Raw genomic sequence first — 55,744 nt, forward strand, 5'->3', positions numbered from 1 at the left:
GACGGCGAAGCCCTACACCGAACTGATGAAGGAAGGCGTGAAGGGCCTGAAGATCGGCATCGTCACCGAAGGTTTCGGATGGCCGCAATCCAGCGAAGCGGTCAACGACAAGGTCCGCAAGGCCGCCCAATGGTTCACCCGCCTCGGCGCCAGCGTGTCGGAAATCTCGGTGCCGATGCACAGCGTGGGTCCGGCCATCTGGCTGCCGATCGCCGCCGAAGGCGCGACGCAGCAGATGATGAAAGACAACGGCCACGGCTTCAACTGGAAGGGCCTCTACGTCACCAGCATGGTCGACCATCACGCTGGCTGGAAGGAGCGTGCCGACGAGCTGTCCGAGACGCTCAAGATCACGATGATCCTCGGCGAATACTTCATCAAGCACTATCGCGGCCACTACTACGCCAAGGCCCAGAACCTGTCGCGCCAGCTCGCGCAGGCCTACGACGCCGCCTTGGCGGACGTCGACCTGCTGCTGATGCCGACGCTGCCCATCACCTCGACGCCGATCCCGAAGCCGGGCGCGCCGATCGAGGAAGTGATCCAGCGCGCCTTCGAGGTCCTGCCCAACACCTGCGCGTTCGACATCACCGGCCACCCCGCGATGAGCCTGCCCTGCGGCCTGGTCGACGGCCTGCCGGTCGGCATGCAGCTGGTCGCGAAGCACTATGACGAAGCCACGATCTACCGCGCCGCCTATGCCTTCGAGCAGGCCGGCGACTGGAAGTCGATCTGATCCCCCTGCTTCCCACTCTTTACTCATTGCCTGGAGTTCAAGCACCATGGACCGACGTTCCTTCATCAAGGCCTCCGGCCTGACCCTGGCCGGCACCAACGGCCCCCTGCTTCCGCTGGCCGCGCTGGCCGCCGACGAGATGCTGATCGGCAGCATCCACGACCTGTCGGGCGGGCTGGACATCTACGGCAAGCCCATGGCGGACTGCCTGACGCTGGCCGTTGAGGAGCAGAACGCCGCCGGCGGCCTGCTTGGCAAGAAGCTCAAGCTGATGAGCTACGACCCGCAGTCGAACATGCAGATGTACGCGCAGTTCGCGCAGCAGGCGGCGCTGAAGGACAAGGTCGCGGTGCTGCACGGCGGCATCACCTCGGCCTCGCGCGAGGTGATCCGCCCGGTGCTGGACCGCTACCGCACCGTCTACTTCTACAACACGCAGTACGAAGGCGGCGTGTGCGACCGCAACACCTTCTGCACCGGCGTGACGCCGGCGCAGACGGTCGCCAAGCTGGTGCCCTATGCGATGTCCAAGTGGGGCAAGAAAGTCTACGTGGTCGCGGCCGACTACAACTACGGCCAGATCACCTCGCAGTGGGTGAAGAAGTTCGTGCAGGACAACGGCGGCTCGGTGGCTTCCATCGATTTCTTTCCGCTCGACGTGACCAACTTCGGCCCGACCATCTCCAAGATCGAGGCCGCCAAGCCCGACATGGTGGTGTCGGCGCTGGTGGGCGGCGCGCACATCTCGTTCTATCGCCAATGGGCCGCGGCCGGGCTGCAGAAGAAGATTCCGCTGGCCTCCACCACCTTTGCCGGCGGCAACGAGCACATCGTGCTGTCGCCGGCCGAAACCGACGGCTTCCTGGTCTCCTACAACTACTTCCAGAACCTCGACTCGCCCGACAACAAGGCCTTCAAGGAGCGCTTCTACAAGCGCTTCGGGAAGGACTACCCCAACATCACCGAGCTCGCGATGGGCACCTACCAGGGCTTCAAGCTCTGGGCCGAGGGCGTCAGGAAGGCCGGCACGCTGGACCGCAACAAGCTGCTCGACGCGCTCGAATCCGGCATCTCGATCCAGGGGCCCAGCGGCAAGGTCTCGCTCGATCCGGCCACCCACCACTGCGTGCTCAACGTGAGCATCGCCGAGGTCAAGAACAAGCAGCTGGAGATCGTCAAGACGTTCGAGCAGCAGCAGCCAAGCGACACCAGCGCGGTCTGCAACCTCGTGAAGAACCCGAAGGACAACCAGCAGTACGTGATCAAGCTCTGAGTGCCATGGATCTTGTCGCCGTCGTCGCCGTACAGGTGCTCTATGCCGTCGCCAGCCTGGTGATCGTCTCCGCCGGGCTGGCGGTCATCTTCGGGATGATGCGGGTGATCAATCTGGCCCACGGCGAATTCATGATGCTGGGGGCCTACGGCACCATCTGGTCGATCGGGCTCGGCATCAACCTCTGGATCGCGGTGCTGGTGGTGGCACCGATCGCGGTCGGGTTGATCGGCATCGTGCTGGAGCGCCTCTTCATCCGGCACCTGTACGGCCGCATGGTCGACACGATGCTGGCCACCTGGGGCCTGTCGCTGCTGCTGGTGGGCATCGTCACCTCGATCGCCGGCAACACCACGGCGGGAGTGTCGGCGCCGCTCGGCAGCTTCATGATCGGCAGCTACTCGGTGAGCGGCTACACGCTGGTGATCATCGCGGTGGCCGCGGTGCTGGCGGCGGCGCTGCGCTGGGTGCTCACGCGCACCCAGCTCGGCCTGATCGCGCGCGGCACCATGCAGAACCCCGCCATGGCCGATGCGCTGGGCATCAGCCCGAGCAAGGTCTACTCGGTGACCTTCGCGGTGGGCGCGGCGCTGTCCGGCCTGGCCGGCGGACTGATGGCGCCGCTGACCGGCGTGGTACCGACCATGGGCGCGGCCTTTGTCGCCAAGGCCTTCATCACCGTGATCGGCGGCGGCCCGGCCATCTTGGCCGGCCTCGTGAGCGCCTCCACGCTGTTCGGCTTCATCAACCAGGTCAGCACCTTCCTCGCCACGCCGGTCATCGGCGAAGTGGCTTTGCTGCTGGCCGCCATCGTCATGCTGCGCCTGCTGCCGCAGGGCATCACCGGACGCTTCTTCAAGGGATCGCTGTGAGCCAGAAATTCGCTCAATCGTGGGTGAGCGCGGCAGCCTGCCTGCTGATCGGCATCGCGCTGCTGTTCGGGCTGCCCGGCGTGCTGGACGACTTCATGCTGCTGCAGGTCACGATCTACGTCGTGATGTCGATCCTCGGCGTGAGCCTGGGCTTCATCTGGGGCTTCGGCGGCATCCTTTGCTTCGGGCAGGCGGCCTTCTTCGGCCTGGGCGCATACGTCTATGCGATCGCGGTCATCAACATGGGCGACAGCAGCGTGCCCTTTCTGCTGGCCATCGTGCTGCCGGCGCTGTTCGCCGCGCTGCTGGGCTACGTGATCTTCTACGGCAGGCTGTCCGACGTCTACATGGGCGTGATCACGCTGACCGTGACGCTGATCCTGTTCAACCTGATCAACTCCACCGCAGGGCCGGAATGGAAGATCGGCAGCGCGCCGCTCGGCGGCTTCAACGGCATCCCGGCGATCCCGCCGCTCAACGCGCCGGGCAACCTCGACGAAGTCATCACGCCGCGCGGCATGTTCAACCTGTCGATGGCGGCGCTGCTGGTGGTCTACCTCGGCCTGCGCGTGCTGATCAGTTCCAAGATCGGCCGCGTGATCATCGCCAGCAAGGAGAACGAGCAGCGCGTGCTGCTGCTGGGCTACGACGCCCGCGCCTACAAGCTCTTCGCCTTCACGCTGGGCGGCGCCATCGCCGGGCTGGCGGGCTGCCTGTTCGCCAACTGGGGCGCGTTCACCAGCCCGACGATCTTCGGCCTCGCGCAGTCGGCGCAGATCATCATCTGGGTCATCGTCGGCGGCCTCGGCACGCTGATCGGCCCGGTGGTCGGCTGCGTCGCGATCCAGTGGCTGACCACGCAGATCGGCACGCAGCAGACCTTCAACGCCAACCTGGTGCTCGGCGCCATCCTGATGGTGTTCGTCCTGATGGTGCCCAAGGGCATCGTGCCTAGCCTCGGCCTGGTCATCGACTGGCTGCTGCAGCGCCGCCCGCACCGCGAAGAAGCGCTGCCGCAGGCACAGGAAGCCCGCACGTGACCCCGCTGATCGAAACCCGCAACCTGAACGTGCGCTTCGGCGGCGTGCATGCCACGCGTGATGTGAACTTCACGCTGGCGGAGACCGAGCTGCGCTGCGTGATCGGCCCCAACGGCGCCGGCAAGAGCACCTTCTTCAAGCTGCTGACCGGGCAGGTCAAACCCAGCTCGGGGCAGATCTTCTTCCGCGGACAGGACATCTCCAGGATGCGCGCCCACGACCCGGGCCGCCTGGGCATCGGCATCAAGACCCAGGTGCCCAGCCTGTTCAACGGCCTGAGCGTGTGGGAGAACATCTGGCTCTCGGCGCGCCGCGTCAACAGCGCGCGGCAGGCCGAGCGCGTGACCCGCGAGACGCTGGAGCGCGTCGGCATGACGGCCTACAAGGACGCCCTGGCCGGCGTGCTCGCGCACGGCCTGCGGCAGTGGGTCGAGATCGGCGTGGTAATCGCCGCCGACCCGCCGTTGATCCTGCTCGACGAACCGGCCGCCGGCATGAGCGACGGCGAAGTGGCGCGCACGGCCGAACTCATCCTCGAGATCAACCAGCGCCACGCGCTCGTGGTGGTGGAACACGACATGAACTTCATCCGCATGATCGCGAAGAAGGTGACCGTGCTGCACCAAGGCGCGATCATCAAGGAAGACTCGCCGGACCGCATCATGAGTGACCCGCTGATCCAGCAGATCTACCTCGGCAAGAAACCGCACTAGGACCTGTTTGCCCATGCTAAAGACCCGCGGTCTCTGCGCCGGTTACGGCGCAATTCCCGTGCTGCACGACATCACGCTGTCCATCGCAGCCGGCGAGTCGATCGGCATCCTCGGCCACAACGGCATGGGCAAGACCACGCTGCTGCGCACGTTGATCGGCGCGCTTCACGCCACGGCGGGCGCGGTCGAATTCACCGGCGAGGACGTGACCCGCATGGCGCCCAACGTCCGGGCGCGCCTCGGCATGGCCTACGTGCCGCAGGGCCGCCAGATCTTCCCGACGCTGAGCGCGATGGACAACCTGCGCATGGGCCTGGTCAAGACCGGCGAGAAGTCGCTCGCGCATGTGGAATCCCTGCTCGAACACTTCCCGCGCCTGAAGCCGCTGCTCGACCGGCCGGGCGGCTCGCTCTCCGGCGGCGAGCAGCAGCTGCTGGCACTGGCGCGCGCGCTGGCCGGCAAGCCCAACCTGCTGCTGCTGGACGAGCCGACCGAAGGCATCCAGCCGTCCATCATCGAAGAGATCGCCGAGACGCTGGCTTCGCTGCGCAAGCGCATGAAGCTCACCATCGTGCTGGTGGAGCAAAACCTGGACTTCATCGCCGCGGTCTCGCAGCGCGTGCTGGTCATCAAGCGCGGCCAGATCGGCGGCGAGATTCCGCGCGAGCACCTGGGCGACCTGGAGATCATGAGCCAGTACGCCGGCGTACACGGCTGAGAAGCTTTTTTTAGAGCTTGCGTCGCATCTCGATGTGCGCGATGCCCGCTTCCTCGAAGGGGTCGCCGTGCGGCAGATAGCCGAGCCGCGTGTAGAAGGCTTCGGCGCTGCGTTGCGCGTGCAGCGCCACCTCGCGGTCGCCGCGCGCCTTGGCAGCTTCTTCGAGCGCGCGCAGTACGGCGGCGCCATGGCCGCCGCTGCGCACGGTGCGGTGCACGGCCATCCGGCCGATGCGGCTCAGGCCATCGGCGTCTGCGATCAACCGCCCGGTCGCGATCACCTGGCCGATGCGGTTGCGCGCCACCGCATGCACGGCGGTCTCGTCGTGCTCGTCCCACTCGAGTTCCTTGGGGATGCGCTGCTCCTCGATGAAGACGCTGCGACGTACTGCGCCGGCGCCCTCGCCCAGCTGCGCCCAGCTGCCGGTCACGACCTCGCGCATCGTCTCGCCGGCCTCGTAGGCGGTGAAGATCTCGCGCAGCAGCGGCGGCACCGGCTTGGAGGTCTGCGTGGCCGGATCGGCGAACACGTAGACCAGCTCGCAGCTCACCAGCAGCTCGTCGCCGCGGAACAGCCCCCCGTGGAACACGATCGACGAATTGCCCACGCGCACGCACTTCATCGCGACCTCGAGCATGTCGTCCGCGCGTGCGGAGGCGTTGAATTCGATGGTGGCCTTGCGCACGTAGAGGTCGCCGCCGAGCGCATTCATCGCCTCCTCGTAGGGCAGCGCCAGCGCGCGCCAGTAGTCGGCGATGGCGGTGTCGAAGTACATCAGGTAGTGGGCGTTGAAGACGATCTTCTGCATGTCGACTTCGGCCCAGCGCACGCGCAGGCGGTGGAAAAAGCGGAAGTCGGTCTTCTTGTGCTGGGTCTCGGTGCTCATGGGGTGCTCATGGTTGCAATGCTTCCTTCAATGCGCGGGCCGCGTCGGCGTGCGCCTGCAGCGCCTCGGGGATGGCGCGGCCCATTTTGACGAATTCGTGGATCACGCCGCGGTAGATCTCCAGATCGACCGCCACGCCCGCCGCGCGCAGCTTGTCGGCATAGGCGATGCCCTCGTCGACCACGGGGTCGCATTCGGCCAGGCCGATCCAGGCCGGTGCGACGCCGTCCACGTCCTCGGCGTTGAGCGGCGCGAAGCGCCAGTCCTCGCGCTCGGCCTGGGTGTTCAGGTACTGGGCGAAGAACCAGGTGATGAGCGGCTCGTCGAGCAGCGGGCCGGCCGCGAAGCGCCGGTGCGAAGCCGTGTCCTGGTGTGAAGTCGTGCCCGGATAGAAGAGCATCTGCAAGGCGAGCGGCAAGCCGGCGTCGCGCGCAAGGATGGCGCACACCGCGGCCAGCGTGCCGCCGGCGCTGTCGCCGCCGACCGCGATGCGCGTGCCGTCGAGGCCCAGTTCGCCAGCCTGCTTCGCGACGAACTGCAGCGCGTCCCATACGTCGTTCGACGCCGTCGGGAACTTGTGCGCGGGCGCCAGCCGGTAGTCGAGCGAGATCACCGCGCAGCCGCTCTTCTGGCTCAGCACGCGGCACAGCGTGTCGTGGGTCGCGACGCTGCCGACCGTGAAGCCGCCGCCGTGGAAGAACAGCAGCACCGGCAGCACGGCGCGCGAGGGCGCATAGAGCCGCGCCGGCAGCGCATGGCCGTCGCGCGCGGGCAGCGTGAAGTCTTCGATGCGTTCGAGTTGCGGCTTCGGCACCTCGAGCACGCCGGCGCTCTTCTCGTAGGCAGCCCGGGCCTCCACGGGCGTCAGGGTGTAGAACGGCGCTTGATGGGCACGCGCCATCCGGTCGACCACGCCGGCCATCTTGGGAGTCAGCGTTGGCGCAAGGGTTTGGCTCATGGGCAAGAGAGGCGGCAGTTGTTAAATTGGAAGGCCCGCATCGTACCGTTCACACCCCATGGCCCTCATCCAGTACCTCACCCAGATCCAGTTCGAATTCGGCGCCGTCAAGCTGCTGGGCAGCGAGTGCGCGCGCGTCGGCATCACGCGGCCGCTGGTCGTCACCGACGCCGGCGTGCGCGCGGCCGGCGTGCTGCAGAAAGCGCTCGATGCGCTCGGCGAGCTGCCGGTCACGGTGTTCGACCAGACCCCGTCCAACCCCACCGAGGCCGCCGTGCGCGCCGCTGCCGCGATGTACCGCGAAGGGCGCTGCGACGGCTTGATCGCCGTCGGCGGCGGCTCGGCCATCGATTGCGCCAAGGGCGTCGCGATCGCGGCCACGCACGAGGGGCCGCTCAAGACCTACGCCACCGTCGAAGGCGGCTCGCCGAAGATCACCGAGCGCGTGGCGCCGATCATCGCGGTTCCCACCACCAGCGGCACCGGCAGCGAGGTGGCGCGTGGCGCGATCGTGATCGTGGACGACCATCGCAAGCTCGGCTTCCACAGCTGGTCGCTGATGCCCAAGGCCGCGATCTGCGATCCCGAGCTCACGCTGGGCCTGCCGCCGCGGCTCACCGCCGCCACCGGCATGGACGCCATCGCGCACTGCATGGAGACCTTCATGTCGGCCGCCTTCAATCCGCCGGCCGACGGCATCGGCCTTGACGGGCTGCAGCGCGCCTGGGCCTACATCGAGCGCGCCACCAAGGACGGCAGCGACCGCGAGGCGCGCCTCAACATGATGAGCGCGTCGATGCAGGGCGCGCTGGCCTTCCAGAAGGGACTGGGCTGCGTGCATTCGCTGAGCCACAGCCTGGGCGGCATCGACCCGCGCCTGCACCATGGCACGCTCAACGCCCTCTTCCTGCCGGCCGTGATCCATTTCAACGCGGGTGCGGAATCGGTGCAGAAGGACCAGCGCCTGCAACGCATGGCGCAGGCCATGCACCTCGACTCGGCCGGCGATCTCGGCACGGCCATCCGCGACATGAACGCGCGGCTCGGCCTGCCCAAGGGCCTGGCCGAGGTCGGTGTCACCCCTGCCATCTTCGAGCAGGTGATCGACGGCGCGCTGGCCGACCACTGCCACAAGACCAACCCGCGCGTCGCGACGCGGGAGGACTACCGCGAGATGCTCGAAGCCTCGATGTAGGGGGCCCGGACCAGCCAGCGGCCAAGGCGATGACGCGTTACGCCCCGATCTCGTAAAGGTGTAGTGCGCCCAAAAATAGGGAGGGCGACAAGTGGATGTGTGGACACTGTATGTGCTGCTCGGCATAGGAGCCGGGTTGCTGTCGGGAATGCTCGGGGTCGGGGGCGGTCAAGTGGTGGTGCCCGGGCTTCTTTACATCTTTCACCACAAGGGCCTCGCTCCCGCCGTCGCGGTCCATATGGCGTTGGGCACCTCGCTCGCCACGATCGTCATCACCTCAATCTCATCTGCGATTTCCCATCACCGCCGTGGGTCGGTCAGCTGGGATCTGGTTCGCAGGCTCGCGCCCGGCATCGTGATCGGCGCGGTGATCGGCGGGCTCATGTCGGGACTGTTCCCGGCGCGGGTCTTGCGGATCTCGTTCGGCGTCTTCTTGTTGATCCTCGCGGTGCAGATGGCTTTTTCACTGCGGCCTTCACCCCAGCGAGTGCTACCCGGTGTGCTAGGAACCACGACCACCGCAAGCTTGATCGGCTGGACATCGGCCATCGTCGGGGTCGGCGGTGGCAGCATGGTCGTGCCCTTTCTCGCCTGGTGCAACGTGAACATGAAGTCCGCTGTTGGCACAGCGTCCGCCTGCGGCGCTCCGCTGGCCCTGGCCGGGATGATCGGCTTCGTGGTCGCGGGCTGGGGGCAAGCCGATCTTCCTGCTCATAGCGTCGGCTACATCTATTGGCCGGCATGGCTGGGCATATCGATCTGCAGCCTTGCCTTCACGCCGCTGGGAGCGTTGATGTCGCACAGACTCCCGGTAGACACGCTCAAACGCGTTTTCTCGGTGTTCCTCGCGATCGCCGGCATACGCATCTTGCTTTAGCGTTTTGTGCACAGGGAGTAAGAACAATGAATTTCGATACGACGTCTGCCTTCTTGGCCGCAGTGCGTGCCGTTGGAGCGACAGATGCCGGATATGCGCATGCGGACCGTCGCAGGAGGTGCATCAGAAGTTCAGATGCTCAAAGCCTCGATGTAGGGGGCGTCGGCTTCTGCGCTACCAGCGCAGCTTGATGCCGAGGGAGGCCTGCACGGAGGACTTGACGGTGGCGTCGCCACCGATGTTCCACAGGTGGCCGATCTCGCGTACAGGCTGGTGGCCGGCGTCAGCGCCAGCGTCGCTCCTGCGGCCGCTTCGGCCGCGCTGTAGCCGGCCGCGCTTGCAATCGCCGTCGTGCCCGCCGGGCCGATGAAGCCGACCACGTCGTCGCCGAAGCTCGCCCGGTACATGTTCAGTCGCGCGTAGGGCTGCTGCCGTCCGGCGCCGGTCGCGATGTCACCCTTGACGCGCACGCCCACGCGGGCGATCCAGCCGCCCGCTGCATCGTGGCGCACCTGCGCACCACTGAGCGTCGTGTCGTCCGGGCGCAGGCGTTGATAGATCAGCTGCGCCTGCGGCTCGATGCTGCAGCGCTCGTTGAGCGCGAAGGGCTTGCCCGTTTCGATCGAGGCGGCGAAGCTGCTGGCCCTGCCCGAGATGCTCGGGTTGATGTCCGGGCGCACGGTGTAGCGCTGGCGGGCGCCAGTGTGGCCGCGAAGCGTTCGTTTAGCCAGCGAGAACGGCGCGGGAAAGCCAGGCGCGAAAGGCCTGCATCGCGGGACTCGGCGCCTTCGAGCGCAGCCGCGTGAGCCAGTAGCTTCCGGTCATCACCTCGATCGCCAGCGGCCGCACCAGCCGGCCCTCGCCCAGCTCGCGCTCGAACATCGAGGCCGGTGCAAGCGCGACGCCGGCGCCCTGCATCGCGGCCTCGACCATGAGCCGCGACGAGTCGAACACCGGCCCGCGGATCGCCGGACAGGCGACGCCGGCCGCGGCGAACCAGCCGGGCCAGTCGTCGGGACGGTAGGAGCGCAGCAGCGTCTCGTGCGCGAGGTCGTGCGGCCGCGCGATGCGCGCCGCGATGGCCGGCGTGCACAGCACCGCGAGCGGCGCCGCCAGCAGATGCTCGGACTGCAGGCCCTGCCAGGTGCCATCGCCGAAGCGGATCGCGAAATCGAGCCCCTCGCCGGCCAGGTCGACCACGTTGTTGTGCGTCATCAGGCGCAGGTCGATGAAAGGACAGCTCTGCTGGAACAGGCGCAGCCGCGGCAGCAGCCATCCGACCGCGAAGGTGCCCACCACGCCCACCGTCAGCACCTCGAAGAAATGGCCGTTGTCGAACTGCTGGACGACTGCCTCCATGCGCCCGAAGGCATCGGCCAGCACCGGCAAGAGCGCATGGCCTTCGTCGCTGAGCGCCAGCCCGCGCGGCAGGCGCCTGAACAGCGTGACGCCGAGCCGCGCCTCGAGGCCGCGGACCTGCTGGCTGACCGCCGCCTGCGTCACGTTCAGCTCGGCGGCGGCGAGCGTGAAGCTCAGGTGGCGTGCGGAGGATTCGAAAGCGCGCAGCGCGTTGAGAGGGAGATGGGTACGCGCCATAAGATTTTCTTGTGCGAGACAGCAAATACTATCGTTTGTGCCGCCGCATCGTATGGCCGAAAGTCGCTTCCTTTCAGGAGCACCCATGATTCATCGACGGCAATTCACAAGCACCCTTTTCGTCTCGCTGGCCGCCGCATCCCTCGGCGTCCGGGCCGAAGGGGCCAGCAACCTTTCGAAGCAGTTGGCAGACATCGAAAAAGCCAGCGGCGGCCGCCTCGGCGTCGGCGTGCTCGACACCGCCACCGGCCGGCGCGCCGGGCACCGCGAGGACGAACGCTTCCCGCTGAACAGCACCTTCAAGTTCCTGGCCGCTGCGCTCGTTCTGGCCCGAGTGGACCGGCGCAAGGAGCAGTTGGAACGCCGCGTCGTCATTCGGCCGGGCGACCTGGTGACCTATTCGCCGGTGACCGAGAAGCACGTCGGCGCCGGCGGGATGACGGTGGCCGAACTGTGCGAAGCCACCATGACGCTGAGCGACAACACGGCCGGCAACCTGCTGCTCGCGAGCTTCGGTGGCGCGCCGGGCCTGACGGCGTTCATGCGCTCGATCGGCGACACGAACACGCGGCTCGACCGCACCGAGCCCGCGCTCAACGAAGGCCGGCCGGGCGATCCGCGCGACACCACCACGCCGGCCGCGATGACCCGCAGCATGCAAAAGATTCTCTTGGGCGATGTCTTGTCGCCCGCCTCGCGCGCCCAGCTGCTGCAATGGCTGGACACCAACAAGACCGGCGACGAGCGCATACGCGCCGGCGTGCCGGCGGACTGGAAGGTGGGGGACAAGACGGGCTCGGGCGAGAACGGCGCCAACGACGTCGCCATCCTGCGGCCGCCGGGACGTGCGCCGATCCTTCTGTCCGTCTATCTCACGCAGACAAGGGCACCGGCGACGGTGCGCAACCGCGCACTGGCGTCCGTGGCTGCGGTGGCCGCGGAATGGGCGACGAAGGGCTCCTGAGGCCGCGTCTCAATCCGCCTTCACGCCCGCCGTCTTGATCACGCGGGCCCACTTGGCCGTCTCCGCGTCGATGAAGGCATCGAGCTCCTCGGGCGTGCTGCCGGCCGGGAAGGTGCCCATCGCATCGAGCCTGGCGCGGGTCTCGTCGCTCTTGATGATCCGCGCCACCTCGTCCGACATGCGCTTGACGATCTCGCGCGGCGTGCCTGCCGGCGCCAGCATGCCGGCCCAGGTGCTGCCGGTGAAGCCCGCGAAGCCCTGTTCGATGAAGGTGGGCACGTCCGGCACCGCGGGCAGCCGTCGGTCGCTGGCCACGCCGATCAGCCTCACCTTGCCCGCCTTGCCCTGGTTGATGAGCCCGGTGGGCGCATCGAAGAAGAGCTGGATCTGCCCGCCCATCAGGTCGGTCAGCGCCGGCACCGCGCCGCGGTACGGGATGTGGATCATGTAAGTCTTGGTCAGCGACTTCCACAGCTCGGTGGTCAGGTGTGCGGCCGAGCCGTTGCCCGAGGAGCCGAAGCTCACCTTGCCCGGGTTCGCGCGCGCATAGTCGATCAGCTCCTTCGCGGTCTTGAAGGGCGCGTCGTTGTTGACTGCCGCGAGCAGCGGCGAGATGCCCATCAGCGAGACGCCGGTGAGGTCCTTCTTCGGGTCGTAGGGCAGCTTCGGATAGAGCGTGGTGTTGGCCGCATAGGCCGCGATCACGACGCCGAAGGTGCTGCCGTCGGGCGCCGCCTTGGCGATCGCATCGACGCCGATCAGGCTGTTGGCGCCCGGCTTGTTCTCGATCACCACCGGCTGGCCGAGCCGCGCCGAAAGGCCCGCCTGCACCAGCCGTGCCATCTGGTCGGTGAAGCCGCCGGGCGTGTACGGCACGATGATGCGGATCGGCTTGTTCGGCCAGGCGGCCTGCGAGAAAGAAGGCGCCGCGACCGACGCCGCGGCCGCAGCGGACAACAGATTGAAGGCACGGCGGGACAACGAGGCTTGCGGCATGGAAGGGTCTCCGGTGGAGCGACGATTCTGGAAGGCCGCCACGACAACCCCCCTCAGGGTTTGCCCTCCGCGCTAGCATGCACGCATGGCACACGACCACGACCACGACCACGACCACAGCGAGCTCGGCGAAATGGACCTGCGCGTGCGCGCGCTCGAAACGGTGTTGACGCAGAAGGGCTACATCGACCCCACCGCGCTCGACGTGCTCATCGACACCTACCAGACCAAGATCGGTCCGCGCAACGGCGCCCGCGTCGTTGCCAAGGCCTGGACCGATCCCGCCTTTCGCGACTGGCTGCTGAAGGACGCGACCGCGGCGATCGCCTCGCTGGGCTACACCGGCCGCCAGGGCGAGCACATGGTGGCGGTGGCCAACACCGACACGCAGCATCACATGGTGGTCTGCACGCTGTGCAGCTGCTACCCCTGGCCGGTGCTGGGCCTGCCGCCCACCTGGTACAAGAGCGCGCCCTACCGCTCGCGTGCAGTCAAGGATCCGCGTGGCGTGCTGGCCGAGTTCGGCGTCGAGCTGCCCGCTTCGACCTCGATCCGCGTGTGGGACTCGACGGCCGAGGTGCGCTACCTGGTGATCCCGCAGCGGCCGGCCGGCACCGAAGGCTGGAGCGAAGAGGCACTGGCCGATCTGGTGACGCGCGATTCGATGATCGGCACCAGTCTGGCCAGCAGCCCGGAGACTGCGCCATGACGTACGCCACGCATGCCGATCTCGGCGGACGCGAGATGCCCGGCGCCATCTTGCCCGAGCCCGAAGGCGAACTCTTCCACGCCGGCTGGGAGCCGCGCGCGCTGGCCCTGACGCTCGCGATGGGCGCCACCGGCTCCTGGAACATCGACGCCAGCCGCAGCGCACGTGAAACCCTGCCGGCCTACGCACGGCTGAGCTACTACCAGATCTGGCTCGCCGCGCTCGAGAAGCTCATGGCCGAGCGTTCGCAGGTCCTGCCCGATGAAATCGCTGCCGGGCGCATGCTGCATGCGGCCGCGCCCATCCGGCGCGTGCTGCATGCCGCCGACGTGCCGGCCGCGCTGGCCAAGGGTTCCGCAACCGAGCGCCCGGCGACTGCACCTGCGCGCTTCGCCCTCGGCCAGCAGGTGCGCACGCGCGCGGGCCATGTCGACCACCACACTCGCCTACCCGGCTATGTGCAGGGCAAGCTCGGCACCATCGAACTCCTGCACGGCATGCACGTGTTCGCCGATGCGCACGCGCAGGGCCTGGGCGAGCAGCCTCAATGGCTCTACACCGTGGTCTTCGACGGTGCCGAGTTGTGGGGCGCTGAGGCCGAACCCGGACTGCGCGTGTCGGTGGATGCCTGGGAAAGCTATTTGACGGAGGCCGCATGAGCGCCTCGACCACACCGCTGTTGCCCGGCATGCGCGTGGACGGCGCGGAGCCGGTGTTTCGCGAACCGTGGGAGGCGCATGCCTTTGCGCTGGCCGTCTCGCTGCACCAGCGCGGGCTCTTCACCTGGCCCGAATGGGCCGACGCGCTGGCGCAGCAGATCGGTGCCGCGCAGGCAGCCGGCGATGCCGACCTCGGCGACACCTACTACCGTCATTGGCTCGCCGCACTGGAGACGCTCGTGGCTCGCAAAGGCGCAAGTTCCGCCGATGAACTGATGCGCTACCAGCGAGCCTGGGACCGCGCGTCCGATCGCACGCCGCATGGGCAGGCGATCGAACTGCGCGAGCAGGATCTGGGCTGAGGGCTCAGCCCTTCTTCCCGCCGAACACCAGCAGCGCCCCGCCCACCACGATCGCGGCCACGCCGGCCCAGGTCGGGAAGTTGACGTCCTGCTTTTCCTTCACCGTCAGCTCGATCGGTCCGATCTTGGCCTGATGGGTTTCCTTGGTGAAGCTGAAGCCGCCCAGGCCGATGGCGGCGATGCCGGCGACGATCAGGATGAGGCCGACGATGCGGGTTACGTTCATGGGGGATCCTCCGGGATTGATGCTAGCCCGACTTTAGCCGCCCTCAAAGCGGCAGCACGCAGCCGGCGTCGCCGCGCTCCAGCCACTCGGCCAGCTCGTCCGCCAGCCGGCGCGCCTCCTGCGCCGCGGTGCTCCACGCCTTCATGCGTGCCGGCGCATCGTTGCCGTAGCGCACGAAGTCGTTGCGATCGGGCAGCTTGCCGTTCGGCAGGCTGCGCACCCATTCCGGGTCCGGCGCCAGCACCACCGTGCGTTCGAGAAAACGCGTGGGCTTGTGGCGCCACTTGAGTCCCTTGTCCAGCCAGCCCGGCACCACCGCCTTCTGGAAGTGCGGGTACAGCACGACGCCGTCGGTGTTGCTGTAGTTCAGGTGCAGGTGGTAGTCGGTGATGCCGCCGTCCCAGTAGGCGCCGGGCGGCGCACCGGGAATGTCGTGCACCGCCTCCAGCATGAAGGGGATCGAGCACGAGGCCTGCAGCGCGAGTTCGAAGTTGGCGTCGCTGAGCTCGACCTGCCGCGTGCGAAAGTCCCGCGTGGCGAAAGGCAGCGCCGCACCGGCGCTGGAGAACACCACGCGCTCGAGCCAGGCGCCCAGGCTCTTGCGGTGCACGCTGTTGGTGATGAACGCCCCCAGGTAGCCGACCGGCGTGCGTGCCCTGCCCTCGCGCCCGAGGATATGGCGCCCGCGCGAGGTGATCACGTGCAGCTTGTAGCGCGGATGGCGCAGCACTTCGCCGGCGCGGCCGCCGTAGAAGTTGCGCAGCCCTTCGCCGAATTGCGCGCTGACCTGCTTCGCCGTCATGCGCTTCTGGCCCGGCGGCACATCGAAATGCTGATGGATGTAGCCGTGCTCGAACTGCTCGAAGGCAGTCTTCGGATCGTCGAGGCAGGCGTTGGCGAGCCGCCAGGCGCCGATCGAGGCGCCGACCAGATCGATGGGCTGCGTCGACTGTGGCAGCCACTCGCCGAACAGGAAGCGATCGATGGGCCCGAGGATCAGGCCCTTGGGACCGCCGGCCGCGCCGGGGATGGTGCGCACATCCTGCGGATGCAGGCCGTTTTGGGCGATGTGTTCGCGCGCGAGCGGGCCGGCATGGATGCGCAGCGCTTTCACGGCTTGCCGACCAGGATGCCCTGGCCCAGCCTCTTCAGCAGCCAGCCGATGCAAAGGCATCCGGCAAGCGTCGCGGCGACCACCGCGAGCAAACCGAAGGGGCCCGCACGCGACACCGCGGAGGCGGTGAAGCCGGTGCTCTTCAGCACCTCCAGCATCGCGACGTTGCCGACGAAGATCGCGAAGGTATTCCTCCCCACGAAGGCCACGGCCCGCGCCAGCAGACCCGGATTCGAGCGAGCAGGCGCCGCGCGATCGGCCGCAACGGCGGCAACCAGAAGCAGCAAGGAAGCGATCGTCACGGTCGACGCCAGGTAGGCCGAGTGTTCGCTGGGAGATTCGGTTTCGAAGGGCGCTGCGAGCAGCAACAGCACGGCCGCCATGACAAGCCCCGGCGCCCGGCGGAACTGGCCGCGCGCCAGCGCGATGCCCATGACCACATAGGGAATCCAGTAGATGAAGAGCCGGTCGCCGACGGCCCCGATCCACCGGTGGTCGAGGAGCCAGTACCCGGCGAGCACGTTGAGCGCGACGCCTGCGACGATCACCGGCAGGGTCGGCACCTGCGCCACGCAGCGCCGCAGCAGTGGAAAAAGCAGCGTGAGCTGGAACAGGATGACGAAGTAGTACTGCCCCGACCATCCATAGCCGCCGAACCAGCCGCCGACGATGGTGTGCAGCGGCGTGGCCGACCAGCGCGAGGCGTAGAACTTCTCGATGTAGAGCAAGGTCCACGCGAGGTACGGAACGGCCAGCTCGACCATTCGCTGCACCAGGAAGCGCGCATGCGTTTCGGGGCGCCGGCGAGAAAGCGCCTTTTCCAGATAGAAGGCCCAGAGGCCGACGAACACCGGCACGCCGAAACGGAACACGTCGTGAAAGGGCAAGCCCGCGTGGATGCAGACGACCCCCACGATTGCGGCGGCCTTCAGCCAGTCCGCATGCAGGTCGCGCACGCCGGCGGCGGCAGCGGTGGCAGCAGGGACAGCGGCACCATCCAGGCGCGTGCCGGCGCGATCGACCGTGTTGTGCGTGTCCGGCATGAGGCTCCTCGGGTTCGGCCCGCTACTTGCGCAGCCCCTGCAGCTTGGCGAAGGCGCTGGCCATCTGCCCCGCCGGCTGCGGCGCGTTGTCGCGGCGTGGGCCCTGCTGGCCGCGCCCTGCCCCTTCGAAGCGGTTCTCGCGCGGACCGTCGCGCCGCGCCGGCGCCGCATCGAGCTTCATCGACAGGCCGATGCGCTTGCGCGCCACGTCGACTTCCATCACCTTGACCTTGACGATGTCGCCGGTCTTCACGACCTCGCGCGCATCGTTGACGAACTTGTGCGAGAGCTGGCTCACATGCACCAGGCCGTCCTGGTGCACGCCGAGGTCGACGAAGGCGCCGAACTGGGCCACGTTGCTCACCGTGCCTTCGAGCACCATGCCTTCGACCAGGTCCTTGATGTCCTCGACGCCGTCGTTGAAGCGCGCCACCTTGAAGTCGGGGCGCGGGTCGCGGCCCGGCTTCTCGAGTTCGCCGAGGATGTCCTTCACCGTGATGACGCCGAACTTCTCGTTCGCGAACAGCTCGGGCTTGAGCGTCTTCAGCATCTCGGCGCGGCCCATCAGTTCGGTGATGGGCTTGCCGGTCTTCTCGATCATCTGCTCGACCACCGGATAGGTTTCGGGATGCACGCCGGTCAAGTCGAGCGGGTTGGCGCCGCCGCGGATGCGCAGGAAACCCGCGCTCTGCTCGAAGGTCTTGCCGCCGAAGCCGCTGACTTCGAGCAGCTGCTTGCGCGTTGCGAACGCGCCGTTGGCCTCGCGCCAGCGCACCACCGCCTTGGCCACGCCGGCCGACAGGCCCGAGACGCGCGACAAGAGCGGCACGCTCGCGGTGTTGAGGTCGACGCCGACCGAGTTCACGCAATCCTCCACCACCGCGCTCAGGGTGCGCGCGAGCTCGCCCTGGTTCACGTCGTGCTGGTACTGGCCGACGCCGATCGACTTGGGGTCGATCTTCACCAGCTCGGCCAGCGGATCCTGCAGGCGGCGCGCGATGCTCGCCGCGCCGCGCAGACTGACGTCGACGTCGGGCATTTCCTGCGAGGCGAATTCGCTCGCGGAGTAGACCGAAGCGCCGGCCTCGCTCACGACCACCTTTTCGACCTTCATCTCCGGCGCCCCCGCCTGAGCCGCCATCTTGGCCAGCAGCTTGATCAGGTCGCCCGCCAGCTTGTCGGTCTCGCGGCTCGCGGTGCCGTTGCCGATCGCGATCAGGTTCACGCCGTGCTTGGCGCACAGCTTGCCGAGGGTGTGCAGCGAGCCTTCCCAGTCGCGGCGCGGTTCGTGCGGGAACACGGTGGCGGTGTCGACCAGCTTGCCGGTGGCGTCGACCACTGCGACCTTGACGCCGGTGCGGATGCCCGGGTCCAGGCCCATCACCACGCGCGGGCCAGCCGGCGCGGCCAGCAGCAGGTCGCGCAGGTTGTCGGCGAAGACCTTGATCGCGACCTTCTCGGCTTCTTCGCGCAGCCGGGTGAACAGGTCGCGCTCGGTGGACAGCGAGAGCTTCACGCGCCAGGTCCAGGCCACGCACTTGCGGATCAGGTCGTCGGCCGGGCGGCCTGCATGGCTCCAGCCCAAGTGCAATGCGATCTTGCCCTCCGCGATGCTCGGCTTGCCCGGCTCGGGCTCGACGGGCAGCACCAGCTTGGCATCGAGGATGTCCTGCGCGCGGCCGCGGAACACGGCCAGCGCGCGGTGCGAGGGCACGCGGCCGATGGGCTCGTCGTAGTTGAAGTAGTCGCGGAACTTGGCGATGTCGGCGTTGTTCTCGTCCTTGCCGGCCATCAGGCTGGACTTGAAGAGGCCCTCGGCCCAGAGCCATTCGCGCAGCCGCTGCACCAGCGCCGCGTCTTCGGCCCAGCGCTCGGAGAGGATGTCGCGCACGCCGTCGAGCACGAGCTGAACGGTCGAGAAGTCCAGCCCGTCCGCAGCCGGCTTGACGAAGGCCGCGGCCTCCTCGGTGGGGTTCAGCGTCGGGTCGGCGAAGAGCTTGTCGGCCAGCGGCTCGATGCCCGCCTCGCGCGCCATCTGGCCCTTGGTGCGGCGCTTGGGCTTGTAGGGCAGGTAGAGGTCTTCCAGTTCCTGCTTGGTCGGCGCGGCGTCGATGGCGGCGCGCAGCTCGGGCGTGAGCTTGCCCTGCTCCTCGATGCTCTTCAGCACCGCGGCGCGGCGCTCTTCGAGCTCGCGCAGGTACGACAGACGCGCCTCGAGTTCGCGCAGCTGGATGTCGTCGAGGCCGTCGGTGGCCTCCTTGCGGTAGCGCGCGATAAAAGGCACGGTGGCACCGCCGTCGAGCAAGTCGATCGCGGCCTTCACCTGGTGCTCGCCGACCTTGATCTCGGCCGCGAGCTGGCGAATGATTTTCTGCATGTCTGAGGGGGGGCTGGCTGACGACGCCGTGGGCGCCTTGCGGGTAAAGCGCGGAAGTTTGCCATAGGGCCTGGGGTCACAATGCCCCGGCCATGCGTATCTTGAAGAAACTCCTGCGCGCACTCGCTGCCGCCCTCCTCGTCCCCTTGCTGCTGTTCGAGGAATGGGGCTGGGAGCCGCTCGCCGCGCTGGCTGCCCGGCTGGCCCGCCTGCCGTTGTGGGCGCGACTCGAACGCGCGGTGCAGGCCCTGCCGCCCTGGGGCGCGCTGCTGGTGTTCCTGGTGCCGGTGCTGATGCTGCTGCCGCTCAAGCTGCTCGCGCTCTTCCTCCTGGGCCGCGGCCATGCCACCAGCGCCGTGCTGCTGCTGGTGGGCGCCAAGCTGGCCGGCACCGCGGTCGTGGCCCGGCTGTTCCAGCTGGTCGAGCCGGCGCTGATGCGCATCCCGTTGTTCGCGCGCTGGTATCCGCGCTGGAAGCAGTGGAAGGATCGCGTGCTCGGCTTCGTGCGCCAGAGCGCGCCCTGGCGCGCCGCCCGGCGCTTGAAAAACGGCGCCCGCCGCTGGTGGCGCAGCCTGCGCCGAACGGCCTGAGAATATTTCACCCGGGTAGATTGCATAACTCGTTTTGTCCGGGTATTATTCGCCGCCATGCCTTCTTCCGAATCCACCCTCACCGCCTTCGCCGGGTTCAGGCGCATCGCTGCCGGCCCGCGCGCCGAGGTGATCGCCCTGCTGCGTGCGCGCGCCGACGAGCCGCCGCCTTTCGTGTTCGACGACAGCACGGGCGAGCAGCTCGATCTCGATTTGCGCGAATCCGCCAATACCGTGTCCGAAAACACGAAACACGATGAACACGCGACGCGCGGCGTCGGCCGCCCCAAGCTGGGCGTGGTGGCGCGCGAAGTCACCCTGCTGCCGCGCCATTGGGACTGGCTCAACCGCCAGCCCGGCGGCGCCTCGGTGGCGCTGCGCCGGCTGATCGACGAGGCGCGGCGCGTGCACGCCGACCGCGATGCGGAGCGCGCGGCGCGCGAAGCCACCTACCGCTTCATGACCGCGATCGCGGGCAACCTGCCCGGCTTCGAGGAATCGACGCGCGCCTTGTTCGCCGGCGACCGCGCGCGCTTCGAAGAGCTCGTCGCGCCCTGGCCCGAGGATGTGCGCCTGCATCTGCACAAGCTGGCGGCGAACGCCTGGAGCGCCCAATGAACGGCGACACGCCCGCGACGACGGTCGCCGAACCGGTGCCACCGGCCCCGCACCTCAACCCGCGTGCGGCGGCCATGGCCTTGCGGCCGCTGTGGAAGACCTTCCTGTTCTTCCTCGCGCCGATGCTGCTCAGCAACATCCTGCAGTCGCTCTCGGGGACGCTCAACAACGTCTACCTGGGGCAGATGATCGGCGTCGGCGCGCTGGCGGCGGTGTCGAGCTTCTTTCCGGTGATGTTCTTCTTCATCGCCTTCACCATCGGCCTCGGCGCCGGCGCCTCGGTGCTGATCGGCCAGGCCTGGGGCGCGCACGAGCCCGAGAAGGCGCGCGCCGTGGCCGGCACCACGCTCACCGTGGGCGTGCTGTTCGCGCTGGCCGTCGCGGTCTTCGGCGGCACCTTCACGCAGCCGATGCTGACAGCGCTGGGCACGCCGCCCGACATCCTGGCCGATGCCACGGCCTACGCGAGGATCATCCTGATCGCGATGCCGGGCCTGTTCGTGTTCCTGCTCTCCACCGCCATGCTGCGCGGCGTGGGCGACACGGTGACGCCGCTCTACACGCTGATGATCTCGACCGTGCTCGGCCTGATGATCACGCCGGCGCTCATCCGCGGCTGGTTCGGCCTGCCGATGCTCGGCGTGGCGAGCGGCGCCTGGGCCACGGTGATTTCCTTCGTGGTCGCGACCGCCTGGCTGGCCTTTCACCTGCGGCGCACGAAGAGTCCGCTCGCGCCGGACGCCGACTTCGTGCGGCACCTGCGCGTGCGGCCGGCACTGCTGAAGGCGGTGCTCAAGGTCGGTGTGCCCACCGGCGTGCAGATGATCGTGGTCTCGCTGGCCGAGCTCGCGCTGCTGTCCTTCGTCAATGCCTACGGTTCGAGCGCCACCGCGGCCTACGGCGCGGTGAACCAGGTGGTGGCCTATGTGCAGTTCCCGGCGATCTCGATCGCGATCACCGCCTCGATCCTCGGCGCGCAGGCCATCGGCGCCGGCCAGGCGCAGCGCCTGGGCGCCATCACGCGCACCGCGCTGCAGATGAACCTGGTGCTGACCGGCGGCCTGGTGCTGCTGGGCTATTTGTTCTCGCGCCCGCTGATGGGCTTCTTCATCACCAGCGAGCCGGTGATCGAGGTGGCGCAGACGCTCTTGCACATCATGCTGTGGAGCACGGTGATCTTCGGCATGGGCGCGGCGCTGTCGGGGATCATGCGCGCCAGCGGCTCGGTATTGGTGCCGACCGCGATCTCGATCTTCTGCATCGCGCTGATCGAGGTGCCGGTGGCCTGGTGGCTGAGCCATCGCATGGGGCTCAACGGCATCTGGATCGCCTACCCGGTGGCCTTCATCGCGATGCTGACGCTGCAGGCCAGCTACTACCGCTTCGCATGGCGCAAGAAGACGATCCGCAGGCTGATCTGAGCGCAGGCAGCACGCGGCCGGTGCTCTATTCGTTCCGCCGCTGCCCCTATGCGATGCGCGCGCGCATGGCGATCGCCGCGAGCGGCCAGCGCTGCGAGCTGCGCGAGGTCGTGTTGCGCGACAAGCCGGCCGAGCTGCTAGCTGCATCGCCCAAGGGCACGGTGCCGGTGCTGGTCGACGTAGACGGCATGGTGATCGACCAGAGCCTGGACATCATGCTGTGGGCCTTGCGGCGCAACGATCCCGAAGGTTGGCTGCAAGCCGAAGGCGCGACGCTGGACGAGATGCTTGCGCTCGTCGCCGAATGCGACGGCGAGTTCAAGCGGCATCTCGACGGCTACAAGTACCCCGAGCGGCATCCGGGCGCCGATGGCGAGGCGCATCGCGCGCAGGGCGCCCGCTTCCTGATGCGGCTCGAGACCCGGCTTGTCGTCACGCGCTGTCTGCACGGCGAGCATGCAGCGCTCGCCGACATCGCGATCGCGCCGTTCGTGCGCCAGTTCGCGCAGGTCGATGCAGCCTGGTTCGAGGCCCAGCCCTGGCCGCGGCTGCGGGCCTGGCTGGCCGCGCGGCTCGATGCGCCGGTGTTCACGCTGGTGATGGCCAAGTACACGCCCTGGCGGGCCGGACAGCCAGGCATCGCCTTTCCCGGCCAGAGCCTGCCGGTTTCCTGAAGCGATCAGCGCGCCACGCCTGCGCCGGTCAGGGCTGTGACGCGCTTCTGCGGCGTCAAACCGGCGGCGGGGGCGCAAAAAGAAACTCGAGCTTGCCCGCCCGTGCACCTTTGGCCTTGGGCGAGAACTGGACGTTCACCACGCATGAAGCTTGCCCTGCGAACGGGCCGCGCACTTCGCACGACCCTCCGGGGGCGCGGCGGCCGTGGCCGGGGCTTCAGCCCCAGCAAGGCACCCGCCAGAGGGCGGAAACGGGCGGGAACCAAGCGCATCGCCATGGTGAGCCTCCTCATCGAAGGTCGCACGTCGCGTTGTCGACGTGATGCAATCTAGCGCCGTTGCCCTGCGGCCGCAATGGCCGGCCAGTTGAAAAAGACTGCGCTCTCGCGCATGCTCGCGTCAGGAGGTACCGGCCATGAACAAGCGACGCACTCTCCTGATCGGGGCGCTAGCCGCGGTGCTGGCGATCGGTGGCGGCGCCCGCGCGCAACCCGCGAAGAAGGCCCAGGCGGCCGGCACCGAAGCCACGCTGCGCGACACCATCGCCGAGTTCGAGAAGGCCTGGAACCGGCACGACGTGAAAGCCTGGCTGGCGCTGATGACCGATGACGTCTGGTTCACGCAAGCGCAGGACTTCTACGAGCGCATGAAAGGCAAGAAGGCGGTGAAGACCACCTTCGAATACGACGTCAAGAACACCGACCTGAAATGGGAGGTGAAACGCGTGCGCATGATGCCCGACGGCACCGCCAGCGTCGTGCTGCGCCACGTCGGCCTGATTCCGCCCAAGGCCGATGGCAAATACAAGCGCGAGGACGTCAGCGATCCGAGCTTCAGCCGCTGGCGTTTCGAGGGCGGCAAGTGGCGGCTGTTCTTCTTCACCTCCCACAAGGGCTGGGCGCTGGCCGAGATGAAGAAGGACGGACTGGAGTAGCGGCCTACTCGAACACCTCATCCCCCGTAGGCTCGAAATGGGGCACCGCATTCATCCGGTGCCGCAGCTGCGAAAGCTCCCAGTACATCCTCTTGCGCGCGCGGCTCTGGTTGCCCAGCGGCCGATGCTCGGCAATCGTGTGCCAGGGGTTGTATGAGAGCCTCTTCGCGAATTCCATCTGCGCCGGCGAATCGAAGGTCTGGCGCGGCAGGCGCAGCGTGGCCACCGTGATGCGCGGCGACAGCGTCTCGGGCCACAGCACGCCGGCGTTCTCGATCGGCATCCGATGCGGGTCGGTCTGCATCTGCAGCCGGATGTCGAATTCCACGTCGCCCTCGGCCAGCGAGGCCACCATGGCCTGGCGCAGGTAGTCGTCCGGCGGGCGCAGCGGCAGCCGCGGGATCGGCGTGCGCTTCTTCGTCTTCGGCCACACCGAGTACTGCATCGCCTGCCCCTCGCCCATCAGGTAGGGCACGCAGCTGAAGTACGGCGCCTCGAAGGGACTGGACTGCGTCTTGATGAAGAGCGACTGCATGATCAGGTCCAGCACATGCGAGTCGCGGAAGTTGACGAAGTAGAAGATCTGCGCGTTCTTCACGCTTTCGATCTGCAGCGCCGCGTTGGCCTTGGCATCGGGCGTCACGAAGGTGGGCGTGGAGACGCCGAACATGTCCAGCGTGTGCTTCTCCTCCTCCATCAGCTTCGGGCCGGGCACGCCCAGGAGCTTGATGCTGATGCTCATGAAGCCGACGTCGTCGATGTCGGGCGTGATGTAGGGGCCGGGCCCCGAGAAGCGCACCCAGGCTCTGAAGGTCTGGGGCCTGGCATAGATGCCGCGCTTCACGTGCTCGGGGATGTCCTCGTGCACGGTGAACTCGCCGCGCACGATGCCCTGCGTCTTGGTGTTGCCGCCGCGCTCGAAGCCGCCGGGCTTCCAGAGGTCGCCCATTTGCCGGGTGAAGCTCCGCACGATCGAGTCGGTAAAACTCTCTTCGTCGACCATGAGCTTCTCTTGCGCGATCGCGAGCCCTTCGTCGGGCCGCCGGCTGTTGATCAGCGCCGTGGTCAGGCGCGCGAGCGGATCGCGCAGCACCGCGTCGAAGGCCGGGCGAACGAAGGGATCGAACCTGCGTTCCAGCCGCAGCAGGGCCAGGCCCGAATCGCTGATGAAATTCTTCAGCAAAGAACCCGTGTTGGCCCGCGGCGCGGGACGGCTGACATTCGAATTCATGGCTGCACCTTTGACAGATAGCGCAAGGCACGGATGCCGGGCAGGAAGAAATAGGCACCGCCTTGCACGGTCACGAATTGCGGAAGACCCGTCAGGCGCCGATCGGGCCCCGAGGCCGCGGGCATCGAGAAGCCATCGGTCGGCATGCCGTCCGCCCCCGCCAGGCGATGGCCGAGCAGCGGATCGCCCTCGCCGGGCAGGGCGTCGAACTTGGTGCCGGCCAGCCAAGCGCCCTGCACGAACTCGAACTGGCGCGCGATGTTGGCGCCCAGGCAGATGAAGTGCAGTCCCACGTCTTCGCCCGGGGCTCCGCCGTACTCGCGGCCCCGGCGCAGCAGCCGGTGGAAGCGCGTCGAGGCGATCAGGTCGATGCGCAGCGCGTCCGAACCGAAGCCGAGCCTGCGCACGAGGCGCGAGATCGGATCCGACCAGCCGGGCGGCAGATCGGCATTGCGCGGATTGCTGCGGCGGATGTGCGCACCGAAGGGACAACGCAGGCCTTCGGGATCGCCGTCGTAGGTGAAGGCATTGAGATCATCCGTCTCGCCGGACGGCTCCACCAGCGGCTTGCCTTTCTTGGTGCGGCCGACCATCGTTTCGGCCAGCTTCTCGCTCAAGGCAGCGTCGCCGCCGGCCTGGCCGTCGACGAAGCGCCAGAAGCCTTCGACGTCCTGGCGCAGTTGCCGCATGACCAGGTAGCTGCCGTTGCGCCCGAGATCGGCCTTGTCCGCGTCGTCCTCGGCGCGCGGCAGCAGCGCCGCGGGATCGCGCGCGCGGTCCAGCAGGGGCCGATCGGTATAGGCGCCGTACTCGTTCGGATAGCCGAGCAGGTACTCGCCGAGGCACGACAGGTTGGTGTATTCGAACTGTTCCTCGTCGTGCGCCGCGCGTTCTCGCTCCCAGTCGATGCGCGGCTGCGAGATGCCGTCGACGAAGCCGAAGGGTTCGACGCCGTCCATGTCGGAGGTGCTCAGGCAGTCCAACTGCTCGAAGCCCGCCTCGCATTGCGCACGGATGGTCCGCAGCCACTCGTCGAGCCCGCCGGGCACCGCATAGAGCATCACCAGCACGTGCGGCATGCGGTCCTGCGCGCCGCCCCACCGCCAGCGCGCGGGGTCGTTCGCGCCGAGGTCGCCGAGCCGCCGCGCGCGGCTCTCGTCGCTGCTCATGCCGGCCAGGAACTCGGCCGAGAAGCCTTCGACGATGTCCTCCGCAGCGCCCAGCGCATGCAGGCCCGCGCAAGTGAAGGCGATCTGCACGGCTGTCCGGGGCGGCGGCTTGCGCGTGATGGCGCTGGTGACCGGCGCGTTCGCGAGCCAGGCACGCGCGGCCCCGGCATCGCGGATTCGTAGCAGCAGGAAGCAGGCCTGCGTCAGGTGCTTGTAGCCGAAGCGCACCAGGCCCTGGATGTCTTCGAACTCGATGCTCATAGCAGCCTCAGCCATGCGAGCACCTGCGCATCGCTCATCTCCACGCGCTCGAAGCCTTCGCGGATGCGCCGGTTGCGGTCCAGATCGGCCAGCGTGAGACCGGGGTAGGCCTTGTACCAGACCTGGGTCGGCAGCTGGTGGCCGCGCTGGTAGTACTTGAAGCGCAGCTCATGGTGCGCGCCGCCCTTGATGAGCCAGTCGGTGCGCGGCCAGCCGAAGCCGTTGCTGAAGATCAGGTTGAGGCCCCATGCGACCTTGTTGATGAAGTCGTCCATGTAGCTTTCGTGGCTGCCGTCGTAGCTGCTCGCGAACAGCACGCGGGTCTTGTCGTCGAGAAAGACCCAGTGCGCGAAATGGATGGTGCGCACGCGCCCCAGGTGGCCGCGGCCGAACACGTGGCGGCAGGCGTAGGCGATCAGCACCAGCAGCAGCTGCACCAGCCAGCGCCGGAACAGGCCCGGCTTGACCGGCCCGAGCGCGGTGAAGCTGTTGCTCAGGTCGTGGTCTTCGAGCTCCTGCATCTCGCGCACGGCGGCTGCGCGCGGCCGCGGACAGTATTCGGGGTCGCGCTTCTCGTGGCGGCGCAGCAGCACCAGGAAGACCGGCAGCAGCACGATCAGCAACGGCAGCAGGACCAGCCCGGCGAGCGGCAGGCCGATCGCATGGAGGAGATTGCGGATCTGCCAGTCGAGCGGCGTTTGCGCGGGCGGAGTCAGCACCAGGCGTCCGGCGGCCTGCTCGGCGCGCGCGAAGGCCAGCAGCTGGCGCCGCATCGTTTGCGGATCGACGGCGGCGTCGGTCACGCCGCGCGGCACCCGCGCCGACAAGGCGCGCTGCAATGCGCTCTCTTCGCGAATCTGCTGCACGGTGCGCCCGATCCAGTTGACGTAGGGCGCAGCCACCGGCCGGTCGTGTTCGATGAGCCAGTCGAGCAGATCGTCGCGCGGATCGAGGGCCTTGCAGTGCGAGAAGATGCGGCGCAGACCCTCGCCGGCGCGCTGCACCAGCTCGGCCAGCTGCTCCCGTCCGGGCCCGTCGCAGTCGCCCATGAACACCAGATAGATGGGCAGCCTGGGCCGCGGCAGGCCGAAGACCTCGAGGTCGGCCATGGTCGCATCGCCAAGCACGGCGAAGCGCGCGAAATGCAATCGCGGGAAGGCAGCAAAAGGCAGCAGCGCATTGGCCGGGTCGACCACACCGGGCCTCACGTTCATGGTGGCCAGCAGTTTCCGGAGGCTGGCTTCGCGGCCGGGGGCGATGGCTGCGACCACCATGAAGTGTGATTGGGGAGTCACCGCATCGGCGTCGCTAGAACTTGAGGCAGAAATCGATCAGCCGCTCTTTGCCCCAGTACACCTTGCCGAGATAGAAGCCCGGAGAGATCAGGCGGATCTCGTCGCGGATCCAGTGGGCCACCAGCGAGGTCTCGGAGTAGTCGAGCACGATGCACTCCTTCTGGTCCAGCCAGCTGTCGCCCTTGTAGACCTTGGCCACGATGGCCTGCACGCCGAAGGGGCTGACCTTGTTCTTCAGCACGCCCTTCTCGGCATCGAACACCTTCCCCTGCCATCCGAAGAAGTTGATCATCTTGGCGATGGACTCGGTGTAGCGGGTCCCGGGCGCGATGATCGCGGTGCCCTCGGCTTCGCCCGAGGGAATGTCGCCCGGCGGGCTGGCGCGAAAGAGCTCGTCGAGCTTCTCTTGCGACATGTCGAGCAGTTGCTGTACGTCATAGGCCATGGGCTTTCCCCTCGTTGAAGACCCGTCGTTCACAGAGTGTCGGCCCTGGGTCGGGAGGCCGTCAACTTGCCGAAAGTGGTGTGCGCATCGCTGTGCGCAGCACCGCATCGGCCGCTTTCTCCGCGATCATGTAGACCGCGGCCGCCACGAAAAAACCGGGTATGCGCGGGAAGGCCGAGGCATCGACCACACGCAGCCGCGGCACGCCGTGCACGGCAAAGGCGCTGTCGAGCACGCCGCCCTTCTCAGGCGGGCCGATGGGGCAGGAGCACGAAGCGTGATGGCCCCATGCCGTGTTGCGCACGTAGTCGGCCAGCGCCTCGTCGCTCTGCACGGCCGGCCCCGGCGCCAGTTCCTCGGAGATCCATCCCTTGGCGAGCAGCGGCGCCGTCATCCGGCGCACGAAGCGGATCGCCTGCACCACGGCACGCAGGTCCTCGCCCGCCTGGTCGTCGCCTTCCTCGAAGTAGTGGAAGTTCACGAGCGGCGTGTCACGCGGATCGGCCGAACGCAGGCGCACGGTGCCGGCGCGGTTTAGCGTATGCGCCTTCAGCACGGCCCAGGTCAGCTGGTCCGGCTGATCGCGAACCCGCTTCGAGAAGCCGGGGAAGTAGCCCTCGAAGCCTGCCAGCAGCGCCATGCAGAAGAGGTCGGGCTCCTGTCCGGTCCGATCGGCCGTGGCCGAGCGGCTCACCACGCCGAGCGCGGCGCCGTTCGAGGCATACATGCCCGATCGCTCCTCGTGCCAGTGGCGCCACAGCGTGTCGTCGCGATCGAAGCGCGCACCCTCCAGCACCTCCCAGGGTTCGCGCATGCGGTGCGTGACGGCGACCTCGTAGCGGTCCTGCAGATTGCGGCCGACGCCGGGCAGGTTCTTCTGCAGCGGAATGCCGTGCGCCTCCAGTTCGGCGGCCGGGCCGATGCCGGACAGCATCAGCAGCTGCGGCGTGTTGAATGCGCCGCCGCACAGGATCACCTCGCGCCGCGCGCGCACGTCGCGCCGCACGCCTTCTGCGCTGCTGGGTGCCGCATGGGCCCGGTACAGCCGCTTGCCTTTCAGGTACTCGACGCCGCAAGCCGCGCCGTCGGCGTCGAACAGGACGCGCGTGGCCAGCGCATCGAGCTCCAGCTGCAAGCGGCCCGGATGCCTTGCGGCCACATCGAGCAGCCGCTCGCGCACGCCGGCACGCCGGTGCTCCGAGGTCGCGAGCGGCGTGTAGCAGATGCCTTCGAAGCTGCCCGGCCGCAGGCGGCGCGTGTTGGGGTCGCCCAGTCCGCTGCGCAGCCAGCGCAGGGTGCTGAGCAAGGGCGTGGGCAGGCTGCTCGTGAAGACGCTGGCCGTGTCGCGCAGCACGCGCACCAGGCCCTCGTCGCCCAGCACCGACAGCGGGATCGATTTTTCGGTGCGCAGCCAGCCGCCCCATCCATGTCCCGTCGGATCGAGCCCCACATGACGCAGGGCTCGCCATACCGGCCGGTGGCGGCAGTCCTCGACGCGCCGCGCATAGCGGCGCATGCGCGAGGCGCGCCAGGAACGGTCGCCGGTGAGCTGCGCGACGTGGTTCCAGTCGGCATCGTGCGGCAGCATGAAGATCATCGCGTTGTGCGAGGTGCATCCGCCCAACGCGGCCGCGCGCGGGTACAGCACACCCTGCCCCGCTTCGTACTTCCAATCCTTCGCCTGCCGGCCTTCGTCGGCGTAGTGGCGCACGCGAAAGTTCCAGCTCATTGCCGCGTTCTCGCAGGCGAAGGCATGGAAGGCCGGCACGTCGTAGTCCTCGGGCAGGCGTTCGGCAGCCGCGCGCGGATCGCCTCCAGCTTCGAGCAGGAAGACGCGCATGCCGGCCTCGACCAGGCGGGCCGCGAGCGTGCCGCCGCCGGCGCCCGAGCCGACGATCACGTAGTCCCAGGCAGCTGATTCGGCATCGGACATGGCCTCGGCGCAGGTGATGTTCAGAAAGTCTTGAGGAAGGCGATCAGCGCGCGCTTGTCGTCGTCGCCGAGCTCCGGCTCGCGGCCGAAAGCCTTTTCGTCCTCGCTCAAGCCCTCTTGCCGGTTGAACTGCGCGGTGCCGAAATAGTGGCCGCGGTTGACCACGAAGTCGGGGCACTTGCTCAGCTCCATCATTGGGCCGCGCAGGCTGGCGAAGTGTTCGCGCAGCTGCTCGTCGGAGGCGCCGTCCGGCGCGCTCTTGAGTGCGAGCTTGAGCTTGATCAGCAGCTCGCCCACGTCGCGCACATGCGAGGCCTTTTCGCCGAAGCCATCGCCCTCCGCACGCAGCTTGAGGTTGGCCAGCAAGGCCACCGGAACACCCTTCGGAATCGGCCCGAGCACGATGTCGCCGTCCTGCTCGACCAGCCACGGGAACCAGCGATGCAGCCGGCCCTGCAGGGGCTGCATCGCCTCGGGCACGAAGCCGATCGGCACGGTCACGGTGCTGCGCTCGGTGGTGCGGTCGATGAAGCCGACCGCCTTGCCGCCGAGTTCCGAATCGCGCTCGCGCTTCTCGGGCCACAGCATCTGTTCGATGGAGGCCTCGAACACCTTCAGGCGAGCCTCGACCGAAGGACTGCTGTCGAAGGGACCGACCGTGTTGTTCAGCAGGAAGGGCGCGGTCGACCAGGCGCTGATCAGCGAGGGCACGCGGGTGTAGCCGCGCCCGCCGCCCGGCATGGCGTAGGGCCGCAGCTCGCCGGTGAATGGATCGTGCAGCGTGACGGTGCCGACCGAGGGCAGGCTCTTGTAGGTCTGCGAGGAGAAGTTGTCCCAGATGTTGCCCTTGATCGCGTTGGTCGCGAGCGGACTGCAGATATTGGTGCGCAGCAGGGTCACCGGAACGCGGGCTTCGGTGGAAAGGTAGTTGTCTTTCAGGAAGTCCGGCGCCTGGACGATCTTGCGCATCTGCGCCTTGTAGTCGTCGGTCTGGGTCCAGGTCCAGTAGCGCTTGAAGCAATCGACGTAGCCGGGTCCGGCGCATTTCCCGGCCGTGAGCTCGAGCGTGGGCGGCGGCAACGGCGCCTTGCTCGAATGGCAGCGCGCGCAGGTGTCGGCGAAGGCCACCTTGCCACGCTCCAGCGTGGTCTCGCCGGCGGCGAGGTACTTGTCTCCGCCTGGCGCGTCCTTCAGGCGATCGGGCTTCGCCCCCTTCAGGAAGAACAGCGCCGTGTTCGGCGTGCCCGCCTCGGTCGCCTGCCAGTAGCTCGAATTCTTCTGCGCGGTGACGATCGGGATCGGGCTGATCGTCTTGCCGCCGACCACCGGATTGAAGTGCAGCAGCCACTCTTCGCTGAACAGGCCGATGTTGAGATAGACCCGGTTGAGCGCGCCCAGCAGGCCCACCGAATCGGCGCCGTCCTTCAGCACATGGGGCGTGCGAACCGTGGCCTCGGACTTGTTGAAGAATTCGGTCAGCGGGCCGCTCGGCACATAGTCGTTGAACTGCTTGTTGTCGAGCTCGCCGCCGTCGATCTTTTCCTGCCCGATGCGCTTGGCTATCTCCAGGCGCGCGACGAAGTCGTAGACCGCGTTCATGGTGCGCGGGTTGTTGATGCTGTCGGTGGAAACCAGCGAGGTGTCCATGGTGCCCTGCCGGTAGGTGTGGGCCAGCTGGTACATGTAATTCTTGCGGCCCTCGGGCTTGTTGGCGTTGTAGATGAAGAGCCGGTCCACCCACATGTACTGGGCGCCGACGGAAGAACTGAGGTTCTCGAACTTCGGGTTGTTCGGATCGGCCGGCGGCTTCACCGGGCTGGGCCCGATGTGGCAGAAGCCGCAGGACATGCCCACGCGGTAGGGCCGCACCAGATCCTTGCGGTTGTAGTAGTTCGGGTCGGTGTAGTACTTCTCGGCGTCCCATTCCTTGGCCGCCTTCTCGTCGAAGGCCGGGTTGGGAAAGAGGCGCAGGCCGGCAATGCCGGTGCCCCAGCCGTAGAAGGAGCCCACCGGCTGGGTGCTGCCGTCGCCGAGAGGCTTGCCGCGCGAACCGATTTTCACGCCCGGGTACTTGCTCTCGTTCTCGAAGGGGTCGGGCGCGCAGTCCTTGCTGCGCATGTCAAGCCACAGGCCGCGGCGGTTCTTGTCGGGGCCGGTGGCAGGCTGGAAACAGGGCTCGTTGACCAGGCCGAAATATTCCCAGCGGCTGGCGCGCGAGTAGCCGAGGCTCGGATGGGTGCTGACCACCTTCAGCAGGTCGAAGGCACCGAAGGTGTAGTCGGTCATCAGGGTCCAGAAGCGGTCGTTGCCGCCGCTCCAGACCAGCCACATGTTGCGCCCCTTCTCCTCCTCGGGCGAGAGCGCGATGCCGCCGTCCATGTCGCGGAAGTAAGGCTCCGAGGCATGCGGGAACGAGGCCGCATCGCGGCCGGCTTGCTTCGCCTCATCGAACACCTCACCGGGCCGCGGCGCGTCAGAACATGCCGCGAGAAGCATGCAGGCAACAAGCGGCAACAACTTCGCGGCGTCCCAGCAACTTTGGATCATTGCCATTCCTCCTGCGTCCGACAACGTCGGTGAATGGGCAAACACGAGGCGCAGTGTCGATGCGGGGTAGTGCTTTGCCTATCGGCCATGCGCGCTAACGCAAAGGACGTAGGCCGAGGCCGATGGAAGACGCCGCGCGCTAACCCGCTATCGGGATGCAGAGGCGGGAACAGCCGCGCGATCGGGGTCGCGGCCGATCATCATCCAGGCGCTCAGTGCGCTCAGCAGCGCCAGGCCGGCGCTGAGCAGCATGACCCATCGGAACCCGGCCACGAAGGATTCCGCGACCGCCTTCTTGAGCGCCGCCGCAGCGGCCGCGTCGATGCCCGGCGGCATCTCTGCGCCGGCGAGCCTGCTGCGCTGGTCTTCGAAGAAGGCGCGGGTCTCCGCCGACGCGCCCGCTTCGCGCAGGCCCTGGGCCAGCATCGCATCGAAGGCCCAGGCCATCACCACGCCGAAAACCGCGATCGCGAGCACCGCGGCCGCGCGCGACACCGCGTTGTTGACGCCCGAGGCGATGCCCGCCGAATCCGGCCCGACCGCGTTCATCACCGTGGTGGTGAGCGGCGCGACCGTGATCGTCATGCCGAAGCCGAGCACCACCACGGCCGGAAGAAAGGCGGTCCAGTAGTTGGCGCCGACGCCCGGCACCGCGAACAGCGCAAAGCCCGCCGCCGCGATGGCCGGGCCCACCACCAGCGGCAGCCGCGGGCCGAAGCGGTCCACCAGTTGCCCGGCCCAGCCCGAGAGCGCGAACATGATCAGGATGAAGGGCAGGAGCGCCGCGCCGGCCACCGTGGCCGAGTAGCCCTGCACCTGGATCAGGTTGAGCGGAAAGAAGTAGAGCCCGCCGCCCAGCGCCGCATAGAGCAGCAGCGTCAGCAGGTTGGCGCCGCCGAAATTGCCGATGCGCAGGAGCGAAAGCGGCAGCATCGGCGATCGGACACGGCCTTCGACCACCACGAAGGCCGCGCTCGTCGCAATGCCCGCGGCCAGCGCCGCCAGCACGGCGGGCGAGTTCCAGCCCTGCGTGGGCGCTTCGATGAACGCATAGACGATGCCGCCGAGCGCGACGGTGGCGAGTGCTGCACCCCAGAAATCCAGCTCGCCATCGGCAGCGCTGCCGCGGCTTTCCGGGACATGACGCCATACGATCAGGAGCACCGCGATGGCCATCGGCACATTGACGAGAAAGGCCCAGATCCACGAGTAGTGGTCGACCAGGAATCCGCCGAGCACGGGCCCAACCGCGGCCGTGATGCCGCTGAAACCCGACCAGGTGCCGATCGCACGCCCGCGCTCCTTCTCGGGAAAGGAGGCGCTGATCAGCGCCAGGCTGCCAGGCACCAGCAGGGCGCCGCCGATGCCCTGCACGGCGCGCGCGAGGATGAGCTGCTGCACGCTGCCCGCGAGCGCGCAGCCCACCGAGGCCAGCGCGAAGATCACGACGCCGAGGGCAAAGATGCGCCGCCGTCCGAAGCGGTCGCCGAGCGCGCCGCCCGCCAGCAGCAGCGCGGCGAGGAAGAGCGCATAGGACTCCACCACCCACTGGGCCTGGAAGGCCGTGGCGCGCAGATCGTTCTGGATCGCGGGCAGCGCCACGTTCACCACCGTGCCGTCGATGAAGGCCATGCTCGATCCGACGATCGCCGCGGCCAGCACCCAGGGCTTGGAGGCCTTCGGGCACGGCACCGCTTCGCAGCCGTGCCGGATCAGCGTGTCGTCGCCCGGCGGCTTGCCGATCTGCGTCATGAGGCGAGCGCTCCCAGAGGCTCCAGCTTGCCCAGCAGCGTGGGAATGAATTCCGAGACGGTCGGATGGATGTGCATCGCCCGCTGGAGCACGGTGTACGGTGCGCCGGCGACCATCACGTCGAGGATCGAGTGGATGACTTCGTCGCCCTCGATGCCGAGGATCGCGGCGCCGAGGATCTTCTGACTCGAAGCGTCCACCAGGACCTTCATGAAGCCCTGCGTTTCGCTGCGCTCCTTCGCGCGGCCGACACGGCTCATCGGCATCCTGGCAACGAGCGCACGGCGTCCGTCCTGCATGACGTCGCGCTCGGTCATGCCGGCCCGGCCCAGGGGCGGATCGATGTACAGCGCATAGGCGGTCACCCGATCGGAGACGCGGCGGCGGTCCTTGTCGAGCAGGTTGGCCGCCACGATCTCGTAGTCGTTGTACGAGGTGTGGGTGAAGGCGCCGCGGCCGTTGACGTCACCCAGCGCCCAGATGCCCGGCACGCTGGTGCGCAGCTCTTCGTCGACCGTGATGTAGCCGCGCGCATCCGTCTTCACGCCCGCCTGGTCGAGGCCGAGATCGTCGGTGTTCGGCCGGCGTCCGACCGCGAGCAGCAGGTGCGAGCCCTCGATCTCGTGCGGGTCGTCCTGGCAGTCGAGTCCGACGCCGATGCCGCGGCCGCGCCGCGCCAAGGTGATGCACTTGGCGTTGAGCCGGACCTCGATGCCCTCGCCTTCGAGAATCTCCCGGATCGCCGCCGACACCTCCTCGTCCTCGCGCGAGATCAGCCGCGGGCCCATCTCGACGACGGTGACGCGGGCGCCGAAGCGCCGGTACATCTGGGCGAACTCCAGGCCGATGTAGCTGCCGCCGACCACCACCAGGTGCTCGGGCAAGGTGTCGAGCTCGAGCATGGCGCCGTTCGTGAGATGGTCGACCTCGCCCAGGCCGGGAAGGTCCGGCACATGTGCCCGCGTGCCGACGTCGATGAAGATCTCGCCGGCCTCGAGCTGCGCGTCGCCGACCCGGACCGTGCGCGGGCCTTCGAAGCGCGCATGTCCCTGGTAGACCGTGAGATTCGGCGTGCCCTTGAGCCATTGCTCCACACCCTGGTTGGAGGCCCGCACCACGGCGTCCTTGCGTGCCTTGACGCGCGCCATGTCGACGCGCAAGCCCTCGACCATCACGCCGAAGTCGGCCGCGCGGCGCGCCAGGTAAGCGACCCGCGCGCTCGCGATCAAGGTCTTGGTGGGGATGCAGCCGGTGTTGACGCAGGTGCCGCCGAACAGCTTGCGCTCGACGATGGCGGTCTTGCGGCCGGCCTGCGCCAGGCGCACGGCCAATGAAGGCCCGGACTGCCCGGTCCCGATCACGATGGAATCGTATCTCTCGCTCATTTGGATGCTGCTCCAATCAGGGAAACAGGACACTCAGGATAGATGCGAAATGCAGATAACCAAAGCGGCATGAAGCGCTACGAATCATTGGCCGCCGACATAGCGGACTCCATTCGCGCCGGCGTGCTGCGACCCGGCGACCGCCTGCCTTCTGTGCGCCAGGCCCGCGCCAGCCGCGGGGTGAGTTCTTCCACCGTGTTCCAGGCCTACTACCTGCTGGAGGCGCAAGGGCTCGTGCGCGCACGCGAACGCTCCGGCTACTACGTGGCCGCGGGCGCGGGACAGCGGCCTCCCGAACCCGAGGCCTCGTCGCAACCCGAGGGCGATGCGGTCTCGCTCGACGTCAGCGAGCGCGTGTTCGAGATCCTCGAATCGACCATGGTGCGCGAAGTCGTGCCGCTGGGCTCGGCCTTCCCGAGTCCCCTGCTCTTTCCGCTGCAGCGGCTGGGCCGGGTCATGGCCGCCAGCGCGCAGCAGCTCGACCCGTGGAGCGCGGTGGACGATCTCACGCCCGGCAATGCGCGCCTGCGCCGGCAGATCGCGCGGCGCTACCTGGCGGACGGCGTGCACGTTCCCATGGACGAGATCGTCATCACCAACGGCGCGCTCGAAGCCCTCAACCTGTGCCTGCAGGCCGCGACGCGCCCGGGCGACGCGGTGCTGATCGAATCGCCGACCTTCTATGCCGCGCTGCAGGCGCTGGAACGCAACGGGCTGGAGGCCATAGAGGTCCCAACCCATCCGCGCGAAGGCATCGAGCTCGACGCGCTGGAGCGCGCGATCCTGCGCCATCGGCCCAAGGCCTGCTGGCTGATGACCGGCTTCCAGAACCCGCTGGGGAGCCTGATGCCGGATGCGAAGAAGAAGGCGCTGGTCGAACTGCTGGCGCGCCACGAGGTGCTCCTGATCGAGGACGACGTCTACGGCGAGCTCTACTTCGGCGACAAGCGGCCGCCGCCGGCGAAGGCCTTCGACACGCAGGGCATCGTCATGCACTGCTCGTCGTTCTCCAAATGCCTGGCGCCGGGCTGGCGCATCGGCTGGGCCGCACCGGGGCGCCTGGCACGCGCGGTCGCCCGCCTGAAGCTGGGCACTTCGCTCAGCACCTCCGCACCGGCGCAGGCCGCGCTGGCCAGCTACCTCGAAAAAGGCGGCTACGACAAGCACCTGCGCAAGCTGCGCCGCACGCTGGCCGACCAGCAGGCCGCCTACGCCCAGGCCATCGCGCAGCACTTTCCGTCCGGCACCCGCGCCACGCGCCCGGCGGGTGGCTATTTCCTCTGGATCGAGATGCCGCCCGAGGTCGACGCGCTGGCAGTCCACCGCGAGGCGCTCGCGCAAGGCATCAGCATTGCGCCGGGACCGATCTTCTCGGCCCAGCGCGCTTTCGCGAACTGCCTGCGTCTCAACTACGGGCATCCATGGGATGCGCCCAGCGAGCAGGCGGTGGCAACGCTGGGGCGCATCGTCACGGCCGCTGCGCGGCGCTGAAGCAAGGGAGCGCCGCTCAGGCGTGGCGGGCGCTGGGTTCGCGCGTGCGCAACGCGCTGCACACCGCCGCCACCGCCGCGCAACAGGCGGCCAGCCCCAGCGCGATCACCTGGCCCTTGCCGTCGTGCGGCCCCCAGACGCTGAAGATGGCGGCCAGCATCACGGCGCCCAGGGTCTGGCCCGTAAGCCGCGCCGTGCCCAGCATGCCGCTCGCGGCGCCGCTGCGATGCGCGGGCGACGAGGTCACGATGGTGTGGTTGTTGGGCGACTGGAACAGGCCGAAGCCCAGGCCGCACAGCGCCATGCGCCAGACGATGTCGGCATTGCCTGGCTGTGCGGGCAGCGCCGCGAGCAAGGTCAGGCCGACGGCGAGCAGGCCGAGGCCGATGCCGCCCAGCAGGCCGTCGGGATAGCGGCCGATCAACCGGCCCGCGATCGGCGCCATCACCACGATCGCCAGCGGCCAGGCGGTGATCAGCAGGCCGGCCTCCACATGCGAGCGCCCGTAGGTGTCGAGCAGCAGGAAGGGCAGCGCGATGAAGGACAGCATCTGCGCGCAGAAGGCAGCCACCGAGGTGCCCATCGACAACGCGAACACCGGGATGCGCAGCAGGTCGACCGGAAACAGCGGCACGGCCAGCGCGCGCTGGCGCCGCAGGTAGACGAAGCCCACCGCCGCGCCCGCCAGCAGCAGCGCCCAGGCGATGGGCTGCGCGCCCTGCCCTGCGTCGCTGCTGCGCACGCCGAGCCGGTCGGCGCCGATGAAGATGAGCGAAAACATCAGCACGTTGAGCGCCACGTCGACGAACGAGAAGCGCGCGCCGGCCGCGGCCGCCACGCGATTGGCCGGCAGTGCGCGGCAACCCAGCGCCAGCACCAGCGCACCCAGCGGCACATTGAGCGCGAACAGCCAGGGCCAGGAAGCCACCGACAGGATCGCGGCCGCCACCGAGGGCCCCGCCACCGACGCGGTTGCCACCACCATCGAGTTGATCGCCATGCCGCGGCCGAGCTGCGCCCTGGGATAGATCAGCCGCACCAGCGCCGCATTGACGCTCATGATGCCGGCGGCGCCCAGCCCCTGCACCGCGCGCGCCGCAATCAGCGTCGCGAGCGAATCGGCCAGCACGGCGCCGAGCGAGGCAAAGGCAAACAGCGCCATGCCCACCAGGTAGACGCGCCGGTAGCCCACCAGGTCGCCGAGCGAGGCCAGCGGCAGCAGCATCACCAGCGTGGCGATCTGGTAGGCGTTGACCACCCAGATCGCATGCGCCGGATCGGCATGGAGCTCGCGCGCGATCCCGGGCAGTGCGAGGTTGACGATGGTGCCGTCGAGCACCGCGACCGCGATGCCGAGAATGATCACCAGCATCGCGTGCCGGCGCTGCGGCAGCGGCAGGCCGTCGAGCACGGGTGTTGGCGTGCCGGTCACCGGCTCAGCGCGCTGCATAAGGCGCCGGTTGCCGACCGCCGAGCGTGAACCATGTCAACACCACCGAGATCAGCGCACCGGCGGCCATGCCCGTCACCATCGGCAAGGGCCGGCCGTCGGTGAACAGGCCGATCACCGCCATCACCACCGCGCCGGTCAGCATCTGCAGCGTGCCCAGCAGGGCCGATGCGGTGCCGGCGATCGCGCCGTGCTTCTCGAGCGCCAGCACCGAGGTGGTGGGAATGACCAAGCCCATGAAGCCGCTGGCAACGAAGTACAGCACGATCAGCACCGCCAGGCGGTCGCCGCCGGCCAGGTAGTAGGCGAACATCGCCGCCATCACGAGCCCGCAGGCGCTCACGCTGGCCTTGACCACGCGCACGATGCCGAAATGCTCGCACAGCGCGCCGTTGAGCTGCGCGGCACCGAAGAACGCAGCGGCGTTGATGCCGAAGGCCAGGCTGTAGAGCGTCGGCGAAAGGCCGTAGTGGTCGATCATCACGAAGGAGGAGTTGGCCAGGTAGGTGAAGAAACCGGCCATCGCGAAGGCGCCGATGAAGACCAGGCCGAGGTAGTGCGCGTCACGCATCAGCACACCGTAGGCGCGAAGCGCACTGCCCAGGCTGCTTTCCACCCGCTCTTCGGCCGGCCGCGTTTCCTTCAGCATCACGCTCATCATTGCGAGGCCGGCCACGGCGGCCAGCATCACGGCCCAGAACACGCCGCGCCAGCCGGCGAAGGCGATCACGCCGCTGCCGGCCAGCGGCGCCAGGATCGGCGACACGCTGAACACCAGCATCAGCAAGGACATCAGCCGCGCCGCATCGTTGCCGGTGTGCAGATCGCGCACCACCGCGCGCGGAATCGCCATGCCGGCCGCGGCGCCCAGGCCCTGCACGAAGCGCAGCGCAATCAGGGTCTGGATATCGGTCGCGAGCGCGCAGCCGATGCTGGCCAGCGCGAACAGCCCGAGCCCGAAGTACAGCGGCGGCTTGCGTCCCACCATGTCCGACACCGGCCCGTACAGCAGTTGCCCGACGCCGAGCGAGATGAAGAAGGCCGTCAGGCTCATCTGCACCGGGCCGATGCCGGCACCGAGGCTCGCGCCGATCTCCGGCAGCGCGGGCAGGTACATGTCGATCGCGAACGGGCCGATGGCCGACAAGAGGCCCAGCACGAGCGCGATCTTGAAGAAGCGCGATGAAGTCATGCGCTCATTGTCTCCAAGGAGGCAATGGGCGTTGCGCAGCACGATGCCGCGCGCTGTGCTAGCGATGGCGCCGCTCAGGTCTTGTAGTGCAGCGCCCAGAGCCAGAGCGGCCGCGGCGTCAGCAGCATCGAGAGCACCAGGCCCGAACGAAGGGAAAATCTCTCCCGCCAGGGAACATCGGGCGAAAGGAAGGCTCGCCATGCGTTCATGCGTTCGCCATCCCGCGCATAGCGCACGGCCACCACCAGCATGTACCGGTTGAAGCGCTTGCGTTTCGCGGCTTCCATTTCGGGGGGCACGCGCAACTCGCGCGCCAGCTCGTAGGCCCGGTGAGCGTCGACGCCGCGCCCGGCGCTCGTGACGGATCCGGCCTGCACCCGGTAGCAGGACACGGTTTGCCCAATGAAGCGCGCCCAGCCGCCGCTGTTGGCCAGACGCACCGAAAAGGCCCAGTCCCCCACGTTGCCGTCGCGTTCGCCGCGCATGTATTGCAGATAGGTCGCCCTCTCCACCAGGAAGGCATCGGGGGGGATGGATTCCGTCAGGCACCACTCCCACACCGGCCGCGTCGCGCCCGCACCCTGTCTGTCGAACCACTGGTCGCTGGCGGCGGATCGCTCGGGGTCGACCACGCCCGCCGCGTCCATGATCAGGTGCGTGCCGAACCACAGCTTCACGCGCGGATCGGTCTCGCTGGCGCAGGCATTCGCCAGCAGGCTCAGTGCACCGGGACAAAGCTGGTCGTCGTTGTGCAGGAAAAGCAGATGGTCGAACTTCGCCCGCGAAGCCAGGAACCATTGGTTGGGGTAGGTCCCCTTGGACGGCTCGCTCGGCAGATATTCGATGAGCTCCGCCAGGCCGCTCGCAGCGATGACCGCCTGGTTGCTTGCCCAGTAGGAACGCGGACTGTCGTCGCCGATGATGATCTCGCCGATCAGCGAGCGGTCCTGCTGCGCGATGCTGCCCAGCGCCTCATTCAACTGTTCCGGCCGCGCGTAGGCCGGGATGAGGATGGAGATCAACACGGCGCAGCCGATGCCAGCGCTGCATGCTGCTCCAGAATCAGCCGCACCGCGGAGATCACGTCGCCGACGTCCTGATCGCTCAGCTTGGCCGAGATCGGCAGCGAGACGGTCCGCCTGCCCACGCGCGTGGCATGCGGCGTGTCCTCGGGCCGCCAGCGGAAGCTTTGCTGATAGTAAGGATGCTCGGTCAGCGCCAGGTAGTGCACGCCGACGCCGATGCCCTGCGCCGTCATGGCGTTGAGGAAGTCGTCGCGCGAGATGCCGCAACGCGCCGCGTCGATCTGCACGTTGAAAAGATGGTGCGCGTGGCGCGTGTCCGGCGCCGGCTTCGGGGGCAGTGCCAGCGGAAGGTCCGCCAGTTCGTCGCCGTAGCGCTTCCAGATGGCCTTGCGCCGCTGCCAGTAGGCCTCGACGCGCGCCAACTGCTTGAGGCCGATCGCCGCCTGCAGGTCCATCATGTTGTATTTGAACCCGGCTTCGACGACGTAGTAGTGCTTGTAGCCCTCGTCGCCGAAGCGCTTCCACGCGTCCTTGCTCATTCCGTGCAGGCCGAGCACCTTGATGCGGGCGGCGTCCTCCTCCTTGCGCGCCAGGACCATGCCGCCCTCGCCGGTGACGACGTTCTTGGTCACGTAGAACGAGAAGCAGCCGAAGTCGCCGATCGTGCCGACGTTCTGGCCGTGGTACTGCGTTTCGATGGCATGCGCGCAGTCCTCGATGACCTTGAGTTCATACTGCCGCGCCAGCGACATCAGCTCGTCCATTTCGCAGGGCCGCCCTGCAAAATGAACCGGCACGATGGCTCGCGTGCGCTTGCTCAACTTGGCGCGCACCTGCGCCGGATCGATGTTCAGCGTGTCGGGATCGATGTCGGCCAGCACCGGCGTCGCTCCGGTGTGGATGATGGCATTGGCCGTTGCGCAGAAAGTCAGCGGCGTGGTGATGACCTCGTCGCCCGGCCCGACGCCGGAGGCCAGCAAGGAAAGATGCAGGGCGGCGGAGCAGGAGTTCAGCGCAACGGCATGCGCGGCGCCGCGGTACAGGCCGAACTCATGCTCGAACTGCGCCACCCGCGGACCTGTGCCGAGCCAGCCCGATCGCAAGACCGCCTCGACCTCCAGAATCTCGTCCTCTTCGATCTTCGGGGAACCGAAGACCAAGAAATTGTCCTTGCTTCGTATCGGCATCGAGTCCCCCGCTTACGCGGACAAATGCTTCTGCTCTTGAGTCGAACACTAGTACGAAATGTCGCACCCTTAACAGTATGTGATGTCGGACAACTGCTCGCCTTGCCATGGCAGTTGCGCGGTATTTCAGAACAAGGACGCGGTATCGCTCTGCGGCCTTGCGCCTTCGATCATCAGCATCTTGAGCTTCGCCGTCGCGCCGCCGTGCGCCGAGAAACCGCCGGGCTTTCCGCCGGCGGCGAGCACGCGATGGCAGGGCACCACCGGCGCGAAAGGGTTGTGGCCCAGCGCCTGGCCGACGGCGCGCGCCAGGCCCTTGTCGCCGAGCTCGGCGGCGATCTCGCCGTAGCTGCGCGTGCAGCCCGGCACGATGCGGCGTGCGATCTCGTAGACGCGGCGATGGAAGTCGGAGACGCCCTCGTAGTCGAGCACGATCTCCGCCAGGTCCAGCGGCTCGCCCGCCATCAGGGCGCGAATCGAGGCCGTCGCCCTCAGCACTTCGGGCGGCGGCTCGGTCTCGTTCAACTGCGCAAAACGCCGCAGCATGCGCGCTCGCGTCGCGCCCTCCCCGGCCTCGGGCAACTGCACGCCGACGATGCCGCGCGGACCCCAGGCGATGCCGCAGGCGCCGATGGCAGTGTCGAACAGTGCGAAACCGGTGTCGTTCATCTCAGCTCGCGCAGGCGTTGACCGTCACGCTGCGTGCGATGGCGTCGGCCAGCTTCGCCGTAGTGCGCTGGGCGCCGCGTGCCAGCGCATCGATGCCGCCACCCTCGACCGGCTCCGACAGCGAGAGCTGGCAAGCGAGCGACGGTCCTTGATCGCCGCGGCGCACGGTCCAGCTGAAGCCGGCATCGACGCGGCTGCCTTGCACCGCATCGAATTGCCGCAACTGCACCGCGATGCGCGTCACGGCCTGGCCGCGCGGCGATCCGCTCTTCGTTGCATCGACAGCGCCGAGGCGGCCCGCGATGCCGCTGCTCAAGGCGTCGCGCAGTTCGTTCTCGAATGAGGAGGACCAGCGGTGCTCTTCGAGGATGTCGACCTGCGGCCCGTCGATGGCGGCCTTCTGCCGTACCACCAGCTGCGGGCGCGCGAAGCGCTCGGGCATGGCCACCGGCGCGAGCTCGACGAAGGCAGGCGCCGCGCCCGACGCGGGCATCGCGCCCGGCGTCGCATCGGCCAGGCTGTAGTACTGCGGCGCGGTGCTGGCGCAGCCCGCCAGCAGCACGGCAGCGAGCAAGGCCGCCGCCCGGGTGTTTGTCGTTCTCATTTCTTCTTGTCCTCCGGCTTGCCGCGAATCAGCGATTCGGGGTGGCGTTCCAGGTAGTCGGTCAGGATGCGCAGCGACCCGGCCGCGCGCGTGACTTCCTGCAGCGTCTGGCGCATGTCCTGCTGCAGCGGCGAATCGTCGGCCAGCGTCTTGTCGGCGGCGTTGAGCGTCTTGCGCACATCCTTCATGGCGGCCGTCATCTCGGGTGCGACATCGTTGTTCAGCCGGCCTGCAAGCTGCTCGGCGCTGCCGAGCGTTTTGTTGAGCGTAGCCAGAGTCTTGCGCAGATCGGCGCCGATCTCTTCGAAGGGCACCTTGTTGAGCTTGCTCGCGATCTCGCCGATCTGCGCCTGGATCTCATCCAGGCTGTTGGGCACCGTCGGCATCTCGATCGGGTTCTGGTTGATGTCGATCTTCACCGGCGGCGCCTTCGGGAAGAAGTCGAGCGCCACGTACACCTGGCCCGTGAGCAGGTTGCCCGTGCGAAGCTGCGCCCGCAGCCCCTTGTTGACCAGAAGGCGCAGGCGCTCCGTCTGCGCGTAACGCGACTCGTCCGGCTCGTTGCCCGCGCCGCGGCGCAGGCGATCGGGGTAGACCTGGATCAGCACCGGCATCTTGAACTGGTTCTCCTGCCGATCGAACTCGACGCCGATGGATTTGACCTCGCCGATCTCCACGCCGCGGAAATCGACCACCGCGCCCGGCGAAAGGCCGCGCAGCGACTGGTTGAAGTACAAGAGCAGCGTCTGCGAGGGCCCGTCCGGTGCCTTCATCGCCGCGGTTTCGTCGGCGGCCAGCGTGAACGCGGCGTTCTCCTGCGCCGCCGGGCCCATCGCATCGTCGGGCGCCTGGAAGGCGATGCCGCCCAGCAGCACGGTGGCCAGCGACTGGGTGCGCAGCTTGACGCCGCTCGCGCTCAGCTCCACGTCGAAGCCGCTCGCATGCCAGAAGCGCGTGTTGACGCCGACGAGCTTGTCGTAGGGCGCATTGACGAACACGCGCAGCGTAACGCCGCGGCCGTCGCCGTCGAGCTCGTAGGCCGCGAGCTGGCCCACCTTGATGCGCCTGAAATACACCGGCGAGCCGATGTCGAGCGAGCCCACGTCGCGGGCGCGCAGCAGGTACTGCCGCCCCGAGGCATCGCGCGTGACGATCGGCGGCACCTCGAGTCCGCTGAACTCGCCGGCCGTCTCTTTCGAGCTGCCGGCGTCGGCACCGATGTAGGCGCCCGACAGCAAGGTGCCGAGGCCCGAGATGCCCGAGGTGTCGAGCCGCGGCCGCACCACCCAGAAGCGCGTGTCCTCGGCGGTGAAGCTCTTGGCCTCTTTCGTGAGCTGCACCAGCACGCGCACATGCGAGCGGTCGCCGGCCAGCCGAATGGTCTGCACCGTGCCGATCTGCACGTCCTTGTACTTGACCGCGGTCTTGCCGGCCTCCAGTCCCTCGGCGGTCTTGAAGGTGAGCACCACTTCGGGCCCGCGATCGAGCAGGATGCGCGCGACCAGCGCGATGCCGACCAGCGCCGCCACGATGGGAATCAGCCAGATCAGCGAGGGCAGCCAGTTGCGGCGCTTCACGACGACCGGTTCGGCCAGCGAGGGCGCCGACGTCTTGTCTTCATCGCTCATTGGAGTACCTTCGTGCTTCGCACTGCGGTGCGAGCTTGCTTGGAGCGGCCCGGCGCAGCGCTCATGCGGTTCTTTCGTGTCTTGCGTGCATGTCGTGTGCGGGCTCCGTTTCGTTCATGACGTCCTCGCTGTCCCAGGTGAGGCGCGGATCGAAGCTCAGCGAGGCCAGCATCGTCAGCACCACCACCGCGCCGAAGGCGGCGATGCCGACGCCGGCGGTGATTTCGGCGAAGCCCTGGATGCGCACCAGGCCGGCCAAGAGCGACACCACGAAGACGTCGAGCATCGACCAGCGGCCGATCACCTCGAGGATGCGATAGAGCCGCGCGCGTTCGAGTTGCCCGGCGGGGCGGTGCCGCTGGGCCATGTAAGCCAGCAGCATCAGCGCGGTCAGCTTGAACAGCGGCACCAGGAAGCTGGCGATGAAGATGATCGCCGCCAGCCCGTAGGCGCCGGAGACCCAGAAGTAGATCACGCCGCTCAGGATGGTGTCGTACTGCGTGCCCAGCAAACTCTTGGTGATCATCACCGGCAGCAGGTTGGCCGGCACGTACATGATGCAGGCCGCGATCAGCAAGGCCCAGGTGCACTGGATGCTGTGAGGCTTGCGGCGATGCAGATGCGTGCCGCAGCGCCCGCAGGCTTCGCTCTCCGCGGCGCCCTGCCAGACTGTGCCGCAGTGGTGGCAGCTCAAGAGCCCGAGCTGCGCCGCCGTCCTGATCGGCGCCGTTGCCGTCATGCCTTCTGCCCCGGCCGCGGCTCGAAGGCCATTTCCCAGAAGGTGCGCGGGTTGAAGGACAGCACCGCCGTCAGCAGCACCGTGAGGCCGATGAAGGCCCACAGCGCCGGTCCGGCCACCACCTGCGCCAGGCTCGAGAGCTTGACGATGGCCACCAGCACGCCGAGCAGAAAGACCTCGATCATTCCCCACGGCCTGAGCGACTGCAGGATCCGCACCAGCACGCCGAAGCCGGCCGGTCGCCGCTCGCGCGCCATCGGCACCAGCAAATAGAACAGGATGCACAGCTGCAGCAAGGGAAAGAGGATGGTGGTGGCCAGCACCAGCAGCGCCACCACCGACATGCCCTCGGTGCTGAGGACGATCACCGCGCCGGCCAGCGTAGTTTCGCTGCCGAGGCCGCGCAATTCGATCTCGACGATCGGAAACAGGTTGGCGATCGCGAACAGGATCAGGCTCGCCACTGTGAGCGGCAGCACGCGCGCGCCCTGGTCGCCCGCATGCCGGTCGAGCTCGGTACCGCAGCGGGCGCAATGCGAGACTTCGCGCGGGCGCAGCGGCGTGCGGCGGTAGACCGCGTCGCAGCCCTCGCAGACGATGGCGTCGGGAACTTCCTTCATGGTCGTGAACGGCTATTGTCCGCGAGCCGCGCCGACAGGTAGTCGAGCACGGCGCGCACCCGCGCCGGCAGCCGGCCGGGCTTGCCGAGGTAGACGGCATGCACCGGCGTCATGTCGCGCGGATTGAATTCCTCCAGCACCGGCACCAGGCGGCCGGCGTCGATGTCGGGCTGGATGTGATAGAGCGAGAGTCGGGCCAGCCCGACGCCTTCCAGCACCAGCCGGCGCAGTGTTTCTCCATCGCCGGCACGCACCGAGCCCACGACCGGCATGTCGAGCGGGCGCCCGTCGACCACGAGCGGCCAGTCGGGCGCGCTGCGGTGGTAGCTGGAGCCGATGCGGTTGTGCGCTTCCAGCTCCTGCGGCGTGCGCGGCGTGCCGTAGCGTTCCAGGTACGCGGGCGAAGCGACGATGGCCTGCCCCGTGTCGAAGAGATGGCGCGCCACCAGGTCGGAGGGCGGCAACGGACCCCAGCGGATCGCGATGTCGGTGCGCTCGTCCATCAGGTCGACCACGCGATCGGTCAGCACGATGTCCAGCGTCACCTGCGGATGCAGTTCGAGAAAGCGCGGCACCAGCGGCATCAGCAGGCGGTGGCCGAAGGAGATGCTGGCGTTGATGCGCACCCGCCCGCGCGGCGCGGCGCCGGCCGCGGCGCAGCGCTCGGCCTCGTCCATGTCGGCCAGGACGCGGACGCTGCGCTCGTAGAAGTTCTGGCCCTCGGGCGTGAGCTGCAGCTTGCGCGTGGAGCGGTGCACCAGTTGCGTGGCCAGCCGCGCCTCCAGCCGCGCGACCAGCTTGCTGACGGCCGAAGGCGTCATGCCCAGCACGCGCGCGCCGGCCGAGAAGCTGCCGCGGTCGACCACCTGGACGAAGGCTTCCATCTCGCCGGAGCGGTTGACCTCGATGCGGGGCATGTCAGGTGCGTTCCTCTTCGAGCAGCCTCAGCCGCTCAGTTCCACTCAGCGCGGGCAGCATCGATAGCTCGCGCAGGAGACTCGCTCCAGAACCCCCTGCCGCTACCGCGCAAGCGCAAGAAACACGGGCGTGCTCGCGCCTTCATGAGTACATCAGACGAAACAATTGCTGCGTAGGGCTTTCCGTGTCGGATGAGCAAACTGGGCTCGCCTGCATGTGCGCGCGATGCGAGCTCAGGCAGGGTGTTGCAAGCCTCTTGGAGCTCAACGGTTCGATAAGGCATCTGCTCCTTTCCATACAGGCTTTGCATTATGCGGAACGGCGGCCCTTCGAAGTTCGCATTCGTGACTTCAACTCATCAATGCTTGTCCATTCGCCATCCTAGTCAAGGCAAGCCGATGCCCGCACAGTACCAAGCATCATGCCCATCGCCCTCCTCGCCCTCACCGCCGGTGCCTTCGGAATAGGCACCACCGAGTTCGTCATCATGGGCCTGCTGCTGCAGGTCTCGGCGGATCTTCATGTCTCCATCGCGGCCGCCGGCCTGCTGATCTCGGGCTATGCGCTCGGGGTCGCGGTCGGCGCGCCGCTGCTCACCATCGCCACCCGCCGCGTGCCGCGCAAGACCGTGCTGCTCGCGCTGATGGCGATCTTCACGCTCGGCAACATCGCCTGTGCGCTGGCGCCCAGCTACGAGATGCTGATGGCCGCGCGCGTGATCACCTCGCTCGCGCACGGCACCTTCTTCGGCGTCGGCTCCGTCGTTGCCACCGGACTGGTCGCTCCGGAAAAGCGCGCCTCGGCGATCGCAATCATGTTCACCGGCCTCACGGCCGCGACCATGCTCGGCGTGCCAGCCGGCGCCTGGCTGGGCCTGCAGTTCGGCTGGCGCTCGACCTTCTGGGCCGTGGCGCTGATCGGCGTCTTCGCCCTCGCCGTGCTCGCGGTCTTCGTGCCGCGCGATCGGGCCGCCGACAAGCAGGCCCCCGCCTCGCTCGCCGACGAACTCGCGGTGCTGGCCCGGCCGCAGGTGCTGCTCGGGCTCGCGATGACGGTGCTCGGCTTTGCCGGCGTGTTCGCGGTGTTCACCTACATCCAGCCGCTGCTGACCCGTATCACCGGCTTGTCCGAAGCGGCGGTGTCGCCGATCCTGCTGCTCTTCGGTGGCGGCCTCGCGGTGGGCAACATCCTCGGCGGCAAGCTGGCCGACCGCGCGCTGATGCCGGCCGTGCTGGGCACGCTGGTGGCGCTCGCCGTGGTGCTGGCCGTGATGCAGCCGGCGCTCCACTCGGGCGTGACGGCGGCGCTCTTTGTCGGCCTGCTCGGCATCGCTTCCTTCGCCACGGTCGCGCCACTCCAGCTGCGCGTGCTCGAGAAGGCATCCGGCGCCGGGCAGAACCTGGCGTCCAGCCTCAACATCGCGGCCTTCAATCTCGGCAATGCGCTCGGCGCCTGGGTCGGCGGCATGGTGATCGACCGCGGCCCGGGGCTCGGCGCACTCGGCTGGGTCGCCGCGCTGCTGACGCTGGCAGGCCTCGCGATCGCGCTCTGGAGCCGTGCGCTCGACCGGCGCGAGCTGCCGCTAGCCTGCGCGCCCGCACGCACCTGAATCATTCATTCCAACTGCAAGGACTCGTCATGGAACATCGCTATCTCGGCAACTCCGGCTTCAAGGTGCCGGCCCTCGGCTTCGGCGCCGGCACCTTCGGCGGCCAGGGTCCGCTCTTCAGCGCCTGGGGCAATACCGACGTCGCCGGCGCGCGCCGCATCGTCGACATCTGCCTCGAGGCCGGCGTCAACCTCTTCGACAGCGCCGACGTGTACTCGAGCGGCGCCTCCGAATCGATCCTCGGCGCCGCGGTGCAGGGCCGGCGCGACAAGGTGATCCTCTCGACCAAGCTCTCGCTGCGCGCGGGCGACGGGCCGAACGACGTCGGCTCCTCGCGCCATCACCTGATCGCCGGCACCGACGCCGCGCTCAAGCGCCTGGGCACCGACTACATCGACCTGCTGCAGCTGCACGCCTTCGATGCGATGACGCCGGTCGAACAGGTGCTCGGCACGCTCGACGACCTCGTGCGCGCGGGCAAGGTGCGTTACATCGGCGTCTCCAACTTCTCGGGCTGGCAGTTGATGAAGTCGCTGGCCGCGTCGGACCGGTTGGGCCTTTCGCGCTACGTCGCGAACCAGACCTACTACTCGCTGATAGGACGTGACTACGAATGGGAGCTGATGCCGCTCGCCATCGACCAGGGCGTGGGCGCGATCGTCTGGAGCCCGCTGGGCTGGGGCCGCCTGACCGGCAGGATCCGGCGCGGCCAGCCGCTGCCCGCGGGCAGCCGGCTGCATGACACCGCCGGCTTCGCGCCGCCGGTGGACGACGAGCGCCTGTACCGCGTGGTCGATGCGATGGACCAGGTGGCCGAGGAAACCGGCAAGACCTTGCCGCAGATCGCGCTCAACTGGCTGCTGCAGCGTCCCACCGTGGCCAGCGTGCTGATCGGTGCGCGCGACGAGGAACAACTCAAGCAGAACCTGGGCGCGCTCGGCTGGCAGCTCACGACGGAGCAGGTCGAGAGACTCGATGCGGCCAGCGCGGTCACGCCGCCCTACCCCTACTACCCCTACTGGAACGGCCAGTTCGCCGAACGCAGCCCGATCGCTGTCTAGGTCTGTTCGATCGTGCCGAAGTTGCTCTCGGCGTACGGCGACTGCGTCGCTGCATTCACCAACTGCACCCGGTTGCGCGCCGCGAAACGGCGCCGCAGCTGGCGCATGTGGTAGTCCACCGTGTGCGCCGACAGGTGCAACCGGTAGGCGATCTCCTTGTCGCTGCGCCCCTGCAGCAGGTGTTCGAGGATGTACTGCTGCGTGGTCGACATGCCTGACATCTCGGCCCGCGCCGCCGGCGGCGCGGCCGGCACGCGCGCGTGGCGCGACAGGTATTCGTGCACGCTGAGACCCAGCATCAGCGACTGGCCGACCACGCTGTCCGTGATCCAGCCGCGGCTCGGTGCGCTGGACGACAGGCTGATCACCGTGTGCTCGTTCACGTGCGTGGGCGAGGCCAGGCGCAGGAACAGGCCGCTCCTGATGCCGTTCGCGCGAAAGTCGTCGAGAAAGCGGCGGCGGCGTCCGCTCGCATCCGGGTTCACCGGCGACGCCTCCAGCTGGTCGATGTCCCACAACAGCGGCAGACTGGAAGCGGGCGCATCCCGGTACCGCGTGTCCACCTCGTAATGGCGCTGCGAAAAATAGCGCTGCGCCCACTCCCGGTTCGCATAGCCGGTGAAGAAGCTCAGCGGCCACGGCTGCCCGCGCAGGTAGGTGAGCGTGCCGTAGCCCAGCCATTCGAAGCCGATCGCATGCAGCATGCCGCGCACCAGGCGCACGCGCGCCTCGCTGCTGCCGGCGTCCAGCAGGTCACCGACGATGCCGGACGCTTCGGCGGGCCGCCCCATCGTTTCCGGCAAGCACAACTGCGCCTCCGAATACAGCTGCGGCACCGGACCGCCACGCAGGCCACCGTCGTTCGGCGGCGGCGATTCGTGAATCGGCGTGCCCGGCAGCGATGCCGCGGCCGCACGTTGCAACAAGGAAGACAGCATCATGATGATGACCAGTCGACGCCGTCGAATTGCCCGGCGATAAGAAAAGAGTTCTCGTTGGCCCGGCGACGCCGCGACTTGTGCAGCAAATTACCAAAGGCCGGCTGCGCCGCCTTGTAAATTCTTAACGTCGACACAACCACGCGATAAATTCGGGCCTCGATGGAACTACTTGCTTCCTCCTATTGGCGAGATGTCGACCTTGCAGGTCTTCAATTCACCGCCAATCGATTCCTGCAGCGCGAAATCCGGCCGCACAGGCACGGCGGCTTCACGCTCTCGGTTTCCGACACGGAGTTGCGCGTGCGAACCATCGCCGGCATCGTGGTCGTGCCGCCGGGCACGCTGCTGCGCATCGCGCCGCACGTGTGGCATTCGGTGCAGGCGTGTTCCGCGCCCTGGCGGGAAGACGCCATGTACTGCAGCTTCGCCGTCGCGCGCTGCGTGAACCCTTCGCACGACATCGTGCGAACGGCGCAGGAGGAAGGCGATGCAGCGGTATCGATCTTTGCGCAGGCCACCTCGGCGCGCGAGTTCATCGAATGCCATCGACTGCTGTACGAAGCGGCGCACTCCGGCAACGAGGAAATCGGTGCGGCCGGCCGCTCCCTGCTGCGCCAGCGGCTGGCGCAATGGATTCCGCCGCAGGCCGCCGCAGCCCGGACGCACGCGCGCGACTACGCGGTCACGATCGACAGCGGCGACGATCGCGTTAACCGGCTCTATGAGCTGATCGCCAAGGGCTTTCGCCAGCGACTCACGCTGGACGCGCTGGCCGATGCGGTGGGCTGGCACCCGGTACATCTTCAGCGCCGCTTCAAGAGCGCCTTGGGATTCACGCCGCACGAGCTGCTGGTGGGCCACCGCGTCGAGTACGCACGCGACCTCCTCGCCGGCGGTGCGCGCGTGATCTACGCGGCGCATGCCGCCGGCTTCAGCGACCAGAGCCACCTGCACAAGACCTTCCTCAGCACCTACGCCGTGACGCCCGGCGAGTACCGCAGGCTCTCGGTGCACGATGCCCTGCAGCCGCCCTCGGCGAGGAACGGCATCGTCGAGGACCACGCAGCCGCGGGATAGGCCGCCAGCGATCTAACCGACCTTGATCTGCCAACCGTCGATCAGCGTATCGGGGTCTCCTTCGATGTTCGTCGCGATGCCGTCCATTAGACGCTTGTCGAAGCGCGGATTGAGGTTGAAGAGTTGCGCCAGCGCTTCATTCACGACGTGGTTCTTGCCGCCCTCCTGCCGCCGCGCGGCACCGAGCTCGGGCGGCGTCAGCAGGGTCTGCAGGTTGTTCTCGGTGATGCCCCACAGCGTCGCCGTCTCGCGGCGGTCGCCGTCGACCCTGACGAGGATCGGCTTGACAACCGGCTCCTTCTGCGGCTTCGGCTCCTCGCCCTCGCCCTCGTCCTCGTCCGGCTTTTCCGGCTCGCCAGGCTCGTGTCCCGGAGGCGTGCTCGGGCTGTTCGAAGGCGGGCTGCTCGGCGTCGTGCCCGTCGAAGGCGTCGGCTGGCCCGGCCTGGCCGGATCCGTTTCGAACAGGCCGGTGAAGCCGTTCCAGACCATCTGCACCACACTGTCCTTCTTCTCCTGCTCGGTGCCGGCGATGGCCTTGTACAGCACCGTCGCCGCCGGCACGATCGCGATGGAGCCGACCGCCGACCACTTGAGGACCTTGGTGGCGGTCGGGAAGGCGCCGTTGCGCAGCGCCGGAATCTGCTGCAGGCCGACCCAGGTGCCCGTGAGTGCAGCCTGGGCGAAGGCGCCGTAGGCCAGGATCTCGGGGCCCGTCTCCATCAAGCCCATGCCCACCGCGATGGCCCGCCCGGCGCTCAGCAGCCCTGCGTAGTCGCGGTACTTGTTCCAGTCGTTCTTCTTTGTCTGGGCGGCGGCCTTATCGGCCTGCAGTTCGGGATGGGCCTCGAGGTAGTCGTCGACCTTCATGTTGGCCGCCTTGGCCTCGTTGGCGATCTTGAGTTCGACGGTCGCGAGCGCATCCACCTTGTTGTTGTAGATGTAGTTCGCGCCGAGCGTTCCGATCGACAGGACGTCGCCGAAATTGCCTGCATGCGTCTGGATGGAGTCGCCTGCATTCAGCGGCTTGAAGACGGTACCCACGAAGGTGTTGAGGCTCACCGCGATGGTCGCGCGGCGGCTGAACAGGCCCAGCCGCGTGTTGGGCGAGTTGGTGCTGCCGCCCAGGCCTTCGGCCTCCTTCGGATCGACGCCCTTCTTGCCCGGGAAAAGCGCTTGCAGCTTCTCGTAGAGCGCGGCATGCGCCTCGCGCAACTCCGCCCGCTGCTTCACCGAGTCGCTGAACCTGGCATGCACCTCCGGAAACTCGCGCAAGAGCCGGGCCTCTGGCGAGGTGTCCGCGTGCGAAGGATCCGCTGCCATCCGGAGCTGATCGGCGCTCATCTTGTCGATGCGCAGCAGTAGCTCGCTACGGATCTCCGACTTGTTCCTGCCCGGAAACTCGCTTCGCAAGCCGCCGAAGAAGTCGCGCAGCCCCGGCACGCCCTTCATGTAATGGGCAGGCGCCAGCGTCTCGGCGGTGTCGCCGGGCGATCGAATGGTGTGCAGCTGGAAGCTCCTGTCGGAAGGCGCGTCGGCCCAGGCCTCGCGGCTGGCCTTGAAGGCTTCGCCCAGCGTCGCGACGTCGTCCACCTTGTCGCGCAGCGACTGGGCCTTGGCCTCATCCATGATCTTGTCGCCGCGCCAGCCGCTGCCGTTGATCACCTTCTCGACCAGCTTCTCGGCCGTGGCGCGATCGCCGCGCGTGGCCGCGGCCATCGATTCCTTCATGCGCTGCGATGCGGTGAGGTAGGCGGCGCGCCCGAAGCTCGACAGCGGATAGCTGAGGTAGCCCGCCGTGCGCCCGCCGGCCAGCTCCGCCGGCAAGCCGAACACCGGCTTCATCGCCTCGAAGCCGACGCGCACGCCGCCGGCGATCATGGTCATGCCCTTGGCGCGGATCAGCGCGTCCTTCGGCTGCTCCGACAGCACGCCCTTGATGCCCTGCTTCCAGCTCGGCACGCGGGTGGTCGCGGCCAGGGTGGCCGCATCCCTTGCATTGGGCACGCCGATCGGCAGCACCTGGCCGTCGCCGTTCACATGGACCGCGCCGATGATCTCGTCGGCGCCGACGCGGCGGCGAGCGACCAGCGGGAACCCGGCGGTATCGGGCTGCAAGCGGTTGATCCAGCCGCCGCCCTCGCGCGCGGCGGCCGCGCTGGCGTCGGCGAAGTTGTCGTAGGTGTCGCGGTTGCGCGTGCGCACGCCGCCTTCGCTGCCGTAGATCGTGTCGCGCGGGCCCAGCTTCGAGACCACGAAGCGCACGCCGGAACCCTCTGGCGGGTCGGCCATCAGCGCGGCCGTGACCGCGGCCTCGTCGGCCGAGGGCACGAGCGGCGTCGCGGGCGAATCCGGATCGGCCGCCAGCTGCTGCCGGCGGATCATGCCGTTGGCGTGATTGGCCACGCTTTCCCAACCGCGATCGCGGCCCATCGTCGTCGGCGGCAGCGGCACGCCGTCGGCATCGAAGCCGGGGCTGGCGCGACCGCCGGTGCCGGAAGAAGCCTGCGCTCCCGGGTTCGCGGCGGGCGGTCGCGAACCCGCGCCGCTGGAAGGCAGCGATGCCGGGGGACCCGACCCCTGCTGCCCCTGCTCGCCCTGCCCATGCGCGCCGGTACCACCCTGGTTGTTCACCGATGCCTGCGGGCTGAGTTGGCGCAGCGTCGCCTGGCGATGCGGCGAACGCGTGAACGGCGCATTGGGCGCCTGGGCGTCTCCACCGACAGCCAGGGGCAACTGCTGCTCCTGCGGCCTGCGCGCCGATGCCGGCACAGAGCCCGGTCCCGGGTCCGGCCCGTCGCCGGGGCGGCGCAGGAGCAGCGGGATCACCTGGGCCAGCGGCGCGTCGGGCGCCTCCGCCGCAATGACCGGCGGGCCATCCGGATGCAGCAGGCGGACGTCGCCCGGCGGCGCTTCGCTTGGCGGCGCGGGCTGTTCACGGAAGGGCAGGAGCGGGTCCTCCGCCGCCGCGGCCGTGACCCGCTGCGGATCGTCGATCACCACGGGGTTGCGCCGGCTGGCCAGCGGCACGACCTTGCTGCCGTCCGCCGCGCCTTCGTTCGCCCGGGTCGCGTGCGTGGCCGGCGGCGTCTGCGCGTGCGCAGTATTCACCATCGGCTTGACTGCGTTGTGCACGCGGACGTAGCCGCGTGCGAACACCGGCGAGGCGAAGCCGGCGAGGTTCAGGCCCAGCATGCCGAGCTGCTTCTCGCGGTCGGCGGAGCTCATGTGCTCCCAGTTGTCGATCGTGTAGCGCGCACCTTCCTCGAAGGCAGCGACGCTGCCCACGCCCAGCGGCTTGGCCGCCGCCGCGGCGGGCTTGCCCCAGGCCTGGGCGCTTTGCGAGTAGCGCACGAAGTCGTCGAGGTGCTTGCCGGCCGCGGTCGCATCGCCGGCTCCGCGCGCCGCCGTCGCGGCCTTGAGCGCATTGCGCGCGCGCATCGCCTGCATGGTGGCGCGCGTGGAGGCGCCGACCACCGGCACGCTGACCGCCGACAGGCCGAGGTTCAGCCAGTCCAGCCGCGCCTGCGTGCTGGTGAACGGATTGATGTCCTGGCCGTGGCTGCCCTGCTTGACCAGGCTTTCCGTGGAGGTGGCGATGCCGTAGCCGGCCGCAAGCGCCGCCGCGGAGCCGGCGATCAGCATCACGCCGGGCGCCGACAGGGTGCCGAGCGAACCCACCGTCAGCACCACCCCGGCCACCAGGCCGGCCACGCCGACCACGACGTCGAGATGAGACTTGCGCCTGAAGGTCTCCCAGCCGGTCTCTGTGCGCGCGTCGCCGCTGAAGAGCTTGACGTTGCCGTCGGCGTCGAGCGTGAAGTCGCCGTCCTCCGGCGTCACGAGGTTCACGCCTTCCACCGGCAGGTTGTTGTTGGCGCGGTAGTCGTCGAGGCTGTCGTACTCCCAGCCCTGCTCGTCGACGTATTTCGCTTCGCCGGGCTTGGTTTCGACCTTGAACAGCGCGG

50 protein-coding genes (2 of these 50 only partly in view) are annotated in these 55,744 nt (G+C 68.2%); 21 read left to right on the forward strand and 29 right to left on the reverse strand.

The features are described 5' to 3' along the window. The 6 genes in view from ACSQ9I_RS15225 to ACSQ9I_RS15250 are tightly spaced (at most 46 nt apart) and all read left to right on the forward strand, a layout consistent with a single transcriptional unit that may run on beyond the window. A protein-coding gene (locus tag ACSQ9I_RS15225) for an amidase (protein ID WP_436313658.1) crosses the window boundary here: on the forward strand, positions 1-736 show its end. The gene continues 782 nt to the left of window position 1, outside the view; only the last 736 of its 1,518 coding nucleotides appear in the window; its start codon lies off the left edge, out of view; its stop codon occupies positions 734-736. A 46-nt stretch (positions 737-782) separates the two neighbouring features. Further along, positions 783-2,009, forward strand: a complete 1,227-nt coding sequence (locus tag ACSQ9I_RS15230) for an urea ABC transporter substrate-binding protein (RefSeq protein WP_436313659.1) — start codon at positions 783-785, stop codon at positions 2,007-2,009. Positions 2,010-2,014: 5 nt separating this feature from the next. Continuing rightward, positions 2,015-2,881 (forward strand): ABC transporter permease subunit, encoded by an 867-nt coding sequence (locus tag ACSQ9I_RS15235; RefSeq protein WP_436290349.1) that lies wholly within the window; start codon positions 2,015-2,017, stop codon positions 2,879-2,881. Next, positions 2,878-3,921 carry a branched-chain amino acid ABC transporter permease gene (locus ACSQ9I_RS15240; protein ID WP_436313660.1) on the forward strand — a complete coding sequence of 348 codons (1,044 nt, stop codon included), beginning with the start codon at positions 2,878-2,880 and terminating at the stop codon, positions 3,919-3,921. The genes ACSQ9I_RS15235 and ACSQ9I_RS15240 overlap by 4 nt, the downstream gene beginning before the upstream one ends. After that, positions 3,918-4,634 carry an ATP-binding cassette domain-containing protein gene (locus tag ACSQ9I_RS15245; RefSeq protein WP_436304090.1) on the forward strand — a complete coding sequence of 239 codons (717 nt, stop codon included), beginning with the start codon at positions 3,918-3,920 and terminating at the stop codon, positions 4,632-4,634. The genes ACSQ9I_RS15240 and ACSQ9I_RS15245 overlap by 4 nt, the downstream gene beginning before the upstream one ends. 13 nt (positions 4,635-4,647) lie before the next feature. Next, positions 4,648-5,352 (forward strand): ABC transporter ATP-binding protein, encoded by a 705-nt coding sequence (locus ACSQ9I_RS15250; RefSeq protein WP_436313661.1) that lies wholly within the window; start codon positions 4,648-4,650, stop codon positions 5,350-5,352. 10 nt (positions 5,353-5,362) lie between these two features. On the opposite strand, the gene ACSQ9I_RS15255 is transcribed toward ACSQ9I_RS15250, so the two are convergent. Continuing rightward, on the reverse strand, positions 5,363-6,238 hold the full coding sequence (locus ACSQ9I_RS15255) for a YbgC/FadM family acyl-CoA thioesterase (protein ID WP_436313662.1): 876 nt from the start codon (positions 6,236-6,238) through the stop codon (positions 5,363-5,365). A 7-nt stretch (positions 6,239-6,245) separates the two neighbouring features. Beyond that, positions 6,246-7,196, reverse strand: a complete 951-nt coding sequence (locus tag ACSQ9I_RS15260) for an alpha/beta hydrolase (RefSeq protein ID WP_436313663.1) — start codon at positions 7,194-7,196, stop codon at positions 6,246-6,248. A gap of 58 nt (positions 7,197-7,254) precedes the next feature. On the opposite strand from ACSQ9I_RS15260, the gene ACSQ9I_RS15265 reads away from it, so the two are divergent. Beyond that, complete coding sequence (locus tag ACSQ9I_RS15265) at positions 7,255-8,391, forward strand: iron-containing alcohol dehydrogenase (RefSeq protein WP_093110092.1); 1,137 nt, start codon at positions 7,255-7,257, stop codon at positions 8,389-8,391. A gap of 91 nt (positions 8,392-8,482) precedes the next feature. Further along, positions 8,483-9,268 carry a sulfite exporter TauE/SafE family protein gene (locus tag ACSQ9I_RS15270; RefSeq protein ID WP_436313664.1) on the forward strand — a complete coding sequence of 262 codons (786 nt, stop codon included), beginning with the start codon at positions 8,483-8,485 and terminating at the stop codon, positions 9,266-9,268. A gap of 131 nt (positions 9,269-9,399) precedes the next feature. Here ACSQ9I_RS15270 and ACSQ9I_RS15275 read toward each other — a convergent pair whose 3' ends face one another. After that, positions 9,400-9,948 carry an autotransporter domain-containing protein gene (locus ACSQ9I_RS15275; RefSeq protein ID WP_436313665.1) on the reverse strand — a complete coding sequence of 183 codons (549 nt, stop codon included), beginning with the start codon at positions 9,946-9,948 and terminating at the stop codon, positions 9,400-9,402. 43 nt (positions 9,949-9,991) lie between these two features. Beyond that, positions 9,992-10,864 (reverse strand): LysR family transcriptional regulator, encoded by an 873-nt coding sequence (locus ACSQ9I_RS15280; RefSeq protein WP_093110089.1) that lies wholly within the window; start codon positions 10,862-10,864, stop codon positions 9,992-9,994. A gap of 85 nt (positions 10,865-10,949) precedes the next feature. Here ACSQ9I_RS15280 and bla point away from each other — a divergent pair, with 85 nt between their 5' ends. Continuing rightward, positions 10,950-11,828 (forward strand): class A beta-lactamase, encoded by an 879-nt coding sequence (gene bla / locus ACSQ9I_RS15285; RefSeq protein ID WP_436313666.1) that lies wholly within the window; start codon positions 10,950-10,952, stop codon positions 11,826-11,828. Positions 11,829-11,837: 9 nt separating this feature from the next. On the opposite strand, the gene ACSQ9I_RS15290 is transcribed toward bla, so the two are convergent. After that, positions 11,838-12,824, reverse strand: coding sequence for a tripartite tricarboxylate transporter substrate binding protein (locus ACSQ9I_RS15290; RefSeq protein WP_436313667.1), 987 nt, complete (start codon positions 12,822-12,824; stop codon positions 11,838-11,840). Between the two features lie 85 nt (positions 12,825-12,909). Here ACSQ9I_RS15290 and nthA point away from each other — a divergent pair, with 85 nt between their 5' ends. From nthA to ACSQ9I_RS15305, 3 genes are read left to right on the forward strand one after another with little or no spacing between them, the layout of a single operon-like run. Continuing rightward, positions 12,910-13,533 carry a nitrile hydratase subunit alpha gene (gene nthA / locus ACSQ9I_RS15295; protein WP_436313668.1) on the forward strand — a complete coding sequence of 208 codons (624 nt, stop codon included), beginning with the start codon at positions 12,910-12,912 and terminating at the stop codon, positions 13,531-13,533. Next, positions 13,530-14,192, forward strand: coding sequence for a nitrile hydratase subunit beta (nthB, locus tag ACSQ9I_RS15300; RefSeq protein ID WP_436313669.1), 663 nt, complete (start codon positions 13,530-13,532; stop codon positions 14,190-14,192). The genes nthA and nthB overlap by 4 nt, the downstream gene beginning before the upstream one ends. Beyond that, positions 14,189-14,554 (forward strand): nitrile hydratase accessory protein, encoded by a 366-nt coding sequence (locus tag ACSQ9I_RS15305; RefSeq protein WP_436313670.1) that lies wholly within the window; start codon positions 14,189-14,191, stop codon positions 14,552-14,554. Before nthB ends, ACSQ9I_RS15305 begins: the two co-directional genes overlap by 4 nt. 4 nt (positions 14,555-14,558) lie before the next feature. Here ACSQ9I_RS15305 and ACSQ9I_RS15310 read toward each other — a convergent pair whose 3' ends face one another. From ACSQ9I_RS15310 to ACSQ9I_RS15325, 4 genes are read right to left on the reverse strand one after another with little or no spacing between them, the layout of a single operon-like run. Further along, a complete protein-coding gene (locus ACSQ9I_RS15310) occupies positions 14,559-14,780 on the reverse strand; it encodes a hypothetical protein (protein ID WP_093110083.1) in 222 nt (73 codons plus the stop codon). Positions 14,781-14,823: 43 nt separating this feature from the next. Then, the gene (locus ACSQ9I_RS15315; RefSeq protein ID WP_093110082.1) at positions 14,824-15,894 is read right to left on the reverse strand and encodes a patatin-like phospholipase family protein; all 1,071 of its coding nucleotides are present in this window, start codon (positions 15,892-15,894) and stop codon (positions 14,824-14,826) included. After that, positions 15,891-16,937, reverse strand: a complete 1,047-nt coding sequence (locus ACSQ9I_RS15320; protein WP_436313671.1) for an acyltransferase family protein — start codon at positions 16,935-16,937, stop codon at positions 15,891-15,893. The genes ACSQ9I_RS15315 and ACSQ9I_RS15320 overlap by 4 nt, the downstream gene beginning before the upstream one ends. 22 nt (positions 16,938-16,959) lie before the next feature. Then, a complete protein-coding gene (locus ACSQ9I_RS15325) occupies positions 16,960-19,314 on the reverse strand; it encodes a Tex family protein (protein ID WP_436313672.1) in 2,355 nt (784 codons plus the stop codon). A gap of 92 nt (positions 19,315-19,406) precedes the next feature. On the opposite strand from ACSQ9I_RS15325, the gene ACSQ9I_RS15330 reads away from it, so the two are divergent. The 5 genes from ACSQ9I_RS15330 to ACSQ9I_RS15350 all read left to right on the forward strand — a co-directional run bounded on the left by ACSQ9I_RS15330 (position 19,407) and on the right by ACSQ9I_RS15350 (position 23,551). Next, positions 19,407-19,904: a hypothetical protein gene (locus tag ACSQ9I_RS15330; RefSeq protein ID WP_093110079.1), complete on the forward strand. Its 498-nt coding sequence runs from the start codon at positions 19,407-19,409 to the stop codon at positions 19,902-19,904. A 57-nt stretch (positions 19,905-19,961) separates the two neighbouring features. Beyond that, positions 19,962-20,522, forward strand: a complete 561-nt coding sequence (locus tag ACSQ9I_RS15335) for a DUF2239 family protein (RefSeq protein ID WP_093110078.1) — start codon at positions 19,962-19,964, stop codon at positions 20,520-20,522. Positions 20,523-20,596: 74 nt separating this feature from the next. Next, positions 20,597-21,943 carry an MATE family efflux transporter gene (locus tag ACSQ9I_RS15340; RefSeq protein WP_436315760.1) on the forward strand — a complete coding sequence of 449 codons (1,347 nt, stop codon included), beginning with the start codon at positions 20,597-20,599 and terminating at the stop codon, positions 21,941-21,943. Beyond that, complete coding sequence (locus ACSQ9I_RS15345) at positions 21,910-22,617, forward strand: glutathione S-transferase (protein WP_436313673.1); 708 nt, start codon at positions 21,910-21,912, stop codon at positions 22,615-22,617. Before ACSQ9I_RS15340 ends, ACSQ9I_RS15345 begins: the two co-directional genes overlap by 34 nt. Before the next feature lie 415 nt (positions 22,618-23,032). Then, positions 23,033-23,551: a nuclear transport factor 2 family protein gene (locus tag ACSQ9I_RS15350; RefSeq protein WP_436313674.1), complete on the forward strand. Its 519-nt coding sequence runs from the start codon at positions 23,033-23,035 to the stop codon at positions 23,549-23,551. A gap of 4 nt (positions 23,552-23,555) precedes the next feature. Here the strand turns inward: ACSQ9I_RS15350 and ACSQ9I_RS15355 are convergent, their stop codons facing one another. From ACSQ9I_RS15355 to ACSQ9I_RS15390, 8 genes are all read right to left on the reverse strand, one after another. After that, positions 23,556-24,782 carry a hypothetical protein gene (locus ACSQ9I_RS15355; RefSeq protein ID WP_436313675.1) on the reverse strand — a complete coding sequence of 409 codons (1,227 nt, stop codon included), beginning with the start codon at positions 24,780-24,782 and terminating at the stop codon, positions 23,556-23,558. Next, the gene (locus tag ACSQ9I_RS15360) at positions 24,779-26,227 is read right to left on the reverse strand and encodes a Dyp-type peroxidase (RefSeq protein WP_436313676.1); all 1,449 of its coding nucleotides are present in this window, start codon (positions 26,225-26,227) and stop codon (positions 24,779-24,781) included. Before ACSQ9I_RS15360 ends, ACSQ9I_RS15355 begins: the two co-directional genes overlap by 4 nt. Continuing rightward, positions 26,209-27,507 carry a hypothetical protein gene (locus ACSQ9I_RS15365; RefSeq protein WP_436313677.1) on the reverse strand — a complete coding sequence of 433 codons (1,299 nt, stop codon included), beginning with the start codon at positions 27,505-27,507 and terminating at the stop codon, positions 26,209-26,211. Before ACSQ9I_RS15365 ends, ACSQ9I_RS15360 begins: the two co-directional genes overlap by 19 nt. A gap of 13 nt (positions 27,508-27,520) precedes the next feature. Next, the gene (locus ACSQ9I_RS15370) at positions 27,521-27,952 is read right to left on the reverse strand and encodes a hypothetical protein (RefSeq protein WP_093110073.1); all 432 of its coding nucleotides are present in this window, start codon (positions 27,950-27,952) and stop codon (positions 27,521-27,523) included. Between the two features lie 61 nt (positions 27,953-28,013). Continuing rightward, positions 28,014-29,885 carry a GMC family oxidoreductase gene (locus ACSQ9I_RS15375; RefSeq protein WP_436313678.1) on the reverse strand — a complete coding sequence of 624 codons (1,872 nt, stop codon included), beginning with the start codon at positions 29,883-29,885 and terminating at the stop codon, positions 28,014-28,016. Between the two features lie 20 nt (positions 29,886-29,905). Next, positions 29,906-32,431, reverse strand: coding sequence for a hypothetical protein (locus ACSQ9I_RS15380; protein ID WP_436313679.1), 2,526 nt, complete (start codon positions 32,429-32,431; stop codon positions 29,906-29,908). A gap of 147 nt (positions 32,432-32,578) precedes the next feature. Next, complete coding sequence (locus ACSQ9I_RS15385) at positions 32,579-34,183, reverse strand: MFS transporter (RefSeq protein WP_436313680.1); 1,605 nt, start codon at positions 34,181-34,183, stop codon at positions 32,579-32,581. Next, positions 34,180-35,568 carry an FAD-containing oxidoreductase gene (locus tag ACSQ9I_RS15390; protein WP_436313681.1) on the reverse strand — a complete coding sequence of 463 codons (1,389 nt, stop codon included), beginning with the start codon at positions 35,566-35,568 and terminating at the stop codon, positions 34,180-34,182. Before ACSQ9I_RS15390 ends, ACSQ9I_RS15385 begins: the two co-directional genes overlap by 4 nt. A 69-nt stretch (positions 35,569-35,637) precedes the next feature. Between ACSQ9I_RS15390 and ACSQ9I_RS15395 the strand changes: the two genes are divergently transcribed. Further along, on the forward strand, positions 35,638-37,059 hold the full coding sequence (locus ACSQ9I_RS15395) for a PLP-dependent aminotransferase family protein (RefSeq protein WP_436313682.1): 1,422 nt from the start codon (positions 35,638-35,640) through the stop codon (positions 37,057-37,059). Positions 37,060-37,075: 16 nt separating this feature from the next. Here ACSQ9I_RS15395 and ACSQ9I_RS15400 read toward each other — a convergent pair whose 3' ends face one another. From ACSQ9I_RS15400 to ACSQ9I_RS15445, 10 genes are all read right to left on the reverse strand, one after another. Next, on the reverse strand, positions 37,076-38,509 hold the full coding sequence (locus tag ACSQ9I_RS15400) for an MFS transporter (protein ID WP_436313683.1): 1,434 nt from the start codon (positions 38,507-38,509) through the stop codon (positions 37,076-37,078). Continuing rightward, positions 38,496-39,701 (reverse strand): multidrug effflux MFS transporter, encoded by a 1,206-nt coding sequence (locus ACSQ9I_RS15405; protein WP_436313684.1) that lies wholly within the window; start codon positions 39,699-39,701, stop codon positions 38,496-38,498. The genes ACSQ9I_RS15400 and ACSQ9I_RS15405 overlap by 14 nt, the downstream gene beginning before the upstream one ends. A 74-nt stretch (positions 39,702-39,775) precedes the next feature. Beyond that, positions 39,776-40,726, reverse strand: a complete 951-nt coding sequence (locus ACSQ9I_RS15410) for a glycosyltransferase family 2 protein (protein WP_436313685.1) — start codon at positions 40,724-40,726, stop codon at positions 39,776-39,778. Next, on the reverse strand, positions 40,720-41,886 hold the full coding sequence (locus ACSQ9I_RS15415) for a DegT/DnrJ/EryC1/StrS family aminotransferase (protein ID WP_436313686.1): 1,167 nt from the start codon (positions 41,884-41,886) through the stop codon (positions 40,720-40,722). Before ACSQ9I_RS15415 ends, ACSQ9I_RS15410 begins: the two co-directional genes overlap by 7 nt. A gap of 153 nt (positions 41,887-42,039) precedes the next feature. Next, positions 42,040-42,582, reverse strand: a complete 543-nt coding sequence (locus ACSQ9I_RS15420) for a methylated-DNA--[protein]-cysteine S-methyltransferase (protein WP_093110063.1) — start codon at positions 42,580-42,582, stop codon at positions 42,040-42,042. 1 nt (position 42,583) lies between these two features. Continuing rightward, the gene (locus ACSQ9I_RS15425) at positions 42,584-43,186 is read right to left on the reverse strand and encodes a PqiC family protein (RefSeq protein ID WP_436313687.1); all 603 of its coding nucleotides are present in this window, start codon (positions 43,184-43,186) and stop codon (positions 42,584-42,586) included. Further along, a complete protein-coding gene (locus tag ACSQ9I_RS15430) occupies positions 43,183-44,814 on the reverse strand; it encodes an intermembrane transport protein PqiB (RefSeq protein ID WP_436313688.1) in 1,632 nt (543 codons plus the stop codon). The genes ACSQ9I_RS15425 and ACSQ9I_RS15430 overlap by 4 nt, the downstream gene beginning before the upstream one ends. Before the next feature lie 61 nt (positions 44,815-44,875). After that, the gene (locus ACSQ9I_RS15435; RefSeq protein WP_436313689.1) at positions 44,876-45,553 is read right to left on the reverse strand and encodes a paraquat-inducible protein A; all 678 of its coding nucleotides are present in this window, start codon (positions 45,551-45,553) and stop codon (positions 44,876-44,878) included. Continuing rightward, the gene (locus tag ACSQ9I_RS15440; RefSeq protein WP_436313690.1) at positions 45,550-46,173 is read right to left on the reverse strand and encodes a paraquat-inducible protein A; all 624 of its coding nucleotides are present in this window, start codon (positions 46,171-46,173) and stop codon (positions 45,550-45,552) included. Before ACSQ9I_RS15440 ends, ACSQ9I_RS15435 begins: the two co-directional genes overlap by 4 nt. After that, on the reverse strand, positions 46,170-47,090 hold the full coding sequence (locus ACSQ9I_RS15445; protein WP_436313691.1) for a LysR family transcriptional regulator: 921 nt from the start codon (positions 47,088-47,090) through the stop codon (positions 46,170-46,172). Before ACSQ9I_RS15445 ends, ACSQ9I_RS15440 begins: the two co-directional genes overlap by 4 nt. Positions 47,091-47,512: 422 nt before the next feature. Between ACSQ9I_RS15445 and ACSQ9I_RS15450 the strand changes: the two genes are divergently transcribed. Next, positions 47,513-48,700 (forward strand): MFS transporter, encoded by a 1,188-nt coding sequence (locus ACSQ9I_RS15450; protein WP_436290316.1) that lies wholly within the window; start codon positions 47,513-47,515, stop codon positions 48,698-48,700. Positions 48,701-48,729: 29 nt separating this feature from the next. Continuing rightward, entirely contained in the window at positions 48,730-49,761 is a 1,032-nt protein-coding gene (locus ACSQ9I_RS15455) for an aldo/keto reductase (RefSeq protein ID WP_436313692.1), read from the forward strand. Here the strand turns inward: ACSQ9I_RS15455 and ACSQ9I_RS15460 are convergent. Beyond that, positions 49,758-50,702, reverse strand: coding sequence for an autoinducer binding domain-containing protein (locus ACSQ9I_RS15460; RefSeq protein WP_436313693.1), 945 nt, complete (start codon positions 50,700-50,702; stop codon positions 49,758-49,760). The two genes, ACSQ9I_RS15455 and ACSQ9I_RS15460, sit on opposite strands and share 4 nt — an antisense overlap. Before the next feature lie 300 nt (positions 50,703-51,002). Between ACSQ9I_RS15460 and ACSQ9I_RS15465 the strand changes: the two genes are divergently transcribed. Then, positions 51,003-51,779, forward strand: coding sequence for a helix-turn-helix domain-containing protein (locus ACSQ9I_RS15465; RefSeq protein WP_436313694.1), 777 nt, complete (start codon positions 51,003-51,005; stop codon positions 51,777-51,779). Positions 51,780-51,791: 12 nt separating this feature from the next. Here ACSQ9I_RS15465 and ACSQ9I_RS15470 read toward each other — a convergent pair whose 3' ends face one another. After that, positions 51,792-55,744: the 3' portion of a DUF4781 domain-containing protein gene (locus tag ACSQ9I_RS15470; RefSeq protein WP_436313695.1), read on the reverse strand. 3,718 nt of this gene lie beyond the right edge of the window; only the last 3,953 of its 7,671 coding nucleotides appear in the window; its start codon lies off the right edge, out of view — the gene reads right to left on this strand; it ends in the stop codon at positions 51,792-51,794.

This window comes from Variovorax sp. LjRoot84 (genome assembly GCF_964254305.1).
In the GTDB taxonomy this organism is placed as follows: Bacteria; Pseudomonadota; Gammaproteobacteria; order Burkholderiales; family Burkholderiaceae_C; genus Variovorax.

Excerpts from the sequence above, each read along its gene's own strand:
- ACSQ9I_RS15325 (WP_436313672.1), bottom strand. The coding sequence starts at position 19,314 with ATGCAGAAAATCATTCGCCAGCTCGCGGCCGAGATCAAGGTCGGCGAG.
- ACSQ9I_RS15455 (WP_436313692.1), top strand. The coding sequence starts at position 48,730 with ATGGAACATCGCTATCTCGGCAACTCCGGCTTCAAGGTGCCGGCCCTC.
- ACSQ9I_RS15290 (WP_436313667.1), bottom strand. The coding sequence starts at position 12,824 with ATGCCGCAAGCCTCGTTGTCCCGCCGTGCCTTCAATCTGTTGTCCGCT.
- ACSQ9I_RS15370 (WP_093110073.1), bottom strand. The coding sequence starts at position 27,952 with ATGGCCTATGACGTACAGCAACTGCTCGACATGTCGCAAGAGAAGCTC.
- ACSQ9I_RS15360 (WP_436313676.1), bottom strand. The coding sequence starts at position 26,227 with ATGGCTGAGGCTGCTATGAGCATCGAGTTCGAAGACATCCAGGGCCTG.
- ACSQ9I_RS15235 (WP_436290349.1), top strand. The coding sequence starts at position 2,015 with ATGGATCTTGTCGCCGTCGTCGCCGTACAGGTGCTCTATGCCGTCGCC.
- nthB (WP_436313669.1), top strand. The coding sequence starts at position 13,530 with ATGACGTACGCCACGCATGCCGATCTCGGCGGACGCGAGATGCCCGGC.
- ACSQ9I_RS15340 (WP_436315760.1), top strand. The coding sequence starts at position 20,597 with ATGGCCTTGCGGCCGCTGTGGAAGACCTTCCTGTTCTTCCTCGCGCCG.
- ACSQ9I_RS15230 (WP_436313659.1), top strand. The coding sequence starts at position 783 with ATGGACCGACGTTCCTTCATCAAGGCCTCCGGCCTGACCCTGGCCGGC.
- ACSQ9I_RS15305 (WP_436313670.1), top strand. The coding sequence starts at position 14,189 with ATGAGCGCCTCGACCACACCGCTGTTGCCCGGCATGCGCGTGGACGGC.
- ACSQ9I_RS15265 (WP_093110092.1), top strand. The coding sequence starts at position 7,255 with ATGGCCCTCATCCAGTACCTCACCCAGATCCAGTTCGAATTCGGCGCC.
- ACSQ9I_RS15435 (WP_436313689.1), bottom strand. The coding sequence starts at position 45,553 with ATGACGGCAACGGCGCCGATCAGGACGGCGGCGCAGCTCGGGCTCTTG.
- ACSQ9I_RS15375 (WP_436313678.1), bottom strand. The coding sequence starts at position 29,885 with ATGTCCGATGCCGAATCAGCTGCCTGGGACTACGTGATCGTCGGCTCG.
- ACSQ9I_RS15310 (WP_093110083.1), bottom strand. The coding sequence starts at position 14,780 with ATGAACGTAACCCGCATCGTCGGCCTCATCCTGATCGTCGCCGGCATC.
- ACSQ9I_RS15350 (WP_436313674.1), top strand. The coding sequence starts at position 23,033 with ATGAACAAGCGACGCACTCTCCTGATCGGGGCGCTAGCCGCGGTGCTG.
- ACSQ9I_RS15395 (WP_436313682.1), top strand. The coding sequence starts at position 35,638 with ATGAAGCGCTACGAATCATTGGCCGCCGACATAGCGGACTCCATTCGC.
- ACSQ9I_RS15380 (WP_436313679.1), bottom strand. The coding sequence starts at position 32,431 with ATGATCCAAAGTTGCTGGGACGCCGCGAAGTTGTTGCCGCTTGTTGCC.
- ACSQ9I_RS15400 (WP_436313683.1), bottom strand. The coding sequence starts at position 38,509 with ATGCAGCGCGCTGAGCCGGTGACCGGCACGCCAACACCCGTGCTCGAC.
- ACSQ9I_RS15390 (WP_436313681.1), bottom strand. The coding sequence starts at position 35,568 with ATGAGCGAGAGATACGATTCCATCGTGATCGGGACCGGGCAGTCCGGG.
- ACSQ9I_RS15425 (WP_436313687.1), bottom strand. The coding sequence starts at position 43,186 with ATGAGAACGACAAACACCCGGGCGGCGGCCTTGCTCGCTGCCGTGCTG.
- ACSQ9I_RS15345 (WP_436313673.1), top strand. The coding sequence starts at position 21,910 with ATGGCGCAAGAAGACGATCCGCAGGCTGATCTGAGCGCAGGCAGCACG.
- bla (WP_436313666.1), top strand. The coding sequence starts at position 10,950 with ATGATTCATCGACGGCAATTCACAAGCACCCTTTTCGTCTCGCTGGCC.
- ACSQ9I_RS15440 (WP_436313690.1), bottom strand. The coding sequence starts at position 46,173 with ATGAAGGAAGTTCCCGACGCCATCGTCTGCGAGGGCTGCGACGCGGTC.
- ACSQ9I_RS15330 (WP_093110079.1), top strand. The coding sequence starts at position 19,407 with ATGCGTATCTTGAAGAAACTCCTGCGCGCACTCGCTGCCGCCCTCCTC.
- ACSQ9I_RS15335 (WP_093110078.1), top strand. The coding sequence starts at position 19,962 with ATGCCTTCTTCCGAATCCACCCTCACCGCCTTCGCCGGGTTCAGGCGC.
- ACSQ9I_RS15355 (WP_436313675.1), bottom strand. The coding sequence starts at position 24,782 with ATGAATTCGAATGTCAGCCGTCCCGCGCCGCGGGCCAACACGGGTTCT.
- ACSQ9I_RS15405 (WP_436313684.1), bottom strand. The coding sequence starts at position 39,701 with ATGACTTCATCGCGCTTCTTCAAGATCGCGCTCGTGCTGGGCCTCTTG.
- ACSQ9I_RS15430 (WP_436313688.1), bottom strand. The coding sequence starts at position 44,814 with ATGAGCGATGAAGACAAGACGTCGGCGCCCTCGCTGGCCGAACCGGTC.
- ACSQ9I_RS15460 (WP_436313693.1), bottom strand. The coding sequence starts at position 50,702 with ATGATGCTGTCTTCCTTGTTGCAACGTGCGGCCGCGGCATCGCTGCCG.
- ACSQ9I_RS15260 (WP_436313663.1), bottom strand. The coding sequence starts at position 7,196 with ATGAGCCAAACCCTTGCGCCAACGCTGACTCCCAAGATGGCCGGCGTG.
- ACSQ9I_RS15385 (WP_436313680.1), bottom strand. The coding sequence starts at position 34,183 with ATGACGCAGATCGGCAAGCCGCCGGGCGACGACACGCTGATCCGGCAC.
- nthA (WP_436313668.1), top strand. The coding sequence starts at position 12,910 with ATGGCACACGACCACGACCACGACCACGACCACAGCGAGCTCGGCGAA.
- ACSQ9I_RS15320 (WP_436313671.1), bottom strand. The coding sequence starts at position 16,937 with ATGCCGGACACGCACAACACGGTCGATCGCGCCGGCACGCGCCTGGAT.
- ACSQ9I_RS15255 (WP_436313662.1), bottom strand. The coding sequence starts at position 6,238 with ATGAGCACCGAGACCCAGCACAAGAAGACCGACTTCCGCTTTTTCCAC.
- ACSQ9I_RS15280 (WP_093110089.1), bottom strand. The coding sequence starts at position 10,864 with ATGGCGCGTACCCATCTCCCTCTCAACGCGCTGCGCGCTTTCGAATCC.
- ACSQ9I_RS15450 (WP_436290316.1), top strand. The coding sequence starts at position 47,513 with ATGCCCATCGCCCTCCTCGCCCTCACCGCCGGTGCCTTCGGAATAGGC.
- ACSQ9I_RS15250 (WP_436313661.1), top strand. The coding sequence starts at position 4,648 with ATGCTAAAGACCCGCGGTCTCTGCGCCGGTTACGGCGCAATTCCCGTG.
- ACSQ9I_RS15445 (WP_436313691.1), bottom strand. The coding sequence starts at position 47,090 with ATGCCCCGCATCGAGGTCAACCGCTCCGGCGAGATGGAAGCCTTCGTC.
- ACSQ9I_RS15420 (WP_093110063.1), bottom strand. The coding sequence starts at position 42,582 with ATGAACGACACCGGTTTCGCACTGTTCGACACTGCCATCGGCGCCTGC.